Source organism: Streptomyces sp. NPDC020422 (assembly GCF_044386705.1).
In the GTDB taxonomy this organism is placed as follows: domain Bacteria; phylum Actinomycetota; class Actinomycetes; order Streptomycetales; family Streptomycetaceae; genus Streptomyces.
On sequence record NZ_JBIRVJ010000011.1, the window covers coordinates 113,423 to 171,093 of the forward strand.

The following is a 57,671-nucleotide window of genomic DNA, read 5'->3' on the forward strand; positions in this document are numbered from 1 at the left end:
GGCAGGTGTGGAAGTACGAGCCGCACCGCCGCCGGCTCACCCTGGCGGTGGTCTTCGGCCCGGACACGGACGTACGACTGCCGGGCGAGTCGCCGGACAACATCTGTCTGGCGCCGGGCGGCGGCCTGATGGTCTGCGAGGACGGCGACGGCGCCCAGCACGTCTTCGGGGTGAGCCGGAAGGGCGAGGTGTACGCGGTCGCGCGGGGCGCGCAGAACATCGGTACGCCGGACGCCCCGGAGTGGGGCGAGTTCGCGGGCGTGACGTTCTCGCCGGACGGCCGCACGATGTTCGTGAACTGCTACACGCCGGGCACGACGTTCGCGGTGACCGGGCCGTGGCGGTGACACGGCGCTGACGCGGGGCCGGGGCCGGGGGGGGGCCGGATCAGGCCGGCTCGTACCGCACCCCGGTGAGCCGCTCGGACAGCTCCCACAGGCGGCGGCCGGTCTCCGGATCGGTCGCCGCCGGCGCGAGCGCGACCCGCTTCGGCGTTCCGCGCAGCTCGCCCGGCCCGTCCGGCCCGTAGAGCGCGCCGCCCTCGGCGTCGGGCGCGGTCGCCGCGTACAGCTGGGGCAGCGCACCGGCGGCCGCGGGCTGGGCGAGCAGCGGGCCGAGGACCCGCCCGAAGACGAACCGCACGAAGGCGACCGGGGTCTCCTTCTGGAGGTTGGTGGCGGTGTAGCCCGGGTGGGCGAGGACGCTGCGCACGGGGCTGCCGGCGGCGGCGAGGCGCTCCTGGAGGGCGTACCCGAAGACGGTGTTGGCGAGCTTGGCCTGCCGGTAGGCGCCCATCGGCGAGTAGCGCCGCTCCCCGTGGAGGTCGTCGAAGTCGATCCGTCCCCTGCGGTGCTCCAGCGAGCCGACCGTGACGACCCTGGGGTCGCGGCCGGCGGCGAGCCGGTCGAGCAGCAGCCCGGTGAGGGCGAAGTGGCCCAGGTGGTTGGCGGCGAACTGCAGCTCGTGGCCCTGGGCGCTGAGGGTGCGGGGCGGGGCCATCACGCCGGCGTTGTTGACCAGGACGTCCAGGCGCGGGTGCTCGGCGCGCAGCTTCCGGGCGAAGTCCCGTACGGAGTCGAGGTCGGCCAGGTCCAGCTCCCGGACGTCGAGGAGGGCGCCCGGGTGCGCGGCGGCGACGGAGTCCGCGGCGGCGCGCCCCTTGCGCCCGTCGCGCACGGCGAGGACCACGTGTCCGCCGCGGCGGGCGAGCTCGCGGGTGGTGGCGAGGCCGAGGCCGCTGTTGGCGCCGGTGACGACGAAGACGCGTCCGGTGAGGTCGGGCATCAGCTCGGCGGTCCAGCGCCGCGGTCGCTGCTGCCCCTGCCCCTGCCCCTGCCCCTGCTGATGCTCCTGCTGCTCTGCCATGTGGCACACGCTGCCCTTCGTGTCACTCGGTGTCAAGCTCTTCCCCGAGTGCCATTCTGGGATACCCTCGTGGCATGACCCCCGACATCAGCCTGGCCGAGCGCAAACGCCTGCTCGTCGCCACCGAGCTCACCGAATCGGCGCTCCAGCTGCTGGCCCTCAAGGGCTTCGACGCGGTCACGGTGGACGAGATCGCGGCCGCCGCCGGGGTCTCCAAGCGCACCTTCTTCCGCTACTTCGCGTCCAAGGAGGACGTGGTCGTCCAGTTCCTGTCCGGGATGGGCGCCGACATCCACGCGGCCCTCGCCGGGCGCCCGGCCGCGGAGCCCGTGTCCCGGTCCCTGCGCCACGCCGTCGCGGTCCCGCTGCTGGCCTGCACCGACCAGCACCCGGACCACGCGGCCAGGGCCCTGCGCGTGGTGCAGCTGATCCTGGGCACGCCCGCGCTCCTGGCCCGCTTCCTGGAGCGGCAGGCGGCCTGGCAGGAGGCGCTGGCCGAGGAGCTGGCCCGCCGCACGGGCCGCGACGCGGGCACGGACCTCCACCCGCGGCTGGCCGCCGGCACGGCGCTGGTCGCGTTCCGGACGGCGCTGCAGCGGTGGAGCGAGAGCGAGGCGGCGGAGGACCCCATGGCCCTGCTCGACCGGGCGTTCGGGGTGGTGACCCCGGCTCTGGACGCGCAGGATCGGTGAAGGTGCGCTGACCGCCGTACGAGAAGGGGTCGTGAGATGCCGAAGAACAAGAGCAGGCAGGACCAGCCCCTGCGCGACCGCCTGAGGCTCCCGGCCGGCGAGCGGATCGACCTCTCCTCGTACGACGCCGCCGCGACCCCGGGCGGCCCGAAGGACAAGGCGGCCGGTCTCACGGCAACCGCCGCCCTCGGGCCGGGCCTCGCCGACCTGCAGGAACGCCTGTACGCGGCGAGCACGGCGGGCGACCGCCGCCGCCTGCTCCTGGTCCTCCAGGGCATGGACACGAGCGGCAAGGGCGGCACGGTCAAGCACGTCATCGGCCTCTTCAACCCCTCGGGCTGCCGCATCCACGCCTTCAAGGCCCCGACGCCGGAGGAGCTCGCGCACCCCTTCCTGTGGCGGGTGACCAAGGCGCTCCCGCTGGCCGGCGAGATCGGCATCTTCGACCGCTCGCACTACGAGGACGTGCTGATCGCCCGGGTCCGCTCGCTGGTCCCGCGGGCGGAGCTGGAGGAGCGCTACGCGGAGATCCAGGCGTTCGAGAAGCAGCTGACCGAGGACGGCGTGACGCTGGTCAAGGTCTTCCTCCACCTCTCCTACGAGGAGCAGCGCGACCGCCTCCTGGAGCGCCTCGACAACCCCGAGAAGCACTGGAAGTTCAACCCGGGTGACATCGAGGAGCGGGCGCTGTGGCCCGCGTACCAGGAGGCGTACGAGATCGCCCTGGAGCGCTGCTCGACGGAGGCGGCGCCCTGGTACCTGGTCCCGGCGGACCGCAAGTGGTACCGCAACTGGGCGATCAGCACCCTGCTCGGCGAGCATCTGGCGGAGCTGGACCCGCAGTACCCGAAGGGCGACTTCGACGTGGCGGAGTGCCGGAGGCGATTGCTCGCGCAATGATCGGTTAGTTTCCGTGGGTGACCATTTCTGCACGAAGACTGTCGGCGCTCGTCCTTCTGGGCGCCGTTCTCGTCGGCTGCGACGGGGGCGCGGCCGAACCGCCCGCCGCCGCACCGCCGAAGAACACCGCGCCGACCGCGAAGACGACCCGCGCCGCGGAGCCGGCCAAGCCGGCCCCGGGCCACGAAGCGGCACCGGCCCCGAAGACCCCGCCGACCCTGCCGCCGGCCCCGGGCGGCCTGACCCCGGTGTACACCCACCGCAAGGGCGGCACCGAGAAGGTCGTCGCGCTCACCTTCGACGCCGACATGACGGCCGACCAGGGCCCGCGCGCGGCCCGGGGCGAACACTTCGACAACCCGCAGCTCATCGCGACCCTGCGCCGGCTGAAGGTCGACTCGACGATCTTCATGACGGGCCGCTGGGCGGAGCAGTACCCGGACCAGGCGCGGTCCATCGGCAACGACCCCCGCTTCGAGATCGCCGACCACTCCTACAGCCACTACGCCTTCGCGACCCCCTGCTACGGCCTTCCGACCGTGGCGGCTGCCGACATGGCCTCCGACGTCCAGCGCGCCTTCGACGCCTTCCGCGACGCGGGGGCGGCCCACGTGGTCCCGTACTTCCGCTTCCCCGGCGGCTGCTACGACGACGCCGCCCTGCGCGCCCTCGCCCCGCTCGGCGTCACCGCCGTCCAGTGGGACGTGGTCAGCGGCGACGCCTTCGCGAAGGACCCGGACGCGGTCGCGGACCAGGTCCTCGAGGGCGTGAAGCCCGGCTCCCTGGTCGTCATGCACTGCACGCGCAGCGCGGCCCCGGTCACGGAACAGGCGATCCGCCGGATCGTGCCGGAGCTGCGGGCGAAGGGGTACCGCTTCGTGAAGGTCTCGGAACTGATGAGCAAGTAGGACACGACGGCGCGTCAGGCCCCACCGACCCCACCACCCTGGGGCCCTACGGCCGGGTCGTCAGATCGAGGACGATCCACCCCTCCTTGGTCGCCTTGCGCCACGGGTACTCGCACACCATGCGGTCCACCTCGGGGAAGTCCTCGGCGACGGTGCGGGTCGGGAAGGGCTTGCACTTCCCCTTGTCGGCGTACTTGGGGCAGGAGCCGTCCGGCTTGCGGAACTGGTGGGCCTGCCAGGCGAGCGTGCCGGCGAGCTTCTCGCCGGGGTGGGTCGGCAGGTACTGGTTGCCGAAGAAGGACCCGATCATGCCGCCCGCGAGCGCCATGGCCAGCAGCACGCCGACGGCGGTGAAGCGCTCCTGGGGCGCCCGCTCCCCGGCGCGCAGGCGCTTGAGGAGCGGCACGAGCCGCTGCGCGGCGAGCACGCAGGCGAGCACGGTGAGGGCGGTCAGGGTCACCTGGATCTGGATCATGGTGCGCGGGAACAGCTGCACCTGCTGGTCGGCCTCCATGTGCCCGGCGAGCCAGAAACGGATGAGCCAGGCACTGCCGAAGCAGGCGAGCGGGGCGACGACGACGGCCTTGCGCAGGCCGAGCGCGACGGCGAAGCCGAGGCCGATCAGCACGATCACGGCGTACGTGTGCAGCCCGGAGAACTCGCCGAAGCCCGGATACTCACCGGGCTCGTCCCAGGCCCGGCTGCTGAGCGGAGTGGTCCCGATGTACGCGGGCTCGGTGAGCGTGTACCCGGAACACCACTGGTCCCGCGTGCTGGTCGCCCCCAGCAGCACCCGCAGATAGACCCCGGCGACGAGCAGGAACCCGCCGAGCGAGCTGCCGAGGAAGAGCAGCCCTCGCAGCCGCCCGGTCGTCCACGGGTAGAAGAACAGGACAGCGATGACGACGCCGGGCAGCGACCACAGATGCCAGCCGGAGTAGACGAGGAAGAGCAGTCCGAAGAGCAGCCCCAGGAATCCGCCCCTCAGCACCGTCCCCCGCGTGCCGAACCGCGGCGAGGCGCGCAGCCACAGCAGCAGCTTCGCGATGAGCGGCAGAAGCAGCACCAGCACGAAGGGGCTGTACGGCTTGTGCGGCAGCGTCTGCTGGAGGGCGGGCAGCAGGCCGACGGCGAGCGCGGGCAGCGGCCCGAGGCACATCCGCCACAGCAGGTAGGCGGCGGGCCCGGTGAGGGCCACGATCGCGATGAACACCCACTTGAACGCGAGGGCGGGCTCACCGGCGAAGAACCCGGCCTTGGCGAGGTAGCCGATGGTGTAGGGCACGGCCGGCGGATAGAAGGCGTCCATGGCGCCGGTGTGCAGCACCTCCTCCGCCCAGCCGAGGATCCGGTTGTTGTCCCCGTACGGCCCGTTCAGCGGCCAGGGCGTGCCGCGCAGCGCGAAGACCTGCCCGGCCCCGAGGAACCCGGTGCTGAGCCCGGCGACGGCCGCGGCGGCGAGCCGCACGGTGACGTTCTTGACCCGCTCGCTCGCCCGTACGGTCACCCACCCGACGACGGCGAGGATCACGAGCACGACGACGGCGAACCGCAGCTGGAGGTGGGAGAGCCCGCTGATCTGCCCGACGCGCGTGACGGGGCTGTTGCCGATGCTCAGCCCCCAGTAGGTGAACCCGAGCGCGGCGAGCACCCCGACGAGGACCTCACCCGCTGCGGGTCCCCAGCGCCGGATCACCCCGGGCGCCACCCTGCGAGGGCGCATCGGCCGGAGGGCGGGGACGGACGGGGCAGCCGTCGAACGCGTGGCTGTCGTCGTCAACTCTCTCCCCGGAATGGGCGTAAAGGTACCGGTAGGACCTTATGAGGAGATTCCCCCCACTTCGGGGAGTGACGCGCGTCCCGCTACTCCCGCCACCCCGTACCCCGGCACCCCAGCCACGCCGCCCCCGTCGCCAGCGCCAGGGCGCCCGTCAGGGGAAGGGGCGGGTAGGCGACCGTGGCGGTCGGGGAGCCGGTGATCAGGGTGGCGATGGCGGTCTTTGCCGGGGAGCCGGTGGTGACCACGGCGAGGAGGGAGCCGAGGAGGAGGGTCGTCAGCGACCAGCCGCGGGAGCGGATCAGGGGGCGGGTGGTCAGGGTGCCGACGGCGGTGCCGGTCAGGACGCAGGTGGTCGCGGCCAGCAGGCCCTCCGCGGCGGCCGGGAGCGGGGCGACCCTGTGGTGCTCGCTCAGGGCGGTGACGGCCAGGACCGCGGTGGCGCCCACCAGGAGGGTGCCGGCGGTGGCGGTCAGGATCGCCGCCAGGTGGGCGCGGGCGCGGCCGGCGGCCGCGGCGGTCACCGCGCGGGCGGCGGGGGGTTCCTGGCCGAGGCAGACCCGGACCGCCCAGGCGCTCACCGGGACCAGGCCCGCCACCGTGTAGCCGAGGGCACCGAGCACCGGTTCGCCCGCGTTGATCCCGACCCCGACGAAGGCCGCGTACACGAGGAAGGGCGCGAGCCAGCGCTGGGAGCGCAGGAGGAGGGCGGCCTGGTAGCGGAGCAGGGCGGTCATGCGCGGACGCCTTCGGTGGTCAGGGCGTCGACGTGCCAGCCCGCGTCCAGCAGGGCCCGCAGGGCGGTGTCGGAGTGGGGTGCGGCGACGGTCATGGTCAGCCGGGGCCCGGCGGCGGTGCCGGGCTCGGTGACGTGGGTCGGGGAGCCGGGGAGGTCCGGGGGCAGGGCCCCGCCGCCGGTGGCCGTGATGCGGACCAGGGGGTGCCGCGGCCGATCTGTGGGCTGTGCCGAGCGGTGGACGCGTCCGTCCCGCACCGTGAGGTGCGCGTCCGCCTCCCCCGCCAGCCGCCGCGGGTCGTGGTCGACGAAGACGACCCGGCCGCCCGCCGCGACCCGGGCGCGCACCGCGCGGTCGAGTTCCGTGCGGGCGGTGGTGTCCAGGCCCGTCCAGGCCTCGTCCAGGACGAGCAGTCCGGGCTCGGCGAGCAGGGCCTGGGCGACGGCGACCTTCTGGCTGGTGCCCTTGGAGAGTTCGGTGAGCGGGGTGTCGCCGTAGGCGCCCGCGTCGAAGCGGGCCAGCCACTCCCCCGCCCGCCGCGCCGCCTCACGGGCGGTGAGGCCCTGGATGCGCCCGAGGTGGACCAGGTATCCGGTCGCGGTGAGCGGCAGGGCGGCGGGGAAGCGTTCGGGGACGTACGCGGTGCGCTCGGGCCGGCCGGTGATCCGGCCCGCGCTGGGCGCGTCGACGCCCGCGAGCAGCCGGAGCAGGGTCGACTTGCCCGTGCCGTTGCCGCCGGTGACCCGGGCCAGGGTGCCGGCGGGCAGGTCGAGGCCCACCTCGCGCAGCACCCACGGGCCGCGCGGGCCGTAGCGGCGGCCGACGCCTTCCAGTCTCACGACGGGGTCAGTTGGCCGACTTCTTCTGCGGCGTCAGCTCGCTCGGGCGGACGATCACGAAGCCCTGGCCCTCCAGCTTCAGCTGGATCGCCTCGCCCGATCCGCCGCGCATCATCGAGCCGAGCGACTGCGAGCGGTGCAGCGAGGTGCGCAGCTGCTCGCTCCAGCCGACGACGGCGTCGGTGTCGACGTGCACCGGGGCGTCGGGGGTGACGGGGATGACGACCGGGTTGCCCTCGCAGATCAGGGCGATCTTCCCGTGGCCGGTGAAGACGCTGTTGAAGAGGCCGCCGCCGGTCATTCCGGCGCCCTTCACCGTCTTGATCTCGTACGCCAGGGTGGAGTCGAAGCAGAGCACGTTGCGGCCGTTGACGGTCAGGGCGTCGCCCGGCTCGACCTCGACGATGAAGCAGTTCTGCGCCTCGTGGGCGAACCACGCCTCACCCTGGCCGCGCACGGTCATCAGCGGCAGGCCCTCGCCCGTGAGGGCGCGCTTGAGCAGGCCGCCGAGGCCCTGGCTCTTGTGCTCGAACTGGAGGTTCCCCCGGAAGGCGATCATCGAGCCCTGCAGGGCCTGCATCTCCCCTTGGACGGTGTACTTGACCGACTTGGCGTTCTGGAGGGTCATCCCCGGAAACGTCGCCGCCTCGGCGAGGTGCTCGCTGGCGAAAAGATCACTCTTCATGGAGGGCATCCTGGCCCGGAAGCGCGCGTTCCCACAAGAAACGCGTGCGGCCGTGGATCCGGCCGGTGGCAGACTTGCCGGGTGAGCAGCCACGACACCGCACCCCGGGACCCGCACGACCCGCGCGAGCAGCACGACCAGCAGGACCGGACCGACCCGCGCGACGAGAAGCCGCAGTACGTCCTTCCCCTGGTGGTCCGCATCGAGCGGGACGCGCCGCCGGCCCGTACCGACGCGCTGGAGACGTCCGCCCGCGCGGTCCTGGAGATCCTGGCCGACGACCGGTCGCTCGGCGAGGGCGAGTGGGCGCGGGCCATGACGGACTGGCAGGACGCCCGGATCCGCAAGGTCGTGCGCCGGGCGCGCGGCGCGGAGTGGCGCAAGGCCGTGGCCCTGCCGGGGATCACGGTCGTCGGCGAAGGCGGTGCGGAGGTACGGGTCTTCCCGCCCGTCCCCCTGGACGGCTGGCCCAAGGAGCTGGCCAAGCTGCAGGTCTCGGGCACCGACCTCGACGACCCGGCCGAACCGGGTCCGGTGCCGGAGGGCGCGCCGGTGCTGTGGCTCAACCCCGAGCTCGGCATGTCCGCGGGCAAGACCATGGCGCAGACCGGACACGGCGCGCAGCTGCTGTGGTGGGCCCTGTCCGACGCGGCCCGCAAGACCTGGCGCGAGGCCGGCTTCCCGCTGGCGGTGCGGACGGCCGACCCGGCGCGCTGGGCCCGGCTCACGTCGAGCGGGCTTCCGGTGGTCCGGGACGCCGGGTTCACCGAGATCGCGCCGGGCTCGTGCACGGTGGTGTCGGAGTACCCCGCGGTCGGGCTGGCCGGATAGGCCCCGGCGGCACCCGCCCACCCCGAAAGCTCAAATCAAGCTCTGAACGTTCCCCTGGCCGGATTCGAACCCCTCGTTCCGGGCCATCACCCTCAGGACCGAAGGAGGGGGACATGAAGGAGCTCGGTATCGGCATCGGCTGGCGGCCCGAGATCGCGGACGCGGTGGAGGCGCTGGACGGGGTCGAGTGGGTGGAGGTCGTCGCGGAGAACCTGTGCGACGACCATCTGCCCGGCTCCCTGGAGCGGCTTCGGGCGCGCGGGGTGACCGTCGTGCCGCACGGGGTCTCGCTGGGGCTCGGCGGCGCCGAGCGGCCGGACGCGGGGCGGCTCGCGGCGCTGGCGCGCAAGGCGGAGCTGCTCGGGGCGCCGCTGGTGACGGAGCACATCGCGTTCGTACGGGCCGGGGGCCCGCTCACCGCGTCGCCGCTTCTGGAGGCGGGGCACCTGCTGCCCGTGCCCAGGACCCGGGACGCGCTCGACGTGCTGTGCGAGAACGTGCGGATCGCGCAGGACGCCCTGCCGGTGCCGCTGGCCCTGGAGAACATCGCGGCCCTGGTGTCCTGGCCGGGCGAGGAGCTGACGGAGGGCCGGTTCCTGGCGGAGCTGGTGGAGCGTACGGGGGTACGGCTCCTGGTCGACGTCGCCAATCTGCACACCAACCGGGTCAACCGCGGCGAGGACCCGGCCGAGGCGCTCTCCGAGCTGCCGGTCGAGGCCATCGCGTACGTGCACGTGGCCGGCGGGCTGGAGCGTGACGGGGTCTGGCACGACACCCACGCGCACCCGGTGGCGCGGCCCGTCCTCGACATCCTGGCCGACCTCGCGTCGCGGACCTCCCCGCCGGGGGTGCTCCTGGAGCGGGACGACCTGTTCCCGGCGCGGGAGGAGCTGGCCGCCGAACTCGACGCGATCCGCACGACGGTGACGACGGCCCGGCGGCGCCCCCTGCTCATCGGGGCGGGGGCCCGTGTCTCGGGCGGGGCGATGCCGGTACGGGTGCCGCGCACGGTTCCGGCGCAGCGGAGCGCGACGCCGCGGGACGTGGCTCACGGGACCGCGGCCGGTACGGCCGACGCCGCCCGGCAGCGTCTCGGGCTCGCGCAGGCCGCGCTGCTCTCCGCGCTGGTCGCCGGGACGCCCGCGCCCGAGGGCTTCGACGTGCGGCGGCTGGGCGTGCAGAGCCGGGCGCTCGCCGCGAAGCGCGCGGACGTCGTGGCCAAGGTCGCGCCCGAGCTGCCGGAGATCCTCGGTGACGGCTACCGGCCCGCGTTCCTCGCGTACGCCAGGAGCCGTCCCATGACGGACGGCTACCGGCACGACGCCCTCGACTTCGTCGAGGGGCTGCTCGTCGCGGGCCGTCCGGAGGATCCGGCGGCCCACCGCGCGCTCACCGCCTGGTGGCGGGAGCGGGCCGGGATCCGCCCGCCGGGTCCGGTCGCGCGTCTGGCCCACCGTGTCCGTACCGCCCTCGGAAAGGGGTGAAGCGCCGTGACCACGTCCGTCGTTCTCTTCTACGTCATCGGCGCCGCCGCCGTCGCCCTGATGATCGCCTTGTCCCGGCGGGCCCGCGGCGGCTCCGGCGGGGCCGTCCACGACCGGTACGAGGCCGCGTTCCTCAACGGCGGTCCGGCCAGGGTCGCCGACACCGCCCTCGCCTCCCTGGCCGCCGACGGCCGGATCGCGATCGGCGGCCCGGGGATCGTCCAGGTCCTGCGGCCCACCGCGCACGACCCCGTCGAGCGGGCCGTGCTCCAGGAGCTGGCCGCCGCCCCGCACGGCGCCCTCGCCCCGCTGCGGTACGCCGTCATGCGGCACCCGGCGGTCCAGGAGACCGGGGACGCCCTCGCGGCCCGCGGGCTGATCGTGGTGCCCGGGCGGCGGCGGGCCGTCATCCGCTGGTGCATCGGGCTCGGCGTCGCGGCCGTGGCCATGGCGCCGGTCGCCCTCGTCATCACCGTCGGGCAGTTCATGCGGGGCGAGACCCCGGTGCCGTTCATCATGAAGGTGCTGCCGGCGATCGTCGGCGTGGTGATCACGGCCGTGGTGTGCGCGTCCTCGGCCGCGAGCCGGGTCTCGCCGGCCGGCCGGGAGGCCGTGGGGGCCTTCGGGCGCGGGCACGCCCACCTCGCCGACCCGGGGACGCTCGTCGCGCTGTACGGGCTGCGGGCGCTGCCCGACCCGGCGCTGCGGGAGCAGCTCGCGACGGCGGCCCGCAGCCGGCCCGCGGCGCCGTACCCGCGCGGCTCGCGCCGGCACCACTCCGCCTCGTCCGGGTCCGCCTCCGGCGGCTCGGAGCTGCTGCCGGTCATGTGGTGCGCGGCGGCGGCCGGGGGCGAGAGCGGCGGAGGGGGCGGCTGCGGGAGCGGCAGCTCCTGCTCCGGAGGGGCGGGAGGGTCCGCGTGCTCCGGGGGCAGTTCCTGCTCCGGGGGCGGCAGCTCCTGCTCCTCCGGCGGCGGCAGCTCCTGCTCCTCCTCGTCGAGTTCGTGCTCCTCGTCCTCCAGCTCGTGCTCCTCGTCCAGCGGCAGCTCCTGCTCGTCCAGCAGTTCCTGACCGGCCCGGCTCGGCCGTTCCGGTGGCGGGGTACCCGGTCCTCCCGTACAACCAGGGCATGGTCTGGGTCCCGCTCCTCCTCGTCGCCCTCGTCGTCTGCGGCGTCAGCTGCGCCCGGGTGTGCCGGGCGTCCGTCGCGGCGGACGCCCGGGCGGGCGGGGACGGCGGCGGGCTGAGCGTCTGCGAGGCGGCCTATCTCGCGGGCGGCCCGCTGCGGGTCACCGATCTGACCCTGGTCTCCATGCACCGGGCGCGGCTGCTCCTGCTCGCGCACACGGGCTGGGCGACCGTCGCGGCCGAGGGCGGCGGCCGAGACGAGCTGGAGCGGGCGGTGCTCGGGGCGATCGGGCCGCAGGGCCAGTCCCGGATCCCGGCGGTACGGCCGCTGGTCGCCGACGACGAGAGCGTGCGGGCGCTCGCGGCCGGCCTGGTCGCGCGGGGGCTGGCGCTGCCGGAGGACGCGCGCCGCTCGGCGGCCGCGGGGGCCCGGGCGGTGCGGGCGGCGTTCCTGCTGACCCTCGCGCTGGGGGCGGGCGCGGGGCTGCTCGTGCCGGCGGGCGAGCGGGCGCCGGTGCTGGCCTGGTTCTCGCTGCCGCTGGTCGCGGCCGGACTGTGTCTGCTGATCGCGCGGGCCGAGGCGCCCGACTACGCGTGCTGGGCCTCGCCCGCGGGCAAGCGGCTGCTGGCGGGGCTCTCCCTGGCCGATCCGCTGACGGCGCTCGCGAAGCGGGGCACCCGGGTCCTGGAGCCGGAGCTCCGTGCCGCCTTTCGGGTACATGACAGGCAACACCCGTCGTAGTTCCTTTACTTCGCCCGCACGCCGCGGTCCCTTGGTCGTCAGGCCGCTCGCCAGACCGGCCGCCGTCACGCCGCCGTGACCAGAAGGGAAGCGTCGATGAAGTCCGTCGCGCTGCACGCGCTCCTGCTGTCCGCCCTCGTCGCCCCCGCCCTGGCCGCCCCCGGCGCGGCCGCCTGGGCCGCCCCGCGGCTGGAGGCGCCGCCCGCCGAGGCCCGGGGCGTGCAGGCCGCCGTGCGGGCCGCGGCCGCCGAGGGCATCCGGTTCGGGGCGTGCCCGGCGGTCGAACGGCTGCCGGGCTCCGTCGAGTGCGGGACCGTGCGGGTGCCCCTCGACTACGCGCACCCGGACGGCACCCGTATCGCGCTCACCGTCAGCCGGTCCCGGGCCACCGGACCGGCCGCCGGACGGCAGGGCGCCCTGGTCTACAACCCGGGCGGGCCCGGCGCCTCCTCGACGTACTTCCCGCTGGCCGCCGGGCTCCCCGAGTGGAAGCGGATCGCCGCCGCGTACGACCTGGTCGGCTACGCCCCGCGCGGGGTGGGCCGTTCCGCGCCGGTCTCCTGCCAGGACCCGGCCGACCGGACGAAGGGCCCGACGCTCGCGCCGACGCTGCCCTCGGAGGTCTTCAAGAAGGAGCGGATCGCCCGCGCCAGGACCTACGCGCAGGGCTGTGCCCGCCGCACGGGCGCGGCCCTGCGGCACTACCACTCGCTGAACAACGCCCGGGACCTGGAGGTCCTGCGGGCCGCGCTCGGCCAGCCGCGGCTCACGTTCATGGGCGCCTCCTACGGCACGTACTTCGGCGCCCTGTACGCGACGCTCTTCCCGCACCGGGTGCGCCGGATGGTCTTCGACGCGCCGGTCAACCCGGCGCCGCGGCAGATCTGGTACGTCAACAACCTCGACCAGTCGCTCGCCTTCGAGCGCCGGTGGGCCGACTTCCGCACCTGGGCGGCGAAGCACGACAAGGTGTACGGCCTGGGCACGACGCCCGGCGAGGTGGGCGAGAACTACGAGAGGGTGCGGGTCGAGCTGGCCGCCGCGCCGGCGGGTGGGAAGGTCGGCCCGGGGCAGCTGCACGGGGCGATGCTCCAGGCGCTGTACGACGACCGCTTCTGGCCGGCCAGGGCGGGCGCCCTCGGGGCGTACCTGAAGGGCGACGCCAAGCCGCTGATCGCCCAGGCAGGTCCGGCGGAGGCGCCCCGCAGCGGGGAGGCGGAGGCCGGCGACCCGGGGAACGCGGCGGCCGTGTACACGGCGGTGGAGTGCAACGACGCTCCCTGGCCCGAGGACTTCGCGCTGTGGGACCGGGACAACACCCGGCTGGCGAAGCTGGCCCCGTTCGAGACCTGGGACAACGTGTGGGCGAACCTGCCCTGCGCGTACTGGAAGGCGCCGCGCCGGAAGCCGCTGGACGTGCGGACCGGTCCCGGAGTGCTGCCGCCGGTGCTGATCCTGGCGGCCGAGCGGGACGCGGCGGCCCCGTACGAAGGGGCCCAGGAGTTGCAGCGCAGGCTGTGGGGTGCGGCCCTGGTGACCGAGCGGGACGCGGGGACCCACGGCATCGGCGGCGGGACCAACGCGTGTGTGAACGGCTACCTGGAGCGCTATCTGCTCGACGGGGCCGTGCCCGGCGGTTCGGCACCGCCGGCGGGAGGGACGCCGGTGCGGCGCGCGTCATGCGCGCCGCACCCGGAGCCGGACCCGGTGTCGCTGGAGCGGCAGGCGGAGTTCCGCCGGCCGTCTGATCTTCCGGGTCGAGGGGTCGCCGCACGGCTGGGCGCCGGGCGGTGACCGGGTTCGGTGGGCCGGGGCCTGTCCTTCGGGTCAGGCCCCCGGGCCGTCAGGCCAGGCCGGCCACCAGCTCCGCCACGCTGCGGCGGCGGCCGGTGTAGAACGGGATCTCCTCGCGGACGTGCATCCGCGCCTCGGAGGCCCGCAGGTGGCGCATCAGGTCGACGATGCGGTGCAGCTCGTCGGCCTCGAAGGCCAGGATCCACTCGTAGTCGCCGAGCGAGAACGAGGCGACCGTGTTGGCGCGCACGTCCGGGAAGCCGCGGGCCATCTTGCCGTGGTCGGCGAGCATCCGGCGGCGGTCCTCGTCCGGCAGCAGGTACCAGTCGTAGGAGCGCACGAAGGGGTAGACCGAGACGTAGTCGCGGGGGGTCTCGTCGGCCAGGAAGGCCGGGATGTGCGACTTGTTGAACTCGGCCGGGCGGTGCAGCGCCATGTTCGACCAGACCGGCTCCAGGGCACGGCCCAGACGGGTGCGACGGAAGAGGTTGTACGCCTCCTGGAGCTCGTCGCTCGTCTCCGCGTGCCACCAGATCATGACGTCGGCGTCGGCGCGCAGACCGGAGAGGTCGTACGTGCCGCGGATCGTGATGTCCTTGGCGGCGAGCTGGTCGAACAGCTCCTGGACCTCGTCGGCGTAGCCGCCGCGGTCCTCGGGAAGGTTGTCGCGCAGCTTGAAGACGGACCACAGGGTGTAGCGGATGACCTCGTTGAGGTCCTTCGCCTTCTTACCGGCGTTCGGGATCTTTTCGGGCGCACTCATACGCCTATTCTCGCCCGTCACGAAGAGTGCCCGGCACCAGGGTCGGCCGTTTCGGACGTGGCGATGATCTCGTCGGCCGCGCGTCGGCCGGAGGCGATGCACGCGGGGATGCCGACGCCCTCGTACGCCGCGCCCGCGAGGCGCAGTCCGGGCAGCTCCGACACGGCGGCGCGGACCCGGGCGACCCGGGCGAGGTGGCCGACCGGGTACTGCGGCAGGCCGCCGATCCAGCGGGTGACGGTGGAGGCGACCGGGCGGGCGGCGAGGCCGGTGGCGGCGGCCAGGTCCTTGAGCGAGACGTCGACCAGGTCGGCGTCCTCGCGGTGCACCTGCTCCTCCTCGCCGTGCCGGCCGACGGAGGTGCGCAGCACGAACAGGTCGGGGGCGGACGCGGAGACCCAGCCCCACTTGCTGCTGGAGAAGGTGGAGGCCTTGATGGTGTGCCCGTCGACGGGCGGGACGAGGAAGCCCGAGCCGGGCAGGGCGGGGCCGGCGAGGAGGTCGTCGCGCCGGAAGGCGAGGGTGACCAGGGCCATGGAGGCGTAGTCGACGGCCGCGAGCTCGGCGGAGGCGGCGGGCGCGGTGTCGGCGAGGAGCGCGGCGGCGGGTCCCGCGGGGGTGGCGAGGACGACGGCGTCGGGGGTGAGGACCCGCTCGGGGGTCACGACCTGCCAGCCGCCCGGGCCGGTGCGGCGCAGCGCGGTGACCGGGGTGCGGGTGAGGATCTCGCCGCCGGCGGCGCGGATCGCGTCCGCGACGGCGCCGGGCAGGGTGCCGACGCCCCCGCGCAGGCCCGCGAAGGCGGCGCCGCCGAGGCCGGTGCCGGCGCCCGCGGCGTCGCTCGGGGTGACGGCGCCGGCCCGCTGGACGGCGCGGACGGCCTCGGCGAGGGTGGCGTGGCGGCGGGCCGCGTCGAACAGGGCGGGGACGGCGGCCCTCATGGAGATGCGGTACGCGTCGCCCGCGTAGACCCCGCCGAGGAGGGGTTCGACGAGCCGGTCGACGACCTCGTGGCCCATGCGCTCGGCGACGTACGCGCCGATGGCGATGTCCTCGCCGATCTCGGTCGGCGGGAGTTCCGCGTCGCGGGCGATCCGGCGGACGGCCTCCTCGGAGAGCAGTCCCGCGACGGCGTGGCCGTCGGCGGGGACGCCCATGACGTGCCCCTTGGGCATGGGCGTCAGCTCGCCGCGGGACCAGACGGACGCGGTGGTGGTGGCGGGGGCCACGAGCCGGTCGGCGAGGCCGACCTGCTCGGCGAGCGCGAGGGCCTCGGGGCGGCGGGCGAGCAGCGACTCGGCCCCCAGGTCGACGGGGGCGCCGGCGATCTCCCCGGCGAGGAGCTTGCCGCCGAGCCGGTCGCCGGCCTCCAGGAGGGTGACCCGTGCGCCCGCCGTGACGAGGCGGTGGGCTGCGGCCAGGCCGGCGATGCCGCCTCCGACGACGACGACGTCCGGTCCGCCCGTGGTCTGCGCGTTCGCGTTCATGGGACCACTCTCTCAAATCGCCCACGCGCTTCCGTTCCGAGGCCGGACCGTGACCGCTTCGCTACCGCGGGACGGCAACCCGCGCCCGGGCCGGCGCGTCCAACGGGCATCACACACCACGGCCTTGGGGGGTCCACCGATGCGGGGAACGAGAAGAGCGGGCGCGGCGGCGCTGCTGGCGGGCGCGCTGCTGCTGACGGGCTGCGCGGGGGCGGGCGGCGCCGACACCGCGTCGAGCGACGCCAAGGGGCGCGGGAGCGCGGAGAAGCCCGCCTATGACGCCCCCGGGGCTGAGGGCGGCGCGGGGGCCGCGGGGTCCGCCGGGGCCGAGAAGGCGCCCGACGGCAAGGCGGGGACCCGGGCGCCGGTCCCGGCTCCGCAGCACGTCATCCGCACCGCCGAGCTGTTCGTCGAGGTGCCGGACGCCGGGAAGGCGCTGGCCGCGGCCCGTCGGGTGACGGCGGGCGCGGGCGGCCATGTCGAGAACGAGACGACCGAGCGGGTCGACGACACCCATGTCACCTCGCGGGTGGTGCTGCGCGTCCCGCAGGGGCGCTACGACTCCGTGCTCGCCGAACTGGCCGGTGCGGGCAGGCTGTTGTCGCGCAAGGCGGACGCGAAGGACGTCACCGGCCAGGTGGTGGACGTGGAGAGCCGGATCGCCACTCAGCGGGCGAGCGTGGCGCGGGTGCGGGCCCTCATGGACAAGGCGACCCGGCTGAGCGACGTGGTCACCCTGGAAGGGGAACTGAGCCGCCGCCAGGCCGACCTGGAATCGCTGCTCGCCCAGCAGGCCGCGCTGAAGGACCGTACGGAGCTGGCGACGATCACGCTGGAGCTGACCGAGCCGGAGGGCGCCGGAGCGGTCGAGGACGAGGACCGGCCCGGCTTCCTGGACGCGCTCGGCGGCGGCTGGAACGCGCTGGTGGCGGCGCTCGCCTGGGCGCTGGTGGTGCTCGCGGCGATCGCGCCGTGGCTGGCGCTGCTGCTGATCGGGTACGCGGTGTGGCGCTGGGGCGTCCGGCCGCGGCTGCCCCGGAAGCCGAAGGCGGAGCCCGGGCCCTGGGGGGCCGGGACGGAGCGGCTCGCCACCGGTGTGCCGGCTCCGGCGCCGCCGGTGGACGGCTCCGCCGACGCCTCCCGGCAGGAGGGGACCAACCCGTAATCCCCTTCCCGTCGTAGCGTGTTCGTATGAGCGAACGACTGGTGGTCATCGGCGGCGACGCGGCGGGCATGTCCGCCGCGTCGCAGGCACGCAGGCTCAAGGGGCCCGGGGAGCTGGAGATCGTCGCCTTCGAGCGGGGGCACTTCAGCTCCTACTCGGCGTGCGGCATCCCGTACTGGGTCGGCGGCGACGTCGACGGCCGGGACGAGCTGATCGCCCGGAGCCCCGAGGAGCACCGGGCGCGGGAGATCGGTCTGCGGATGCGCACCGAGGTGACCGAGATCGACGTGGACCGGCAGCGGGTGCGCAGCCGGGACCTGGAGTCGGGCACGGAGGAGTGGACGGGCTTCGACAAGCTGGTGATCGCGACCGGCGCCCGGCCGCTGCGCCCGCCGCTGCCGGGCATCGACGCGCCGGGGGTGCACGGGGTGCAGACCCTGGACGACGGGCAGGCGCTGCTCGACTCGCTGGGCCGGGCGCGGGACCGGCGGGCGGTGGTCGTGGGCGCCGGGTACATCGGCGTGGAGATGGCGGAGGCGCTGCTCGGGCGGGGCTTCGAGGTGACGGTGCTCAACCGGGGCGAGCAGCCGATGGCGACGCTCGACCCGGACATGGGGCGTCTGGTGCACGAGGCGATGGACGGCCTGGGCATCACGACGGTGGGCTCGGCGCCGGTGACGAAGATCCTGACCGGCGAGGACGGGCGGGTCCGCGCGGTGGCGACGGACCGGGAGGAGTATCCGGCGGACGTGGTGGTGCTCGGCATGGGCGTGGTCCCGGAGACCTCGCTGGCGCGGGCGGCGGGGCTGCCGCTGGGCACGCACGGCGGTCTGCTGACGGATCTGGCGATGCGGGTGCGCGGGCACGGGAACATCTGGGCGGGCGGCGACTGCGTGGAGGTCCTCGACCTGGTGTCGGGGCGGGAGCGCTATGTGCCGCTGGGCACGCACGCCAACAAGCACGGCCAGGTGATCGGCTCCAACGTGGGCGGCGGCTACGCGACCTTCCCCGGCGTGGTCGGCACGGCGGTGTCGAAGGTGTGCGACCTGGAGATCGCCAGGACCGGGCTGCGGGAGAAGGACGCCCGGGCGGTGGGGCTGCGGTACGTGGCGGTGACGATCGAGTCGACGAGCCGGGCGGGCTACTACCCGGGGGCGAAGCCGATGACCGTGAAGATGCTGGCGGAGCGGCGCACCGGGCGGCTGCTCGGGGTGCAGATCGTGGGCCGGGAGGGCGCGGCCAAGCGGGTGGACGTCGCCGCGGTGGCGCTCACGGCGGGGATGACGGTGGAGGCGATGACGGTCCTGGACCTGGGCTACGCGCCGCCGTTCTCACCGGTGTGGGATCCGGTCCTGGTGGCGGCGCGCAAGGCGGTGGCCGCCGTGCGGGCGGCGGGCTGACCCGAGGGGGTGCCCGCCGCCGGCCGGTGTGCGGTGCGGGTCAGACGGCCGTGCGGGTGTGCACGTAGTCGACCAGGCGGGTCAGGGCGTCCGGGTCCATCGCGGGCATGACGCCGTGGCCCAGGTTGAAGACGTGCCCCTCCAGGTCCTTCGCGGCGGCGAGGACCTCGTCCGTCTTGGCCTCGACGACCTCGCGGGAGGCGAAGAGCACGGCCGGGTCGAGGTTGCCCTGGAGCGCCTTGCCGGGGCCGACCCGGCGGGCGGCCTCGTCGAGCGGGACGCGCCAGTCGACGCCGACGACGTCGGCGCCGGCCTCGCCCATGAGGCCGAGCAGCTCGCCGGTGCCGACGCCGAAGTGGATGCGCGGCACGCCGTACGAGGCGACCGCGTCGAACACCTTCGCCGAGGCCGGCATGACGGAGCGGCGGTAGTCGGCGGGGGCCAGGGCGCCCACCCAGGAGTCGAAGAGCTGCACGGCGGAGGCGCCGGCCTCGATCTGCACCTTGAGGAAGGCCGAGGTGATCTCGGCGAGGCGGTCGAGCAGGTCGGCCCACAGCTGCGGGTCGCCGTACATGAGCGCCTTGGTGTGCTCGTGGCTGCGGGACGGGCCGCCCTCCACGAGGTAGCTCGCGAGGGTGAACGGCGCTCCGGCGAATCCGATCAGCGGGGTGGACCCCAGTTCGGAGGTGAGCATGCCGATCGCCTCGGTGACGTAGTGGACGTCCTCCGGGGTCAGGTCGCGCAGCCGGGCCAGGTCGGCGCGGGTGCGGATCGGGTCGGCGACGACGGGGCCCACGCCGGGCTTGATGTCGAGGTCGACGCCGATGGCCTTCAGCGGGACGACGATGTCGCTGAAGTAGATGGCCGCGTCGACCTTGTGGCGGCGCACCGGCTGCAGGGTGATCTCGGTGACCAGCTCGGGCCGCATGCACGACTCGAGCATGGGGATGCCCTCGCGGACCTTCAGGTACTCGGGCAGGGACCGCCCGGCCTGCCGCATGAACCAGACCGGCGTGTGCGGCACGGCCTCGCGGCGGCACGCCTTCAGGAACGCGGAGTCGTACGTCTGCGGCTGGTGCTTCGGCTGCTGGCCCTTCGGGCTGTCAATGGCGCTCACGCCCAGAATCTTCGCATGTGGCGAGAAGCCGCTCGCCCGGCCCGGGTGTCCCTCCCTGCGCACGGGCCCCGTTCCGCCTACTCTTCCCCGCATGGCTGCGGCTCAGGGACATTTTTCCGATCATTCCGACGGCATTCGAGGGACGGAGAAGACGGCGGGCGACAGGGTGGACCCCACGGAGACGAACCCGGTGCCTCCCGCTTTCGGGCGGGCGGTCGAGGGGCTGCGCTCGGTCCGGCTGCGGCCGGAGATCGAGGTCGATCCGACCCGGCCGCCGCAGCGGCTCGCCCCGTACGCGTACGCCCTGGAGGCGGCCGTGGTGGAGGGCGAGGACGATCTGGCGGACGGGCGTCTGGTGCTGCTGCACGACCCGGCGGGCCACGAGGCGTGGAAGGGCACGTTTCGCCTGGTCACGCTGGTCAGGGCCGAGCTGGAGCCGGAGATGGCCGCGGACCCGCTGCTGCCGGAGGTCTGCTGGTCGTGGCTGACCGGGGCGTTCGAGGCGCGTGGTCTGGCGTACGGGGAGGCGAGCGGGACCGTGACCATGGCGGGCTCGCACTACTTCGGGGGGCTCGCGGAGCGGCGGCCGGCCACCCAGATCGAGATCCGGGCCTCGTGGACGCCGCGGGAGGGCGCCGCCGGGGTGCCGGACACCGGGGCGCACCTGGCGGCCTGGTGCGATCTGCTGTGCCAGATCGCGGGGCTGCCGCCCTCGCCGGCCGACCCGGGGGCGGGGACGACATCGGGGGCGGGGGTCGTCTCGCTGCCCCAGCGGCGGGGACCCCAGCAGCCGTAGCGTCGATTTCCGGACAGTTCCGGTCGCGATGCGCGTACGGCTCGTACGATGATCGATCACGCGTCCGAATTGCCCGAATTATTACTCACCAAATCGTGATCTTTCCCTAAAGGCGGGCGGCCCAGCTGCCGAAGGAGTCAGTGACCCCTTCACAGCACGGGTTCGCCCCCGGCTTCTTCCCCGAGCCGGCTCCGTCCCCGCACCTTCCCAGGAGGCCTGGTGTCCGTTCTCCTCGAGCAGCCCGCAAGCCTGGTCGCCTACCGCCCGAACAAGCCGACGGCCATGGTCGTCGTGGCCGACCCGCGCGTCCGCTCCACCGTCACCCGCCACCTGTGGGCGCTCGGGGTGCGCGACGTCATCGAGGCGTCGTCCATCGCGGAGGCCCGCCCCCGTGTCGGCAACCCGCGCGACATCTGCGTGGCCGACGTCCACCTCCCCGACGGCAGCGGGCTCACCCTGCTGTCCGAGACCCGCGCGGCGGGCTGGCCCAACGGCCTCGCCCTGTCCGCCGCCGACGACATCGGCGCCGTACGCAACGCCCTCGCCGGCGGTGTGAAGGGCTATGTCGTCACGGGTACCCGCACCAACATCGGGCACCCCACCCGCCCCGGCGCCGCCCCCATCGGCTCCGCGGCCGCCCGCCTCGGCCACCGCCGCCCCCCGGGTGCCCCGAGCCACCCGGGCGGCTACCGCGAGCTCTCCGGCCGTGAGGTCGAGGTGCTCCGCCTGGTCGCCGAGGGCCAGTCCAACAAGGCGATCGGCGTCTCCATGGGCCTGTCCGCCCTGACCGTGAAGAGCCACCTCGCCCGCATCGCCCGCAAGCTGGGCACCGGCGACCGGGCCGGCATGGTCGCCGTGGCCCTGCGCACCGGCATCATCCACTGACCCTGCCGCCCCCCTGAGGGCCGACAGGACCGACAGAAGACCGGCGCCTGTCGACGGAACGTTCCGTCCGCTTCTGCGGATCCGTACGTTCCGTCGATGGGCGCTTGCCATTCACAGATACCCTTGACAGGTGACCGACGCCCAAGACACCGCAAGCGACACAGCGCTGCGAACCACCGGGGGCGCCCCCTCGGACGACGACGTCCCTGCGAATGGGCTGCCGATCCCGCTGCTCGAACCCCGCGAGGGCATTCCGCCCGTCGTGGCGACCGACGAGGCCCTCGCCGAGGTCGTCGCCGCCTTCGCCGCCGGACGCGGCCCCGTCGCCGTGGACGCCGAGCGCGCGTCCGGGTACCGCTATGGACAGCGCGCCTATCTGGTCCAGCTGCGCCGCGAGGGCGCGGGCACCGCGCTGATCGACCCGGTCGGCTGCCCGGACCTCTCCTCGCTGGGCGAGGCCCTGGCCGGCACCGAATGGATCCTGCACGCCGCGACCCAGGACCTGCCGTGCCTGCGGGACATAGGCATGGTGCCGACGCGGCTCTTCGACACCGAGCTCGCCGGGCGGCTCGCGGGCTTCCCGCGGGTGGGTCTCGGCGCGATGGTCGAGTCGGTCCTCGGCTACGCCCTGGAGAAGGGGCACTCCGCCGTCGACTGGTCCACCCGCCCGCTGCCCGAGCCCTGGCTGCGCTACGCGGCGCTGGACGTCGAGCTCCTGGTCGACCTGCGCGACGCGCTGGAGAAGGAGCTGGACCGGCAGGGGAAGCTGGCCTGGGCGCTGGAGGAGTTCGACGCCATCGCCTCCGCCCCGCCGGCCCCGCCGCGCAAGGACCCCTGGCGCCGTACGTCCGGCATGCACAAGGTGCGCAGGCGGCGCCAGATGGCGGTGGTCCGGGAGCTGTGGACCGCCCGCGACAAGGTGGCGCAGCGGCGTGACGTGTCCCCCGGCAAGGTGCTGAGCGACGCGGCGATCGTGGAGGCGGCCCTCGCGCTGCCGCCGAACGCGGGTGCCCTCTCGGCGCTGCCCGGCTACGGGCAGCGGATGGGCAAGCGCCAGCTGGAGCAGTGGCAGGCGGCCGTGGACCGGGCGAAGGCCCTGCCCGAGGCGGAGCTGCCGCAGCCGGGCCAGCCGGTGGCGGGCCCCCCGCCGCCGCGGGCCTGGGCGGACAAGGACCCGGCCGCCGCGGCCCGGCTCTCCGCGGCCCGCGCCGCGGTGTCGGCGCTCGCGGAGGAGCTGAACCTGCCGCAGGAGAACCTGATCACCCCCGACACGGTCCGCCGGGTCTGCTGGGAGCCGCCGGTCCCCGTCACGCCGGAGACGGTCGCCGCGGCCCTGACCGGCCACGGCGCCCGCGCATGGCAGGTCGGCCTGGTGACCCCGCTGCTGGTGACGGCGCTGTCGGCGCACGCCTAGGCGCGTCGTACGCACCCCGTGAGGCCCCCGGACCCTTCGGTCCGGGGGCTTCGTCGTGTCCCGGTTCCGTCACCGCCCCGTCACAGAGCTTTTGAACGCGCTCAAGAAGCACTAGCTTTCTGAACATGATCAAAAATGGGATCAAGGGCGGGGCCGGAACGACGGGCGACTACGCGGACTGGGTCCGCGACTTCACCGAGGAGCGGGAGCGCCGCACCGCGCTCGGCGATCCGGACTGGGCGCGGGGCGCCCGGCTGCCGGAGGCACTGATCCGGAGCCTCCAGCGCTTCCAGGTCGGCGAGGACGGCGACGGGGCCCAGCTCCGCGCGAAGGCGGCCGGGGCCGGCGACCCGGTCTACGCCGAGGCGGTGGACCTCTTCGTCGCCGAGGAGCAGAACCACGCCCGGATGCTCGCGCTGCTCCTCGCGGCGGCCGGGGCGCCGACCCTCGCCGGCCACTGGACCGACGCCGCCTTCGTCCGGCTCCGCCGGCTCCTCGGGCTGCGCCTGGAGCTGCTGGTCCTGATGGTGGCCGAGGTGGTGGCGCTGCGCTACTACCGCGCCGTGCGCGACGGCACACGGGACCCGCTGGCCGCCGAGGTCGCCGGACGGATCCTCGCGGACGAGGAGCGGCACGTGCCGTTCCACTGCCGCCGGCTGCGCGAGGACCTCGCCTCCCTGCCCGCCCCCGCCCGGCGCGCCACCACGGCCGGCTGGCGGCTCCTGCTGGCCGGGGCCGCGCTGGTCGTCGCGTACGACCACGGCCCGGCCCTGCGCGGCCTGGGCGTGCGCCGGTCGGCCTTCGTCCGGGACGTGGTGCGCGACGCGGCCCCGATGGCGGCCGTGATGGACGGGCGAGGCGGCACCGCAAGCCCCGGGCGGCCCCCTCGGCGGGTGTGACCTTCACCGCTTGGGCCGGGGGGGCTGGGCAGTCTGGTTACCCGCAAGTAGCATGGGGGGAGCAAGCGCGCGCTTAGCCGCGTGCAGGGCAGCGCGCCCGCGCAGCAGTGCCATCCCGCACCCTGGAGGAGAGCCATCGTGCCTCGTACCGTCAGGGACGTCGTCTTCGTCGACGGCGTCCGTACCCCGTTCGGCAAGGCGGGCCCGAAGGGCATCTACCACGAGACCCGCGCCGACGACCTCGTCGTGAAGGCCATCCGGGAGCTGCTGCGCCGCAACCCCGGCCTCGACCCCGCCAAGATCGACGAGGTCGCCATCGCCGCGACCACGCAGATCGGCGACCAGGGCCTGACCCTCGGCCGCACCGCCGGCATCCTCGCGGGTCTGCCGCAGTCCGTGCCCGGCTACTCCATCGACCGCATGTGCGCCGGCGCGCTGACCGCCGTGACGTCGACCGCCGGTTCGATCGCGTTCGGCGCCTACGACGCCGTCATCGCCGGTGGCGTCGAGCACATGGGCCGCCACCCCATGGGCGAGGGCGTCGACCCGAACCCGCGCTTCGTCAGCGAGAAGCTGGTCGACGAGTCCGCCCTGTTCATGGGCATGACCGCCGAGAACCTGCACGACCGCTACCCCACCATCACCAAGCAGCGCGCCGACGAGTACGCCGTGCGCTCGCAGGAGAAGGCCGCCAAGGCGTACGCCGACGGCAAGATCCAGCGCGACCTGGTGCCGATCTCGGTGCGCCGCACCAACGCCGAGGCCGGCGAGACCGGCTGGGGCCTGGTCACCGCCGACGAGCCGATGCGCCCGGGCACCACCCTGGAGTCGCTGGCCAACCTGAAGACGCCGTTCCGCGTCCACGGCAACGTCACCGCGGGCAACGCGGCCGGCCTGAACGACGGCGCCACCGCCTCGATCATCGCCTCCGAGGACTTCGCCCGCGAGAACAACCTCCCGGTGAAGATGCGCCTCGTCTCCTACGCCTTCGCCGGCGTGGAGCCCGAGGTCATGGGCTACGGCCCGATCCCGGCCACCGAGAAGGCGCTGGCCCAGGCCGGCCTGTCCATCTCGGACATCGGTCTCTTCGAGATCAACGAGGCCTTCGCGGTCCAGGTCCTCGCCTTCCTGGAGCACTACGGCATCGCCGACGACGACGCCCGCGTCAACCAGTACGGCGGCGCCATCGCGTACGGCCACCCGCTCGCCTCCTCCGGCGTTCGTCTGATGACGCAGCTGGCCCGCCAGTTCGAGGAGCAGCCGGAGGTCCGCTACGGCCTCACCACCATGTGCGTCGGCTTCGGCATGGGCGCCACGGTCATCTGGGAGAACCCGAACCACAAGGACGCCGGAGGCAGCAAGTGAGCACCACCGCAGAGCTTCTGAAGGGCGCCGCCGAGCTCTTCCCGGACGAGGTCGTCACCTCGGCCCACGTACGTCACTTCGAACTCCCCGCCGGTGCGGGCAGGTTCGCGCTGATCACGCTGGACAACGGCTTCGACCACACCAAGCCGACCACCTTCGGCCCGCAGTCGCTCGCCAACCTGAACACGGCGATCGACCAGGTCGAGGCCGAGGCCGCGAACGGTGAGATCGTCGGCGTCGGCATCACCGGCAAGCCGTTCATCTTCGCCGTGGGCGCGGACCTCAAGGGCGTCGAGCTGCTCAAGCAGCACTCCGACGCGCTGGCCATCGGCAAGGGCGGCCACGACGTCTTCAAGCGTCTCGCCGGTCTGGCCGTGCCGACCTTCGCGTACTACAACGGCGCGGCCATGGGCGGCGGTGTCGAGGTCGGTCTGCACTGCACCTACCGCACCGTCTCCAAGGCCCTGCCGGCCTTCTCGCTGCCCGAGGTCTTCCTCGGTCTCGTGCCCGGCTGGGGCGGCTGCACGATCCTGCCGAACCTGATCGGCGCGGAGAAGGCCGTCTCGGTCATCATCGAGAACTCGCTGAACCAGAACCGCCAGCTCAAGGGCAAGCAGGTCTTCGAGCTCGGCATCGCCGACGCGCTCTTCGAGGGCGCCGACTTCCTGGAGCAGTCCCTCATCTGGACGGCCGGCGTCCTGAGCGGCTCCGTGACCGTCGAGCGCCCGGAGATCGACCGCGGCGAGGCCTGGGACCAGGCCGTCGCCAAGGGCCGTGCCATCGCCGACTCCAAGGTGCACGGCGCCGCCCCGGCCGCCTACCGCGCCCTCGACATCATCGAGGCCGCCAAGGACGGCGACCTGCAGAAGGGCTACGACGCCGAGGACCAGGCCCTCGCGGACCTGATCATGGGCGGCGAGCTCCGCTCCGGCATCTACGCCTTCAACCTGGTGCAGAAGCGCGGCAAGCGTCCGGCCGGCGCGCCCGACAAGTCGCTGGCCCGCCCGGTCACCAAGGTCGGTGTCGTCGGCGCCGGTCTGATGGCCTCCCAGCTCGCCCTGCTGTTCCTGCGCCGCCTCGAGGTGCCGGTCGTCCTGACCGACATCGACCAGGAGCGCGTCGACAAGGGCGTGGGCTACGTCCACGGCGAGATCGAGAAGCTGCTCGGCAAGGGCCGCATCAACCAGGACAAGGCCAACCGCCTCAAGGGCCTGGTCTCCGGTGTCCTGGACAAGGCCGAGGGCTTCGCGGACGCGGACTTCATCATCGAGGCCGTGTTCGAGGAGATGTCCGTCAAGCAGACGGTGTTCGCGGAGGTCGAGGCGGTCGCCCCGGCGCACGCGATCCTCGCCACCAACACCTCCTCGCTCTCGGTCTCCGAGATGGCCTCGAAGCTCAAGCACCCCGAGCGCGTGGTCGGCTTCCACTTCTTCAACCCGGTCGCGATCCTCCCGCTCCTGGAGATCGTGCGCGGCGAGCAGACCGACGACGCCTCGCTGGCCACGGCCTTCGGTGTCGCCAAGAAGCTGAAGAAGACCGCGGTCCTCACCAAGGACGCCCCGGCGTTCGTCGTGAACCGCATCCTGACCCGCTTCATGGGCGAGATCCAGAACGTCATCGACGAGGGCACCCCGGTGGCCGTCGCCGAGAAGGGCGTCGAGCCGCTCGGTCTGCCGATGTCGCCGCTGGTGCTCCTGGAGCTGGTCGGCCCGGCCATCGGTCTGCACGTCTCCGAGACCCTGAACCGCGCCTTCCCGGAGCGCTTCACGGTCTCCCCCAACCTGAAGGCGGTCGTCGAGGCCGGCAAGCGCGGCTTCTACGTCTACAAGGCGGAGAACGGCTTCAAGCCCGAGCTCGACCCCGAGGTCGCCGCGCTCCTGAAGCAGGGCGACGTCGTCCTGACCGAGGAGCAGGTCCGCGACCGCGTCCTGGACGCCGTCGCGCAGGAGATCGGCCTGATGCTGGAGGAGGGTGTCGTCGCCGAGGCGCAGGACATCGACCTCTGCCTGATCACGGGCGCGGGCTGGCCCTTCCACCTGGGCGGCATCACGCCGTACCTGGACCGTGAGGGCGTCTCCGAGCGCGTCAACGGCAAGCGGTTCCTCGCGCAGGGCGTGGCGAGCGTCCCCGCGTAGGACCGCCCCGCAAGGGTGACGGCGGCCCCGGTACCACTTCGGTGGTGCCGGGGCCGTCATGCTGTGCGCATGCAGCTTCTGATCGTCGACGGGGCCAATGTCGTGGGCTCGGTGCCCGACGGATGGTGGAAGGACCGGCGGGGGGCCGCGGAGCGGCTGCGGGACCGGCTCGCGGCGCACGGCGGGCCCGCGGAGGGCGGCCCGTACGAGATCGTGCTCGTCGTGGAGGGCCGGGCGCGGGGCGTGGCCTCGGTGCCGGGGGTGCGGGTCGAGGAGGCGCCGGGCAGCGGCGACGACCTCATCGTGGAGCTGGCCCGGAACGCGGCCGGCCGGCCGTGCCTGGTGGTCACGGCCGACCGGGAGCTGCGGCGGCGTGTGGTGGAGACGGGCGGGCGCTGTGTGGGCCCCCGGAGTCTCCCCGGCGGTTAGTACCGCGCCTCGCGGCCCTGCTGTCCGAGGCGGCTGTGCCCGCGGCCGTACAGGAAGTAGACGACCAGGCCGATCAGCATCCAGACGGCGAAGCGGAACCAGGTCTCGCCCGGCAGGTTGAGCATCAGCCAGAGCGAGGCGGCGATGGACAGGATCGGCAGGACCGGCACCCACGGGGTGCGGAAGGCCCGGTGCAGGTCGGGGCGGGTGCGGCGGAGGACGATGACGCCGGCCGCGACCATGACGAAGGCGAACAGGGTGCCGATGTTCACCAGCGTCGCGAGCTCGTTGATGCTGGTGAAGCCGGCGACCACGGCGATGACGCCGCCGAGCAGGATGGTCGGCCGGTAGGGGGTCTTGAAGCGCGGGTGGGTGACGGAGAAGAAGCGGGGCAGCAGGCCGTCGCGGCTCATCGCGAAGAACACCCGGGTCTGGCCGAGCAGCAGGATCAGACAGACGGTGGTCAGGCCGACGGCGGCGCCGAAGCTGATGACGCCCGCGTAGAACGGGTGGCCGACGGCCTTGAACGCGTCGGCGAGCGGGGCGCTGACGGACAGTTCGGTGTAGTGCTGCATACCGGTGACGACGAGGGCGACCGCCACGTACAGGATGGTGCAGATGAGCAGCGAGCCGAGGATGCCGCGGGGCATGTCCCGCTGCGGGAGCTTGGTCTCCTCGGCGGCGGTGGCGACCACGTCGAAGCCGATGAAGGCGAAGAAGACGACGGAGGCCGCGGTGAAGATGCCCATGACGCCGAAGTTGGTCGGCTCGTAGCCGAAGATCAGCCCGACCATCGGCTCGTTCCACCCCGAGATGCCGCCCGGCGGGGTGACGGCCGGCGGGATGAACGGCTTGTAGTTGTCGCCGACGATGAAGAACAGGCCGGCGATGATCACGATCATCACGACGGTCACCTTGATGGCGACGACGACCGCGGTGATCCGCGCGGAGAGCTTCATGCCGAGGACCAGGATCGCCGTCAGCACCAGGACGAGGAGGAAGGCGAGGATGTCGAAGGTCCCGCCGGGCACGTCCGGGCCCTCCAGCGAGGCCGGCAGGTGCCAGCCGATGTTGTCCATGAGCGAGCGCACATAGCCGGACCAGCCGACGGCGACGACGGCCGTGCCGAGCGCGAACTCCAGGACGAGGTCCCAGCCGATGATCCAGGCGGGCAGCTCGCCGATGGAGGCGTACGCGAAGGTGTACGCCGATCCGGCGACCGGCACCGTGGAGGCGAACTCCGCGTAGCACAGGGCCGCGAGGGCGCAGACGATGCCGGCGGCGACGAAGGCGAGGGCCGTGGCCGGTCCCGCGTTCTCCTTGGCGACCTTGCCGGTGAGGACGAAGATGCCGGTGCCGATGATGACGCCGACGCCGAAGACCGTCAGGTCCCAGGCGGAGAGGGACTTCTTGAGCGCGTGCTCCGGTTCCTCCGTGTCACGGATCGACTGTTCGACCGTCTTGGTCCGGAACATCCCTGAATTCGCGCGTGGCTGCTGGTCCGTACTCACCGTCGCACCTCCTGCCGGTGGGGCTGCCCGTCCTGAGCCCAGGATGCACGCGGAAGGGCCGGTCGGCACTCCGAAGAGTGAGCCGACCGGCCCAAAGGTGACGCTGGGTGAGACCGGGAAGGTCCCTCGCCGTCAGTCGCGCGCGGGTTCCACGGCCTTGGCGCTGGACTCGAAGCGCCCGTCGAGGCGCGAGACCAGGCCGGTGACCTGGCGGGCGATGTCCGGGGCGGTGAGGCCGATCTCCGCCATGACCTCGCCGCGGGAGGCGTGGTCGAGGAAGCGCGGCGGGATGCCGAAGTCGCGCAGCGGCACGTCCACGCCGGCGTCGCGCAGCGCCTGGGCCACGGCCGAGCCGACGCCGCCGACGCGGCTGTTGTCCTCGACGGTGACGACCACGCGGTGCTGCTCGGCGAGCGGGGCGAGGGCCTCGTCGACGGGCTTGACCCAGCGCGGGTCGACGACGGTGGTGGAGATGCCCTGCTTGTCGAGGAGGTCGGCGATCTCCAGGCACATGGGCGCGAGGGCGCCCACCGAGACCAGCAGGACGTCGGGCCGGTCGCTGCCGGCCTCGCGGAGCACGTCCATGCCGCCGACGCGCCGCAGCGCGGGGACGGCCGGGCCGACCGCGCCCTTGGAGAAGCGGACCACGGTGGGGGCGTCGGTGACCTCGACGGCCTCGCGCAGCTGGGCGCGGACCTGGTCGGCGTCGCGCGGGGCGGCGAGCCGCAGGCCGGGCACGACCTGCAGGATCGACATGTCCCACATGCCGTTGTGGGAGGCGCCGTCGGTGCCGGTGACGCCGGCCCGGTCCAGGACGAAGGTGACGCCGCACTTGTGCAGGGCCACGTCCATCAGGACCTGGTCGAAGGCGCGGTTGAGGAAGGTCGCGTAGACCGCGAAGACCGGGTGGAGTCCGCCGGTGGCGAGGCCGGCCGCGGAGACCGCGCCGTGCTGCTCGGCGATGCCGACGTCGAACACGCGCTCGGGGAAGGCCTTGGCGAACTTGTCCAGGCCGACGGGCTGGAGCATGGCCGCCGTGATCGCGACGATGTCCGCGCGCTCCTTGCCGAGCTCGACCATCTCCTGGCCGAAGACGCTGGTCCAGTCGGCGCCGGAGGAGGCGATCGGCAGACCGGTGTCGGGGTGGATCTTGCCGACGGCGTGGAAGCGGTCGGCCTCGTCCTGGAGCGCCGGCTGGTAGCCGCGGCCCTTCTCGGTGAGGCAGTGCACGATGACCGGGCCGCCGAAGCGCTTGGCGCGGGTGAGCGCGGACTCCAGGGCCTCGATGTCGTGGCCGTCGATGGGGCCGACGTACTTCAGGCCGAGGTCCTCGAACATGCCCTGGGGGGCGATGAAGTCCTTGAGGCCCTTCTTGGCGCCGTGCAGGGTCTCGTAGAGCGGCTTCCCGACGACCGGGGTGCGCTCCAGGATGTCCTTGCCGCGGGCGAGGAAGCGCTCGTAGCCGTCGGTGGTGCGCAGGGTGGCCAGGTGGTTGGCGAGGCCGCCGATGGTGGGCGCGTAGGAGCGCTCGTTGTCGTTGACGACGATGACGAGCGGGCGGTCCTTGGCGGCGGCGATGTTGTTCAGCGCCTCCCAGGCCATGCCGCCGGTGAGCGCGCCGTCGCCGATGACCGCGACGACGTGGTCGTCCTTGCGGAGGATCTCGTTGGCCTTGGCCAGTCCGTCGGCCCAGCCGAGGACGGTGGAGGCGTGCGAGTTCTCGATGACGTCGTGCTCGGACTCGGCCTGCGAGGGGTAGCCGGACAGGCCGCCCTTCATCTTGAGCCGGGAGAAGTCCTGGCGGCCGGTGAGCAGCTTGTGCACATAGCTCTGGTGGCCGGTGTCGAAGAGGACCTTGTCCTTGGGCGAGTCGAAGACGCGGTGCAGGGCGATGGTCAGCTCGACCACGCCGAGGTTGGGGCCGAGGTGCCCGCCGGTCTTGGAGACGGCGTCCACGAGGAACGACCTGATCTCCCCGGCCAGCTGGTCCAGCTGTTCCGAGGAGAGCCGGTCCAGATCTCGCGGTCCCCTGATACGGGTCAGCAGAGCCACCCGTGCCTCCTTGCGTTTGAGCTGGTCGAGCTTGCCGATTTGTCGAGTCTAATGTTCCGTCTTGGATCGTGGGCATCGGGCCGGGGGGTGGTGCACCACCCGCATGGCCGACACACCGCTGATCCGCACGGCCGGTGCACTGGTCCGGACGCAGCAGCGCCCGGCGCCGGTTCTCGGCGCCGGGCGGAGTGTGGCGAGCGTTACGCGCGGCCGGCGGTCTTCTGCGTGCGGCGGGAGACCGAGTCGATCACGACGGCGGCGAGGAGCACCGCGCCGGTGATCATGTTCTGGATCGCGTTGGACATGCCGATCATGTTCAGTCCCTGCTGGATCGACTGGATCACGATCATGCCCAGGAGGGCGGACCAGACCTTGCCGCGGCCGCCGAAGAGGCTGGTGCCGCCGATCACGGCCGCGGCGATGACCAGCATCAGCGTGTTGCCGCCGCCGAGGCTCTTGGTCGCGCCGCCGGAGAGGCTCGCGATGAACAGGCCGCCGAAGGCGGCGAGGGTGCCGGAGATCGCGAAGACGGCGATCCGGACCCGGTCCACGTTGATGCCGGCGCGGCGGGCCGCCTCGGCGTTGCCGCCGACCGCGAAGACCTTGCGGCCGAAGAGGGTGCGGCGGGCGACGAAGTCGGCGATGACCAGCACGGCCAGGAAGAGCACCAGGGCGAGCGGCAGGCCGCGGGCGCCGGCGGGCTCGTTCATGACGTACGCGACGACGAAGACCAGGACGGCGACGACGGCGGTGCGCAGCACGATCTCGGCGATCGGGCGGGCCGGGAGCTGGGCGGCCTTGCGGCGGCTGCTGTCGCGCAGCAGCGAGAGCAGGTACGCGGCGACGGCCACCAGGGCGAGGCCGTAGGCGGCGATCTTGTCGGCGAAGAAGTAGTTGGTGAGGTTCTCCACCACGCTGCCGGACGGCGTGTTGATGGAGCCCTCGCCGCCCATGAGCCACTCCTGGAACCCCATCCAGCCGAGGAAGCCCGCCAGGGTGACGACGAACGCGGGGACGCCGATCTTGGCGAAGAAGAAGCCGTGCAGCGCGCCGATGGCGGTGCCCGCGAGGACCGCGAGCACGATGGCCAGCCACTGGTTCATCCCGTTGCTGACCTGCAGGCCGGCCCAGACGGCGGCGCCGACGCCGGCGACGGAGCCCATCGACAGGTCGATCTCGCCGAGGACGAGGACGAAGACGATGCCGACGGCCATGATGCCGAGGCCGGAGGCGTACACCGCGACGTTGGCGACGGAGCTCGCGGACAGGAAGTTGCTGTTCTGGAGCTGGAAGACGACCGCGATGACGATCAGGCCGAGGATCACGGGGAGCGAGCCGAGCTCGCCGCCGCGGACCTTGCGGGTGAACTCGGTCCAGTAGCCCTTGACGCCTTCCTCGCGGACGAGGAGCCGGGGGTCGACGGCCGGGACGGGCGCAGCGGATCCCTCGACGGCGCTGTCGGCGGTCTCGGGGGCTTCGGGGGTCTTGGCGAGGTCGCTCACTTGGCGGCCCCCTTCTCGGAGTTCGCTGCGGCGGCCGTACGGGCCTGCCTGCGGGTCACGGCGTTGTCCGTGGCACCGGTGATGGCGGCGATGATCGTCTCGTGGGTGGTGTCCTCGACGTCGAAGACACCGTTGTTGCGGCCGAGGCGGAGCACGGCGACCTTGTCGGCGACGGCGCGGACGTCGGCCATGTTGTGGCTGATGAGGATGACGCCGTGACCGCGCTCGCGCAGCCGCTCCACCAGGTCGAGCACCTGTGCGGTCTGCTCGACGCCGAGGGCGGCGGTGGGCTCGTCCAGGATGACGATCTTCGGGTCGCCGATCAGCGCTCGGGCGATGGCCACGACCTGCCGCTGGCCGCCGGAGAGGGCGGCGACGGGTATGCGGACCGAGGGGATGCGGATGGACAGGGTGTCCAGGAGCTCCCGGGCGCGCTTCTCCATGGCGATCTCGTCGAGCACCTTGGCGGAGCTGAGCTCGCTGCCGAGGAAGAGGTTGGCGACGACGTCGAGGTTGTCGCAGAGCGCCAGGTCCTGGTAGACGGTCGCGACCCCGAGGTTCTGGGAGTCGTGGGGCTTGGTGATCTGGACGGGGCGGCCGTCCCATTCGATGGTGCCCTCGTCGATCGGGTGGACACCCGAGATCGTCTTGACGAGGGTCGACTTGCCGGCGCCGTTGTCGCCCACGAGGGCGACGACCTCTCCGGCGTGGATCTCCAGATCGACATCGGTGAGCACCTGGACGGCGCCGAACCGCTTGGAGACCCCGCGCAACGCCAGCACGGGCGTAGCGGACACGTGAATCATCTCCTTCGCCGCCTGACCGGCGGGGATGTGGTGCGAGAAGTGCTGCGGAGTACCGCGAGTACTGCGAGGGGTCCGGCGCCCCGCCCCCGCTTGCGGGGCGTCGGAACGGGGCGGGGTGCGCCGGACGGTCTTCCGTGGGGGGCGGGGCGGGCTACTTGATGCCCGCCGCCTCGCAGGCCGCCTTGTACTCGGCGGTGCAGATGTCGGCCGCCTTGTAGACGTTGTCGGCGATGATCGTGGAGGCGATGTTCTCCTTGGTCACGATCTGCGCGTCGTACAGCTTGGCGGGGATGTCCTTGAACTCGCCGGTGAGGCTGGTGACCTTGACCGGGACGAGGTCGTCGATCTTCTCGCCCTTGAGGAGCTTGACCGCGATCTCCGCGGTGGTCTCGGCCTCGGGCTTGATCTGCTTGTAGATGGTGAAGGCCTGGTCGCCCTTCAGGATCCGCTGCAGACCGGCGAGCTCGGCGTCCTGACCGCCGACCGGGACCTTGACGCCCTGCTTGCTGAGGGCGGTGATGATGCCGCCGGCCATGCCGTCGTTGGCGGAGTAGACGCCCTGGAAGCCCGCCTTGCCCAGCGAGTCGATGGCGGCACCCATCTTCTTGTTGGCCTCGTCCGGGGACCAGTCCGGGATGTCCTGCTCGTAGACGACCTTCTTCACGCCGCTGTCGAGGACGCTGTGGGCGCCCTTCTTGAACAGCGGGGCGTTGGGGTCGGTCGGCGAGCCGTTGATCATGACGACGTTGGCGTCCTTGGCCTGGGCGCCGAGCGCCTTGACCAGGGCCTCGCCCTGCAGGCGGCCGATCTTCTCGTTGTCGTAGCTGACGTAGGCGGAGATCGGGCCCTCGGCCAGGCGGTCGTACGCGACCACCTTGACGCCCTTGTCCGCGGCCTGCTGGACCCAGGACTTGGTGGCCTTGTAGTCGACCGAGTCCAGGATGATGACCTTGACGCCCTGGGTCACGAGGGCGTCGAACTGCTTCTTCTGCGTCTCGGTGTCCTGCGCGGCGTTGTTGTACTTGATCTCGCAGTCGGAGCACAGAGCCTTGATCTTCGCCTCGATGATCGGGCGGTCGAAGGTCTCGTAACGCGTGGTCTTGTTCTCCGGAAGCAGCAGACCGATGGTCTTGCCGTCGCCGCCGCTCGCATCGCCCGAGCCGTTGTCGCCCGCCTTGCCACAGGCGGCGAGGGAGAGGGCCATGGAAACCGCGGCCGTGCCTATGACGACGCGACGCGTCATTGCGTTCATGTGGGGTTGCCTCCCTGACGAGGCCGCGACGTTGCGGCCGAGGTGGCTGGAAGTCAACTCGGCCGCGGGGGCGACGTCAAGGAGTAAATACTTAACGAGACGACAACGGTGCCATTCGTTATCTAAGTGAACGCAAGAGCGGCGGCGCCCGAGCCGGCCTCGGCGCCCCCCGCCAGAAGGGTCGAATCGCCCATTTCGCTGAGCACCAGGGCGAGCGCGCCCAGCACTTCGGCGCGGCCGCCCAACGCCCCCTGGGCCAGCGACAGCTGCCGGGCGGCGCTGGGGATCGCGTACCGCGAGACGGAGTCCCTGATGGGCGCGAGGACCAGCTCACCGGCCTCCGCGAGGTCGCCGCCGAGGATCACCCGGCTCGGGTTCAGAAGGTTGCAGAGGTTGGCGATGCCGCTGCCGATGTGGCGCCCCACGTCGGCGATGACCCGCCGGCAGCCGGGGTCGCCCTCGCGGGCCAGCTGGACCACCCGCTCCATGGTGAGGTCGGCGCCGTGGCTCGGCTGCAGCAGCGGCAGGACGTAGCGGGCGGCGGTGAAGGTCTCCAGGCAGCCGCGGTTGCCGCAGCGGCAGACCGGCCCCGACTCGTCGAGGGTGATGTGCCCGATCTCGCCGGCCGTGCCGCCCGGGCCCCGGTAGACCCGCCCGTCGATCACCAGTCCGGCGCCGACGCCGCTGGCGACCTTGATGTACGCGAGGTCCTTCACGCCCCGGCCGCTGCCCCAGACGAGCTCGCCGAGCGCTCCCAGGTTGGCGTCGTTGTCGACGTGCACGGGGACGCCCAGGCGGGCGGAGAGCTCGTCGGCGGGGTTGATGCCGCCCCAGCCCGGCAGGATCGAGGTGGAGCCCAGGGTGCCCGAGGAGACGTCGATGGGGCCCGGTACGCCGAGGCCGACGCCGACGACCTTGTCCCGGCCGATCCCGGTGGCCGCGATCAGGCGGGTGACCAGCTGTTCCGCCCGGTCGAAGCCCTCCGCGGCCGAGGCGTCCACGTCGAGCGGCTCGGCCTCCTCGGCGAGCACCTGGTGGGCCAGGTTGCCCACCGCGACGCGCAGGTGGGTGTGGCCGAAGTCGACGCCGATGACGATGCCCGCGTCGCCGCTGAGCGAGACGCTGCGGGCCCTGCGACCGCCCGCGGAGGTGGGGGTGACGTCGACGGTGCCGCCGTCCTTCAGCTCCCGCACGATGTTGGAGACCGTGGCGGCGGACAGCCCGGTCGCGCGGGCGATCTCCGCCTGGGTGAGCGATCCGGCCATCCGCACAGCCCGGACGACCCGCTCCAGATTGGCCCGGTGCAGCGACGACTGCGACCCCGGAGTCTCCATTGACTCTCTCCACCCTACGACGTGTACAAGTTATGAACTCCAAGCTCCTTCGTAGGGCTTGTCGTCGTCAAGTCCTCGACGGTAGCCGAAAACGGACGCAAAAGGTCCGGTCCCGGGGTGGGCTCCCCGGGACCGGACCTCTGCGCGGTGTTCCGTTACTTGAGCGTGGCCGAAGTGAGACCCGCCTGGACCTGCCGCTGGAAGGACAGGTAGACCACCAGCATGGGGATCATGGCGATGGTGACGCCGGCGAAGAGCACCGGCAGGTCGGTCTCGTACCCCTGCTGCTGCTGGAGCTGGATCAGGCCCTGGGTGAGCACGTAGCGCTCGGGGTCGTCGCCGCTCTGCGGCTGCATCAGCACGGTCGGCAGCACGAACTGGTTCCACTGCCCCAGCGTGTTGAAGATGCCCACGCTGAGCAGGCCCGGCTTGGCCATCGGCAGCATCACCTGGAAGAAGGCCCGGGTGTGCGAGGCCCCGTCCAGGACCGCCGCCTCGAAGACCGCCGTCGGCAGCGTCCTGAAGAAGGAGTGCATGAAGAAGACGGTGAAGGGCATCGAATAGGCGACGTACACCAGGATCAGGCCCTGGTAGGTGTTGAGCATCCCGAGCATCTTCACCATGAAGAAGAGCGGGACGAGCGCCAGGAAGACCGGGAACATGGCGCCGGCGACGAAGAAGTAGTAGATCGCCCGGTTGCCCCAGAAGCGGTAGCGCGCCAGCACGTACGCGGCCATGGAGCCGAAGAGCATGGTCAGCGGCACCGAGAACACCAGGACGATCACGGTGTTCACGAAGTAGTCGCCGATGCCCTTGTTCCAGGCCCGGGTGAAGACGTCGAGCGACCAGTTGGCCGGCCAGCCGAAGGCGGACCCGGCGATCTGGGAGTCGGTCTTGAAGGAGCTGAGCACCAGCCACAGCAGCGGCAGCACGATCAGCAGGGCCCACACGGCGAGGAAGCCGTGCGAGAAGACGTTGAGGACGACGCCCTCGCGGGCGGGGCCCGGGGCCGGGGCGTGCCCCTTGCCCGCCGCGCGCTGGCGGGGCACGGAGCCCCCGCCCGTACCGGTGGCCGGGCTGGTGTCGGACTTCTGGATGGGTGCAGTCATCGTCGTTCTCCCGCTCAGAACTCGAGGCGCTCGCGGCGGGTGGCGCGCAGCGTGACCACGGACACGATCAGGGTGAGGAGCAGCATGATCACGCCCATGGCACAGGCGTAGCCGCTCTTACCGAAGTAGAGGAAGTTGCGCATCATGACCGTCGACATGGTCTCGCTGTGGTGGTCGGGGCCGCCGCCGTAGTCGCCCGAGGTCATGGTGGAGACGAGGACGAACATGTCCATGGCGACGATGCCGAGGTAGACCCAGGCGGTCTGCACGGAGTCCCACAGCAGCGGCAGGGTGATGCGGAAGAAGGACTGGGCGCGGCCGGCGCCGTCGATCAGCGCGGCCTCGTAGATGTCCCGGGGGATGGACTGCATGGCGGCGGAGAACAGCACCAGGTAGAAGCCGACGCCGTGCCAGACGACGACCGCCATGAGCGCCCACAGGACGAAGTCGGGCTCGTTGAGCCACTCGATCGGCTCGGCCGCGTCGATCAGGCCGAGCTTGAGCAGCAGGCCGTTGAGCATGCCGCCGGTGTCGCTGCGGTACACGGCGCCGAAGAGCACCGCGAGGATCGCCAGCGAGAGCACCTGCGGGAAGAAGTAGACGACCTTGTAGAACTTGGACCCGGCGACGCCCGCGACGCCGCCGGCCTTGCTGCGCCCGCCCGCGTTCACCATGAAGGCGAGGAAGAGGGCGAGCAGGATGGTGATCACCGGGATGAACACCAGGAACAGGATGTTGTGCCAGACCGCTCCCAGGAAGACGTCGTCCTGGAACAGGGCGACGTAGTTGTCGAGTCCGACGAAGGAGAAGGTCTGCGACTGGCCCTTCCAGTCGGTCAGCGAGTAGCCGATCGTCTGGATGTACGGCCAGATGACGAAGACCAGATAGAGGGCCACGGGTACGAAGAGGAATCCCGTGACGAACTGGTACTGCCCTTTACGCATGGCGATCCTGTCCCTGATGTCCCCGGCGGGTGTGATGCGCGAGATCAGTCGCGGTGGTTCTTCTTGGACGCCGGGTCCTTGGCGGCCTTGTCGACGGCGGCCTGGGCCCGCTTGAGCCACTCGGCGGGCTGGATGCGCTTGGCCATCAGCTCGTTGGAGGCGTTCTGGATCTCGGTGTCCATCTCGCTGTACCACTCGGTGTACAGGTAGCGGAAGGTGTTGGTGCCGGCCGCCTTGGAGGCCTGGACCGTCGACTGGGTGCCCGGGCGGAGCTGGACGCTCGGGTCCACGCCGTCGGCGAGGATGGTGAGCGAGTTGGCCTCCTTGGCGAAGAGCGTCGACCACTCCTTGGAGAGCATCATCCGCATGAACTCCTTCGCCTCGGCCAGGTTCTTGGCCTTGGCGGGGATGATGAAGGGCTCGCCGGAGCCGGCGCGGATGGCCTCGTACGGCATCTTGCTGCCGGGCAGCAGCGGCATCGGCATGAACTTCATGTCGAAGTCGGCCGGGGTCTGCTTGAGCTGCTCGTTCTCCAGCCAGGAGCCACAGGTGATGAACGCGGCCTTGTACTGGTTCCAGCGGGTCTGCGACTCGGTGTGGGTGAGGCCGTTGGTGCCGGCCATCAGGTAGCCCTTCTCCACCAGCTCGTAGACGGCCTCGACGGCCTCCTTGGCCGCGGCGGAGCCGACGAAGGCCTTGGGGTCGAGGTTGTCGATCGCCTTCATGGCCTCCAGACCGCCCTTCTTGGCGATCAGGTCCATGATGGCGACGTTGATGTAGTACGGGTACTTGCCCTGGTGGGCGAGTCCGCCGATGCCCTGGGCGGTGGCCTCCTTGCAGATGGCCATGAACTCGTCCCAGGTCTTGGGCTCGGTCCAGCCCTTCTCCTTGAAGAGCTTGCCGGAGTACCACAGGCCCCACACCGTGTAGATGTAGTTGAGGGCGACGACCTTGCCCTCCTGGAGGCCGGCGTCGATGGTGCCGGGGATCAGGGTGTCGCGGACCTTCTTGGCCGGGTCGTCGACGGACGGCGCGTCGAGGATCTCGGCGAGGTCGAGCAGCTGCCCGTTCTTGGCCAGCACGTCGATCTTGATCTTCTGGGCGCCGGAGTCGTCGACGATGTCCGGCGGGTTGCCGGCGTTGAAGCGCGGCTGGAGCTTGCCGGTGATCTCCTGGGTGCCGGTGTGGGTGGCGGTCACGCCCCACTTCTTGTTGAAGCTCGCCTCCCACGCCTTGGCGTAGTCGTCGCCGTATCCGCCCTTGAAGACGACGACGTCGATCTTGCCGCCCTTGGCGACGCCGAACGGATTGTCCTTCGTCTTCTCGCCCTTGGGCTGGTCTTTGCCGGCGTCGTCGCCCCCGCTGGAGGCACACGCGGAAAGGAAACTCATGGTCGGCACCGAGATCAGACCGAGGGCGGCGGAACGCTTGATCAGATCGCGACGGCCGAGGCCCTCATTGTTCTGGGCGGAGGTGGATCCCATGCTCAAGTCCTCGCCTTCATTCAGGACTCAGGCGGTGTACCGGTCGCCCGTACAAGCTCGCCTCAGGCGAAGGGCCCCGCCACCGCGGTCAATTGCAGCTGGGTTCGTGCAGGCGTCGGGCCGTCGTGCGCAGTGGTACGACGGGCGGGACGCCGACAGGTATAGTCCACTTCCCGCCGCCGGAGCAAGATCGGAACAAGCTTTCCCCGACAGTCGTCTCCGAGTTGAGACCTGCGGGATATCCGAGGAGTTTCTGCCCCGTTTCCTCCCCGATTTTGCCGTCAACACCCTTGACACATCACGCCACTTGGCCTTCTCCTGGGGACTTGCTCGGCGAGTATGACAACGTTGTCTACATCAGCGGCAGGAGCGACGACACGGCATGCGTCCCCACCTCAGAGCGGTCTCTCTGGCGGCTTCGGCGGCACTGGTACTGGGCCTCACCCCCGGCGTGGCTCAGGCACTTCCGGGCCGATCGGACCAACTCGGCACTTCCACGCGGGAGTTCACGAACTCCTTCGAAGCGGACGAAACCCAGCCGACCTGGCGGAACACCGTCGAAGTCGGCCCCGACGGACAGAAGCGCACGAGCGGGGTGGACGGCGGCTTCGTCACCGGCATCCCCGGCAACGTCACCGACCGGGTGACCGCCCTGCGCGCCAGCGGTGAGCACGCCGCCGCCGGCGAGGTCAAGGAGAACCTGGTCGACCTCCAGCCCGGCACCAAGTGGCTGGTGTTCGAGCCCACCGCATGGCTCGAGTTCGACCTCGACGCGCCCGTGAAGCTCGCGACGTACGCGATGACCTCGGCCAACGACGCCGCCGAGCGCGACCCGCGGGACTGGACCCTGAAGGGCTCGGCGGACGGCAAGGAGTGGACGGTCCTCGACACCCGCGCGGGCGAGGCCTTCGCCAAGCGCTTCGAGACCCGCTCGTACGACATCGCCGGCGGTGGCGGCACCGCCTACGCCCACTACCGCCTGGAGATCACCAGGAACGCCGGCGCGGGCCTGACCCAGCTCGCCGACGTTCAGTTCTCGAACGGGGACACCTCCCAGCCGGTCCCCGAGGAGATGCGCAGCCAGGTCGACCGCGGCCCCAGCGGCTCCCCCACCGCCAAGGCCGGTGCCGGCTTCACCGGCAAGCGGGCGCTGCGCTACGCCGGCACCCACAAGGGCCGGGGCCGGGCCTTCTCGTACAACAAGGTCTTCGACGTCGACATCCGGATCGTCCGCTCCACCGAGCTGGCGTACCGGATCTTCCCGTCGATGTCGGCCTCCGAGACCGACCTGGACTACCCCGCGACGAACGTCTCCGTCGACCTGGCCTTCACCGACGGCACCTATCTGAGCGAGCTCGGCGCCACCGACACGCACGGCGGGCCGCTCACCCCGCAGGGCCAGGGCGCGGCCAAGCGCCTCTACGTCAACCAGTGGAACCAGGTCACCGCCCGGATCGGCGAGGTCGCGAACGGGAAGACCGTCGACCGGATCCTCGTGGCGTACGACTCCCCCAAGGGCCCGGGGAAGTTCCAGGGCTGGATCGACGACGTCTCGCTCGCCCCGAAGGCGCCGCCGCGGCCGCTCGACCGGCTCTCCGACTACGCCTCGACGACCCGCGGCACCAACTCCTCCGGCTCCTTCTCGCGCGGCAACACCTTCCCCGCCACCGCGGTGCCGCACGGCTTCAACTTCTGGACGCCGGTGACCAATTCGGCCTCCCAGAGCTGGCTCTACGAGTACGCGCGCGGCAACAACGCCGACAACCTGCCCGTGCTGCAGGCGCTGTCCGCCAGCCATGAGCCGAGCCCGTGGATGGGCGACCGGCAGACCTTCCAGCTGATGCCCTCGGCGGCAGCCGGCGCCCCGCCCGCCGACCGGACGGCCCGGGCGCTGCCCTTCCGGCACGAGAACGAGACGGCGAGGCCGCACTACTACGGCGTCACGTTCGAGAACGGTCTCAAGGCGGAGATCGCCCCGGCCGACCACGCGGCGGCGATGCGCTTCAGCTACCCCGGGGACGACGCGAGCGTCCTCTTCGACAACGTCACCGACCAGGGCGGCCTCACCCTCGACCCGGCGACGAGCTCCTTCAGCGGCTGGTCCGACGTGAAGAGCGGGCTGTCCACCGGGGCCGGCCGGATGTTCGTGTACGGCGTCTTCGACGCGCCGGTCACCGCCTCGGGGAAGGCGACCGAGCAGGGGGTGAAGGGCCACTTCCGCTTCGACCCGGGCGCGGACCGCACGGTCGGCCTGCGGATCGCCACCTCGCTGATCTCCGTCGAGCAGGCGAAGGCGAACCTCGCCGACGAGATCCCGGAGGGCACCGGCTTCGACACCGTCCGGGAGCGGGCCCAGGACGCCTGGGACGAGGTGCTCGGGCGGGTCACCGTCGAGGGCGCGACCCACGACCAGCTCGTCACCCTCTACTCCAGCCTCTACCGGCTCTACCTCTACCCCAACTCCGGCTTCGAGAAGGTCGGTTCGACCTACAAGTACGCGAGCCCCTTCTCCGCCCCGGCCGGTCCCGACACCCCGACCAGGACCGGTGCGAAGATCGTCGACGGCAGGGCGTACGTCAACAACGGCTTCTGGGACACCTACCGCACGACCTGGCCGGCCTACTCCTTCCTCACCCCGGACAAGGCGGGCGAGCTGGTCGACGGCTTCGTGCAGCAGTACAAGGACGGCGGCTGGATCTCCCGCTGGTCCTCCCCCGGCTACGCGGACCTGATGACCGGCACCTCCTCGGACGTGGCCTTCGCGGACGCGTACGTGAAGGGCGTGGACTTCGACGCGGAGGCGGCGTACGAGGCGGCGCTGAAGAACGCCACCGTCGTGCCGCCCACCCGGGGCGTGGGCCGTAAGGGCATGGAGACCTCGCCGTTCACCGGCTATGCGTCGACCGAGACCCACGAGGGCCTGTCCTGGTCCCTGGAGGGCTATCTGAACGACTACGGCATCGCGAAGATGGGCGAGGCGCTCTACGAGAAGACCGGCAAGAAGCGCTACCGGGACGAGTCGGCGTACTTCCTCGACCGCGCCCGGAACTACGTCTCGCTCTTCGACGCCGAGGCCGGCTTCTTCCAGGGGCGGGACGCGAAGGGCGCCTGGCGGGTGCCGTCGGCGTCGTACGACCCCCGGATCTGGGGCTACGACTACACGGAGACGAACGGCTGGGGCTACGCCTTCACCGCTCCGCAGGACTCCCGGGGCCTGGCCAATCTGTACGGCGGGCGCGCGGGCCTGGCGAAGAAGCTGGACGCCTACTTCTCGACGCCGGAGACGGCGAGCCCCGACGTGGCCGGCTCCTACGGCAGCGTCATCCACGAGATGACGGAGGCCCGGGACGTGCGGATGGGCATGTACGGGCACTCCAACCAGGTCGCCCACCACGTGCCGTACATGTACGACGCGGCCGGGCAGCCGTGGAAGACGGCCGAGAAGGTCCGCGAGGTCCTCTCGCGCCTGTACACGGGCAGCGAGATCGGCCAGGGCTACCACGGGGACGAGGACAACGGCGAGCAGTCGGCCTGGTTCCTGTTCTCGGCGCTCGGCTTCTATCCGCTGGTGATGGGCAGTGGCGAGTACGCGATCGGCTCGCCGCTCTTCAGGAAGGCGACGGTGCGGATGGACAACGGCCGGACGCTGGTCGTGGAGGCCCCGCGCAACAGCGCCCGCAACCTCTACGTCCAGGGCGTGCGGCTGAACGGGAAGCGCTGGAACTCGACCGCGCTGCCGCACCAGCTGCTCGCGAAGGGCGGGGTGCTGAGGTTCGACATGGGCCCGGAGCCCTCGGCGTGGGGTACGGGCGCCGCGGCGGCCCCGGTCTCGATCACCAGGGACGACAAGGTGCCCGCGCCGCGCGGGGACCTTGTCCGGGGCGCGGGTCCGCTCTTCGACGACACCTCGGCGACGGCGGGCCCGGTGGTGGGCCCGGTGGAGCTGCCGGTGGCCGGCCCGGTGAGGGCGGTCCGGTACACGCTGACCTCGTCGGCCGACCGGGCGAAGGCGCCGGCGGGCTGGGTGCTCCAGGGCTCGGCGGACGGGGTGAGGTGGAAGGACCTCGACCGGCGGGACGGCGAGCCGTTCGCGTGGGACCGGCAGACCCGGGTGTTCTCGGTGGCCGCGCCGGGTGCGTACGCGAGGTACCGGCTGGTGGCGGCGGGTTCGGGAGGTGAACTCGCCGAAATCGAGCTGCTGGGCTGACGCCACGGGAAAGGGCCCTCTCCCCACCGGGGAGGGGGCCCTTTCCGTTTCCGATCCCTAGCCGCGGATCAGGTTGCGCAGCACGTACTGCATGATGCCGCCGTTGCGGTAGTAGTCCGCCTCACCGGGGGTGTCGATGCGGACGACCGCGTCGAACTCGACACCGGTGTCGGTGGTGACCTTGACCGTGCTCGGGGTCGTGCCCTCGTTCAGCTCGGTGATGCCGGAGATGGAGAAGGTCTCCTCGCCGGTCAGGCCCAGCGAGTCGGCCGACTGGCCGGCCGGGAACTGGAGCGGGAGGACGCCCATGCCGATGAGGTTCGAGCGGTGGATGCGCTCGTACGACTCGGTGATGACGGCCTTGACGCCGAGGAGCGCGGTGCCCTTGGCCGCCCAGTCGCGGGACGAGCCGGAGCCGTACTCCTTGCCGCCCAGGATGACCAGCGGGATGCCGGCGGCCTGGTAGTTCTGCGAGGCGTCGTAGATGAACGACACCGGGCCGTCGGCCTGGGTGAAGTCGCGGGTGTAGCCGCCCTCGGTGCCCGGCGCGATCTGGTTGCGCAGGCGGATGTTGGCGAAGGTGCCGCGGATCATGACCTCGTGGTTGCCTCGGCGCGAGCCGTAGGAGTTGAAGTCACGACGCTCCACACCGTGCTCGGTGAGGTACTTGCCGGCCGGGGTGTCGGCCTTGATGGCACCGGCCGGGGAGATGTGGTCGGTGGTGACCGAGTCGCCGAGCTTCGCGAGCACGCGGGCGCCCGTGATGTCGGTGACCGGGGTGGTCTCCATCGTCATGCCCTCGAAGTACGGGGGCTTGCGGACGTAGGTCGACTCGGCGTCCCACTCGAAGGTGTTGCCGGTCGGGATCGACAGCGCCTGCCACTGGGCGTCGCCGGCGAAGACGTCCTGGTAGGACTTGGCGAACATGTCCTCGCCGATGGCGTTGGCGACGACGTCGTTGACCTCGGACTCCGAGGGCCAGATGTCGGCCAGGTAGACCGGCTTGCCGTCCTGGTCCACGCCGAGGGCGTCCTTGGTGATGTCCACCTTCATGGAGCCCGCGATGGCGTACGCGACGACCAGCGGCGGGGAGGCCAGGTAGTTCATCTTGACGTCGGGGTTGATGCGGCCCTCGAAGTTCCGGTTGCCGGAGAGGACCGAGGTGACCGCGAGGTCGTGCTCGTTGACGGCCTTGGAGACCTCCTCCGGCAGCGGGCCGGAGTTGCCGATGCAGGTGGTGCAGCCGTAGCCGACGAGGTTGAAGCCGACCTTGTCGAGGTACGGGGTCAGGCCCGCCTTGTCGAAGTAGTCGGTGACGACCTTCGAGCCCGGGGCGAGGGTGGTCTTGACCCACGGCTTGCGGGTCAGGCCCTTCTCCACGGCCTTCTTCGCGACGAGCGCGGCGGCGACCATGACGTACGGGTTCGAGGTGTTGGTGCAGGAGGTGATGGCCGCGACCGTCACCGCACCGTGGTCGAGCGTGTAGGTCGTGCCGTCGGGGGCGGTGACCTGGACCGGGTTCGACGGGACGCCGTTGGTGACGGCCGGGGCGTCGGAGGCCGGGAAGGACTCCTGGCCCGCCTCGTCGACCATGTCGACGTAGTTGCGCACGTCCTGCTTGAACTGCTCGGCGGCGTTCGCGAGGACGATGCGGTCCTGCGGGCGCTTCGGGCCGGCGATCGACGGGACGACGGTGGAGAGGTCGAGCTCGAGCTTCTCGGAGAAGTCGGGCTCGGCGGCCGGGTCGAGCCAGAGGCCCTGCTCCTTGGCGTACGCCTCGACGAGCGCGACCTGCTGCTCGGAGCGGCCGGTGAGCTTGAGGTAGTTCAGGGTCTCGTCGTCGATCGGGAAGACCGCGGCGGTGGAGCCGAACTCGGGCGACATGTTGCCGATGGTGGCGCGGTTCGCGAGGGAGGTGGCGGCGACGCCCTCACCGTAGAACTCGACGAACTTGCCGACGACGCCGTGCTTGCGCAGCATCTCGGTGATGGTGAGCACCAGGTCGGTGGCGGTGGTGCCGGTGGGCAGCTCGCCGGTCAGCTTGAAGCCGACGACGCGCGGGATCAGCATGGAGACCGGCTGGCCGAGCATGGCGGCCTCGGCCTCGATGCCGCCGACGCCCCAGCCCAGCACGCCGAGGCCGTTGACCATGGTGGTGTGCGAGTCGGTGCCGACGAGGGTGTCGGGGTACGCCTGGCCGTTGCGGACCATGACCGTGCGGGCCAGGTGCTCGATGTTCACCTGGTGGACGATGCCGGTGCCCGGGGGGACGACCTTGAAGTCGTCGAAGGCGGTCTGGCCCCAGCGCAGGAACTGGTAGCGCTCCTTGTTGCGGCCGTACTCCAGCTCGACGTTCTGCGCGAACGCGTCGTGGGTGCCGAACTTGTCGGCGATGACGGAGTGGTCGATGACCATCTCGGCCGGGGAGAGCGGGTTGATCTTCGCCGGGTCGCCGCCGAGGGCCGCGACGGCCTCGCGCATGGTGGCGAGGTCGACGACGCAGGGCACGCCGGTGAAGTCCTGCATGATCACGCGCGCCGGCGTGAACTGGATCTCCTGGCTCGGCTGGGCCTGGGAGTCCCAGTTGCCGAGCGCCCGGATGTGGTCGGCGGTGATGTTCGCGCCGTCCTCGGTGCGGAGCAGGTTCTCCAGGAGAACCTTCAGGCTGTAAGGCAGCCGGGCGGAGCCCTCGACCTTGTCCAGCTTGAAGATCTCGTACGACTCGTCACCCACGCGCAGCGTGGCGCGGGCGTCGAAGCTGTTCGCCGACACGACAGTCTCCTTCATATATGTGCGCGTTCCACCGCATCCTGCCGCCACGTACTCGTCGTCGATCCGCTAAGGTAAGGCTAAGTTAGGTAACCCTTACCGGGGTGGCGGCTGCGGTGCGCCTCGGCAGATATCTCGATGTCGAGATAACTCTAGTACATCACCGGCGGTCGGTCATGCCCGGCATGCCCCGGGGCCGTCACGACTTCGTCGCGCAGAGGGCGCGCAGCCGGTCCACGTCGGCGGGGTCCGCGGCGCCCCGCTTGGGCAGCACGAAGTAGACGCGCATCCGCCGGGGCATGAGGACGAAGAGCTCGTCGGTCTCGAAGCGGCGGGGAAATGCCCGCCAGTCGATGCTGCTGGTCAGACCGTTGCCGGTGGTGGTCATCCCGTTCTCGTCGACGACCGTCGTACAGGTGCCGTAGTCCGCCACGCCGGCGTACTGGTCGCGCGCGACCCGCGCCAGGACCCGCCGGATGACGACGGCCAGGGCGATCAGGGCACCGGCCACCATGACGGCCGTCGTGACCGGCGAGAGGCCGCGGCGCCACGCGTTGTACACCACGAGCAGCAGGCCCAGGACCACGGGCACGAGCAGGCCCGCCAGCCCGGACGGCGTCCCGAAGGTGAAGCGCCGGACCGCGGCACGGTAGTCGGCCTCGGTCGGCTCGTAGACGAAGGCGACGACGGCGGCGTCGTGCGCGACCGCGTCCTGTGTGTGATCCCCACCCATGTGCATGGGGGCAGATCATGTCAGTGCGACGGCGCGTCGAGGAAGCCCAGGAGGGTCGAGGCGAAGAGGTCCGGGTCGTCGAGCCAGGGGTAGTGGCCCGCGCCGGGCTGGACGACGAGCCCGGCCGACGGGAAGAGGGCGGCGAAGGCGGCCGCCGCCTCGGGCGGGGTGTTGAGGTCGTACGCGCCGGCCAGCAGGAGCACCGGGGCGGCGAGGCGGGCGAGGGCGGCGCGGGTCTCCCCGGGGGTGAAGGCGCCGTCCGCGGCGAAGCCGGCGACCGCCTCCGGGTTGGCCGGGCGGCTCACGACCTCGTGGATCCGGGCGGCCTCGTCCCAGCGGCCGTAGCGGAAGGGCGCGACGGCCGCCCAGTCGGCGCCGGTGCCCTCGTTGATGGCCTCCAGAGCCGCGTAGGCCGCCGGGAACCAGGGCTCGGCCGTGCGGCGCCGGGCGAGTGCGAGGCGGTCCCCGGCGGTGATGTCGATGCCGACGGCACGGGTGCCCGGGGTGACGAGCGCGAGCCGGCGGACGCGGTGCGGGTGGCGGGCGGCGTACTGGACGGCGAGGTTCGCCCCGGCGGAGTGGCCGAGGAGGTCGATCCGGTCGAGTCCGAGGTGCGCGCGCAGGGCCTCGACGTCGTCGACGAGCCGGTCGCAGCGGTAGGAGGCGGGGTCGGCGGGCAGGGCGGAGCGCCCGGTGCCGCGGAGGTCGGGGACGAGGAGCGCGCGGTGGGCAGAGAGCCCGCCGAGGTCGCCGAGGTACGCGGAGTCGGCGGGGCCGCCGGGGAGGCAGAGGAGCGGTATGCCGGTGCCGCCGGTGCCGGTGCTGCCGGTGCGGCGGTAGGCGAGGCGGGTGCCGTCCGGGGCGGTGAAGAAGTCCATAACCCTGTTGTACAACCTGGTTATGACCCGCGTCGAGCCCCGACCCCCACCCGGCCATAACCAGGGCATAATCGAGGCGTGGCGATCGAGGAGAGCGTGACGGACGCGCTGGGCGGTCCGGCCGGCGACCTGACCGAGGCTCAGGTCGAGGAGATGTTCGCGGGCATGAACGAGGTCATTCGCGCGGGCGAGGAGATGCGCCGGCTGCGCGCCGAGATGATCCAGACCCTCGCCGGCCACGGCTGGACACAGGACCGGCTCGCGCGGCTCGCCGGAATGAGCCAGCCGGCCGTCTCCAAGCAGGTGGCGAAGGAGCGGGCCGGTGGCGCGGCGGACGTGTCGCTCGACCAGGGTGACCCGCCCTGGCTGGAGGGGCGGCTGTGGGGGCTGGCCGAGGAGCTCGCGGAGGCGCTCGGCGACGGGGCCCGCTGCGCACGCCTGGCGCATGAGCTGGCCCGCGGCCGGAAGCGGTTCACGCCCCAGAACGTGGACGCGCTGCGGCGCCTGATGGAGGAGGACCTGCGGGACCCGGCGCTGGCCGGACACCCGCGATTCACCGCGTACCGGCACGCGTACGACCGCATCGCCCGCGGTCTCGACGTCCCGCCCCCGGCGGCGAAGGGCGCCGGCCCCGGCGGGACCGGCACCGGCCCGGCCTCGGCGCGCCGGACGCTCGCCTGCCAGATCCAGCGCGTACGCCTGCGGGAGTCCTGACCCCCGTACAGCGCAGGAGAAATGGCGCAATCCGGTCCGAAGGCCGACGATCGGGATATGTTCAGCGGCGCGCATGTGATCCTCTACACCCGGGACGCGGAAGCCGACCGGACGTTCCTCAAGGACGTGTTCGGCTTCGACCACGTGGACGCGGGGCGCGGCTGGCTCATCTTCAGGCTGCCGCCGGCCGAGGTCGCCGTGCACCCCACGGACGGGGAGCCGAAGCACGAGGTCTACCTCATGTGCGACGACATCGGGGCGACGCTGACCGAGCTGGAGGACCGCGGGGCGGAGGTCTCACGGCCCGTCAGCGACCAGGGCTGGGGCCTCGTCGGCGCCGTACGGCTGCCGAGCGGGACCGAACTGGCGCTGTACGAACCGCGTCACCCGGTTGCCCACAGTCTGTCACCCTGATGGCCCACCCCCACCGCTGGCCTCATCTCATATCTGAGATAACGTGACGCCATGGCAGACGACTACCTCGTACGCATCGGCAAGCTCATCCGTGACGCCCGCCAGCACCGCGGCTGGACCCAGACGCAGCTGGCCGAAGCGCTCGGAACCAGCCAGAGCGCGGTCAACCGGATCGAGCGCGGCAACCAGAACATCAGCCTTGAGATGATCGCCCGGATCGGCGAAGCCCTCGACAGCGAGATCGTCTCTCTCGGTTACTCCGGCCCCATGCATCTGCGGGTCGTCGGCCGCCGCCGGCTCTCCGGTGCCATCGACGTCAAGACGAGCAAGAACGCCTGTGTCGCGCTGCTGTGCGCCTCGCTCCTCAACAAGGGCCGCACGGTGCTGCGCCGGGTCGCCCGCATCGAGGAGGTCTTCCGGCTCCTGGAGGTCCTCAACTCCATCGGCGTCCGCACCCGCTGGATCAACGAGGGCGTCGACCTGGAGATCGTGCCCCCGACCGAGCTGGACATGGAGTCGATCGACGCCGAGGCGGCCATCCGCACCCGCTCCATCATCATGTTCCTCGGCCCGCTGCTGCACCGCATGGACCGCTTCAAGCTGCCCTACGCCGGCGGCTGCGACCTCGGCACCCGCACCATCGAACCGCACATGATCGCGCTGCGCCGCTTCGGCCTGGAGATCACCGCGACCGACAACCTGTACCACGCGCAGGTCGAGCGGTCCGTCTCCCCCGACCGCCCGATCGTGCTGACCGAGCGCGGCGACACGGTGACCGAGAACGCCCTCCTGGCGGCCGCCCGCCACGACGGGGTGACCGTCATCCGCAACGCCTCCTCCAACTACATGGTCCAGGACCTGTGCTTCTTCCTGGAGGCACTCGGCGTACGGGTCGACGGCATCGGCACCACCACGCTCACCGTGCACGGCGTCCCGCAGATCGACGTCGACGTCGACTACTCCCCCTCCGAGGACCCGGTCGAGGCGATGAGCCTGCTGGCCGCTGCCGTCGTCACGGAGTCGGAGCTGACGATCCGCCGGGTCCCGATCGAGTTCATGGAGATCGAGCTCGCGGTCCTGGAGGAGATGGGCCTCGACCACGACCGCTCGGCGGAGTACGCGGCGGACAACGGCCGCACCCGCCTGGTCGACCTGACGGTCCGCCCCTCCAAGCTGGAGGCGCCGATCGACAAGATCCACCCGATGCCCTTCCCGGGCCTCAACATCGACAACGTCCCCTTCTTCGCGGCGATCGCGGCCACCGCCCAGGGCAAGACCCTGATCCACGACTGGGTCTACGACAACCGCGCCATCTACCTCACCGACCTCAACCGCCTCGGCGGCCGCCTCCAGCTCCTGGACCCGCACCGCGTCCTGGTCGAGGGCCCCACCCGCTGGCGCGCCGCCGAGATGATGTGCCCGCCGGCCCTGCGCCCGGCCGTGGTCGTCCTCCTCGCGATGATGGCGGCGGAGGGCACCTCGGTGCTGCGCAACGTCTACGTCATCAACCGGGGTTACGAGGAGCTCGCGGAGCGGCTCAACTCGGTGGGGGCGCAGATCGAGATCTTCCGGGACATCTAGGACCAATAGGGTCCGGGTCCCGCTCCGCCCCTAGCCCGAGGCCCCGGGGCGGAGCGGGACCCATCGTGTCATCGCGTCCCAGGACTCCAGGACCTCCCGCACCGTGTCGGGGGAGGCCGGGGACTCGGGTCCGACGGTGCTCGTCACGACGAGCACCATGCCTCCGTACCGATGCACCAGCGCGATGAACTCCTGCGTCGACGGAGCGGTCCAGACGTCGCCGAGCATCGCCACGGCGACCTCGCCCGGACCGGTCGACGCCCAGGCGGGCCCGTCGGACAGCCTGGGCGGCAATCCGGACCACAGCGGCCGGAGGTCGAGCGCTTCGGCTCCGGCCGACCGGGGGCCGAAGGCGGCCGTGGCCGTCCAGCGGTCCCCGTTTCGGACCAACTGGGCCGCTTCCAGGGAGGGGTTGACGATGAAGGCGGGTACCAGCCGGACGTCTTCCTCCTGCCCCGCGGGCAACGCGGCGGCGAAGGACTTCCAGCTGATGCCCGCCCCTGCTGCCACGTTGATCGGGGCCGAGTCGTTCCAGGTGGGATAGCGGCACGGTCCGAAGTGGAAGAGCCTCGCTTCGGCCCGGCTGATCTGATCGTCCACGTAGAGGGCCGGGACCCCGTCGCCCAGCGGGTATCCGCAGTCCTGGCAGTCGCCGGCCCAGAGCAGTCGCATGAGGGCACGGACCTCGTCGTCGCCGAGCCTGTCCAGGGTCTCCTGGCTGACGGCCAGGTGCGCGAGTCCGTCGCGGTCCTCCGCCGCCTCCAGGACCACCCAGTCCATCCGCTGTCCGTGCTCGCGTGCGCGGTTCCACCACTCCTCCCCCAGCCGCACGTCGCCGAAGGAGTACGCGGTCACGCCGGCCAGCAGGCAGCCGATGGGGTCCCCCAGGTTCCCCTGGCCGACGGCCGTCTCGTAGGCGCGCGCGACGTACGCGTTCGCCGTGTCGGGGTCCTCCCCGCGCAGCAGGACGCCGGCGTACGAGAGCGCCGCGAGCGGCAACTCGCCGTCCGCGGCGACCTTCAGGGCCGCCACGGCCTCGTCCGACTCCCACTGCGACCTGAGCCAGTCCGAGTAGTGCAGGGCGCTCCCTGGGTCACCGGCTTCCGTACCGCGCTTCCAGAGCGATACCGCCTCGTCCTCGTCGCCCAGCTTCTCGTGCACCAGGCCGAGGGCGCCGATCGACTCGGGCTCCCCACCCTCGACCGCCTGCTCGTACCACCGCCGTGCCGCCTGGAGATCGCCCCGTGCGAAGGACAGCGCCCCCATGTTGTGGGCGCCGGTGGCATCGCCCAGGGACCAGGCGCGCTCGAAGCAGCGGGCGGCACCCTCGTAGTCCTGCTCCGCGGCGAGCAGCGCCCCGAGGTTGATGAGGCCGTCGGGTTCGTCCGCCTCCGCGAGGGGGCGGAGCGCCTCCTTGGCCACGTCCGGCCGGCCCGCCACCCTGGCCACGGTCGCCACCAGCACCCGGCGCGTGTCGTCCACGATGCGCAGGGCCTCGTCCCACACGTGTTCCGGGAGCTCGTTCGGACGGGAGCGGCGGGCGGCGTCGGACACGAGGTAGTCGAACGGCTTCCACGTTCCGCCCCGGGCCGGGACCAGCGGGCTGGTCACCCCCAGCACGATCCGGGAGGCCCAGTCCCACGCCTCCGCCAGGTCCTCCGGACGCAGCGCGGGGCCGCCCGCCCGGTCGAGGAAGTGGGTGTGGAGGCGTTCCAGGGACTCCGGCGGCAGCGCGGTGTCCACGCCCGTACGCGCGAGGGCGACGGCGGCGGCGACGAGCGCCGCACCGCGCGGGTTGCCCTTCACCCGCGAGGCGGACTTCCACAGCGCGAGGACCTGCGGCCCCGCCGCCAGGTACTCCGCCACCCCGTGGGCCCGGTCGGCGTCGAGTGCCGCGGCGATGCGCGGGTCCGCGTGGGCGGAGGCGGCGCGCCGCTCGTCGTCGGTCCAGATCCGGTCCAGGGTGATGTGGTGCGCCGAACGGATCACCCTGCCCGGCGAGGAGGGCAGGCGCGGTCCGGTGCCGCGTGCGAGCGAGGGGCCGTCCCCCTCGTCCGTGTAGTGCTCGTGGAACTCGGTGCGGAGGGTGGCGAGCACGATCGTGCCGCGGCGGACCAGCCGGTCGAGCAGGGACGGCGTCAGCCCGTCGGAGCGCAGATAGGTGTGCAGGTCGTCGAGCCAGACGACCTCCTCGTGGCCGCCGCCGGAGGGGGCGTCCAGGAAGGACAGGTCGGCGTCGGGGTCGGGCGTGCAGACGGACCGGTCCCGAAGGTTCCTGACCATGGCTTCGAACAGGGTCCTCGACTTCCCCGCGGCGGAGTCCCCGGTCAGCAGCAGCATGCCGCCCGATTCGGCCAACGCCCTCATTCGGGCGTCCACTTGTGCGTCGACGGAGCGTGGCACGTACGGCACGACGTCCGCGTGGCCGGCGGCGTCCGGTGCGCGGTGGACGCCGAACGACGCCGGGTCGGCGCCGGCGACGGGACGCCAGTCGCCCTCCGCGGGGGAGGCGTACGTCTCGTGGACCGCCTCCGGCGCCCGCCTGGTGATCTCCACCATCTCGGGCCGCAGCCCGGTGGCCGCTTCCACCGCCCGGCGGAAGCCGGCGTCGGCGACGACGACGGAGAGGGGCACGGCCTCAAGCCGCGCGTGGCCCCACTGCGCGGGATCCCCGGAGACCACGCCGATCAGGTGGTCGCCGGCGAAGAGCGCGGCGCCCGACATCCCCTGCCACGGCGATTCGCCGGGGGTGGCGGCCGGGGGCGGCGGGGCGTGGGAGCCGTCCAGGACGTAGCGGCCGCGCAGGACGGACGATCCGGGCTTCACCGTCCCCACGATCTGTTCGGTGTCCGGTCGCGTCCCGTCCCGGAGCGCGATCCGCGGGTAGCCCACCGCTTCGCAGTTCTCCCAGGCGGCCAGGCCGGAGATCCTCCCCCACCGCACCTCGGAGATCCGGCAGCTCGTGGCGTCCCTGACCAGGTCCTCGTCCGCCTCCAGCAGGGCCGCGTCGCACGCCTCGTCGTGACGGCGCCACACCAGGCGGCAGCCGTGGGTGCCCGTTCCGCCCGGTACGGCGACCCGGGCGGTCCCCCGCTCGTCCTCGAAGAGGTGGGCGGAGGTGAGCACCAGGCGGGCGTCCAGCAGGAAGCCGCTGCCCTGCCGGGCCCCTTGGACGATGGCGATGCGCTCGACGGACCGGGCGCTCATCCGCCGCGCAGTCCGGACGGATGCCCGAAGTCGCTCATGTCGACCTCGGCCTGGTTGCCGATCTCGATCGCCGCGCCGTTGGCGGAGTCCTTGGGCTTCAGCTTCACCGACACCTTGTGGACGGCGTTCCGCGCCACCCCCACCTGGGCGTCGCCGGTGACCAGCCATGCCTTGAACCCGGCTTTGGCCGTGGCGTCGCGCCGCACCTCGACCGAGAAGTCGAGGGTGATCTCGTCGACCTCGAACCTGACGCGCTGGCCGTCGGCGGCTTCCATGGACGACATCAGCTGGTCCCTCAGGCCCTGTACCGCCGCGGTGAGTTCCACCTGCTCCAACGGATCGCGCATGTCTTCGAATCCCCCGTCCGCCCCGCTGTCGACTGCTGCCGGTCACTATCTCATTGCCCGGCGGGGCGGCGCGCTCGATGCCGGCCGGCGGCCCGGTCAGCCGCCCGCGCCCGGCATCATTCCGCCGCCCTTGAGCCGTTCGATGTCCGAGGGGCGGACCTGGATCGCGAAGACGGAGATCAGGAAGGCGACCACCGCGAAGGCCGCCGCCACGATGAATCCGGCGGTGACGCCGCTGGTCAGGACCTGGTCGGCGAAGGACTTGGGGAGCTGGCCGGTCTTGGCGAACTGGGCCTTCTCCAGGGGGTTCGCCTGCGAGAGGAAGGCGGGGACCTGTGTGTCGGCCTCGTTGCGGCTGGCGGTGCCGAAGACGGTGACCAGGATGGACAGGCCGAGCGAACCACCCACCTGCTGGGTCGCGTTGAGCAGTCCGGAGGCGGCGCCCGCCTCGTGCGGGGCGACGTTGGAGAGGGCCATCAGGGTCAGCGAGACGAACATCATGCCCATGCCGGCGCTGAGCACCAGCATCGGGCCGAGGATGCTGCCGGCATAGGTGGAGTCGACGTCGGTCAGGGTCAGCCAGGACAGGCCCGCGGCCAGGCAGATCGAACCGGCCACCATGAAGGGCTTGGGCCCGAAGCGGGGCAGCAGCTGGGAGGTGACCCCGGCGAGGACCGCGATCACGGCGCTGACCGGGAGGAAGGCGAGTCCGGCCTCGAGCGGGCTGAAGCCCAGGACGTTCTGGACGAAGAGGGTGAGGAAGAAGAACATCCCGAAGATCGCCGCGGCGAGGCAGAGCATGATGCCGTACGTGCCGGACCGGTTGCGGTCGGCGAACATGTGCAGCGGGGTGATCGGCTGCCGGGAGCGCCGCTCCACCAGGACGAACGCGACCAGCAGGACGACGGCGGTCCCGAACGAGGCCAGGGTGTAGGGGTCCCGCCAGCCCTCCTGCGCGGCGCGGATGAAGCCGTAGACGAGCGCGACCATGCCGAGTGTCGAGGTGAGCGCGCCGGCGATGTCGAAGTGGCCGGGGTGGCGTTCGGACTCCTTGACGTGGCGCGGGGTGAGGAAGGCGATCACCACGGCGATCGGCACGTTCACGAAGAAGACCCAGCGCCAGTTCAGCCACTCGACGAGCAGACCGCCGGCCAGCAGTCCGATCGCGCCGCCGGCGGCCGAGACGCCCGCGAACACGCCGAAGGCGCGGTTGCGTTCGGGACCCTCGTCGAAGGTGGTGGTGATCAGGGACAGCGAGGTCGGAGAGGCGATGGCGCCGCCGACGCCCTGGAGGGCGCGGGCGGCCAGCAGCTGCCACTCCTCCTGGGCGAACCCGCCGAGCAGGGAGGCGAGTCCGAAGAGCAGGACGCCGAAGATGAAGACCCGGCGCCGGCCCAGGATGTCGCCGGCCCGGCCGCCGAGGAGCAGCAGTCCACCGAAGGTCAGCGTGTAGGCGTTGACCACCCAGGACAGGCTGGTGGTGGAGAAGCCGAGCGCGCTCTGGATGTGCGGGAGCGCGATGTTCACGATGGTGATGTCGAGGACGACCATCAGTTGGCAGGAGGCGATCACGAACAGGGCGATGCCCTTGCCGTCGCCGCTCTTCTGGGGGGCGACGGTCTGCTGCGGGGTGGTCGGCTTGGGTGTACTCATGGCGCATCGCGCCCTCACCTGAGGGGGCCGCGGGCCGGTCGGTCCACCTTTCGACCCTAAGCCCGGCCCCCGCACGTGACCAGTTGATCTTCGTGACGGCCGCGCCGGGCCCGTCACTCCAGGACGGCGAACCCGTCGACCTCCACGAGGGCCTGATCGTCCCACAGGCGTACGACGCCGATGACGGCCATCGCCGGATAGTCACGGCCCGCCAACCGCTCCCAGATGCGGCCGAGTTCGGACGCGTGCAGCCGGTAGTCGGCTACGTCGGTGGCGTAGACGGTGAGCCGGGCGAGGTCGGCCGGTGAGCCGCCGGCGTGGCGGAGCGCGGTGAGGAGGTTGCCGAGCGCGGTCTCGAACTGCTCGGGCAGGGTCTCGCCCGTCACCTTGCCGTCGCGGTCGAGGCTGGTCTGCCCGGCGAGGAAGACGAGCCGGCTCCCGGTGGCGGTGACGGCGTGGCTGAAGCCGGTGGGCGGGGAGAGGTCGGCGGGGTTGTGGCGGTGCAGGCTCATGAGGCGACTCCTGCCCGGGCGGGGTCCGCGCATACCGGCGGTTCCGTGGGCTTGGTCACGTGCCGGTACAGCTCCTTGGCGATGATCGTGCGCTGGACCTCGGTCGCGCCCTCGTAGATGCGCGGGGCCCGTACCTCCCGGTAGAGGTGCTCCAGCAGGTGCCCGCGCTGGAGGGCGCGTGCGCCGTGCAGCTGGACGGCGGCGTCGACCACGTACTGCGCGGTCTCGGTGGCGAGGAGCTTCGCCATGGCGGCGCGGCGCGGCACGTCGGGGTCGCCGCGGTCGTGGGCCTCGGCCGCCGCGTAGACGAGCAGCCGGGCGGCCTCGGTACGGGTGCCCATCTCGGCGACCTGGTGGGCGACGGCCTGGAGGTCGGCGAGGACGCCGCCGAAGGCGGGGCGGGCGGCGGTGTGGGCGAGGGTCGCGTCGAGGGCGGCCTGGGCCATGCCGACGGCGAAGGCGCCGACGCTGGGCCGGAACAGGTTGAGGGTGTTCATGGCGACCCTGAAGCCCTGCCCCGGCTCCCCCAGGAGGTCCTCGGGTCCGACGGGGACGCCGTCGAAGGCGAGGCCGCCGATGGCGTGCGGGGCGAGCATGTCCAGGGGTTCGCCGGTGAGGCCGGGCCGGTCGGCGGGGACCAGGAAGGCGGTGACGCCGCGGGCGCCGTGGGGGCCGTCGGGGCCGTTCTCGTCCCCCGTCCGGGCGAACACCGTGGTGAAGTCCGCTTCCGGTGCGTTGGAGATCCAGCGTTTCTCGCCGTGCAGGCGCCAGCCGCCCGTCGCGGGGTCGGGGACGGCCCGCAGGGCGAGGGCGGCGGCGTCGGAGCCGGCGCCCGGTTCGGAGAGGGCGAAGGCGGCGACGGCGCGGCCCGCGACGACCTCGGGGAGCCAGCGCTCGCGCTGGGCGGGGGTGCCGAAGGCGGCGACGG

The 57,671-nt window shown here is 72.2% G+C and carries 47 protein-coding genes (2 of these 47 running past the window's edge); 22 read left to right on the forward strand and 25 right to left on the reverse strand.

Annotated elements, in window-relative coordinates; translation table 11 throughout:
- A protein-coding gene (locus tag ACH414_RS28275) for an alkaline phosphatase PhoX (protein ID WP_398943867.1) crosses the window boundary here: on the forward strand, positions 1-347 show its end. It extends 1,036 nt beyond the left edge of the window; only the last 347 of its 1,383 coding nucleotides appear in the window; its start codon lies off the left edge, out of view; it ends in the stop codon at positions 345-347.
- A 40-nt stretch (positions 348-387) separates the two neighbouring features.
- Here ACH414_RS28275 and ACH414_RS28280 read toward each other — a convergent pair whose 3' ends face one another.
- Positions 388-1,365 carry an oxidoreductase gene (locus ACH414_RS28280; protein ID WP_398943869.1) on the reverse strand — a complete coding sequence of 326 codons (978 nt, stop codon included), beginning with the start codon at positions 1,363-1,365 and terminating at the stop codon, positions 388-390.
- A 74-nt stretch (positions 1,366-1,439) separates the two neighbouring features.
- Here ACH414_RS28280 and ACH414_RS28285 point away from each other — a divergent pair, with 74 nt between their 5' ends.
- Genes ACH414_RS28285 through ACH414_RS28295 form a run of 3 tightly spaced genes read left to right on the forward strand, consistent with a single transcriptional unit; the run spans position 1,440 to position 3,865 of the window.
- Positions 1,440-2,057: a TetR family transcriptional regulator gene (locus ACH414_RS28285; RefSeq protein ID WP_398943870.1), complete on the forward strand. Its 618-nt coding sequence runs from the start codon at positions 1,440-1,442 to the stop codon at positions 2,055-2,057.
- A 36-nt stretch (positions 2,058-2,093) separates the two neighbouring features.
- Positions 2,094-2,957, forward strand: coding sequence for a PPK2 family polyphosphate kinase (locus tag ACH414_RS28290; RefSeq protein WP_398943872.1), 864 nt, complete (start codon positions 2,094-2,096; stop codon positions 2,955-2,957).
- A gap of 38 nt (positions 2,958-2,995) precedes the next feature.
- Complete coding sequence (locus tag ACH414_RS28295) at positions 2,996-3,865, forward strand: polysaccharide deacetylase family protein (protein ID WP_382546021.1); 870 nt, start codon at positions 2,996-2,998, stop codon at positions 3,863-3,865.
- 46 nt (positions 3,866-3,911) lie between these two features.
- Here ACH414_RS28295 and ACH414_RS28300 read toward each other — a convergent pair whose 3' ends face one another.
- The 4 genes from ACH414_RS28300 to ACH414_RS28315 form a co-directional block, all read right to left on the reverse strand.
- Positions 3,912-5,588: a hypothetical protein gene (locus ACH414_RS28300; protein ID WP_398943873.1), complete on the reverse strand. Its 1,677-nt coding sequence runs from the start codon at positions 5,586-5,588 to the stop codon at positions 3,912-3,914.
- A gap of 140 nt (positions 5,589-5,728) precedes the next feature.
- A complete protein-coding gene (locus tag ACH414_RS28305) occupies positions 5,729-6,379 on the reverse strand; it encodes an ABC transporter (RefSeq protein ID WP_398943875.1) in 651 nt (216 codons plus the stop codon).
- Positions 6,376-7,218, reverse strand: coding sequence for an ATP-binding cassette domain-containing protein (locus ACH414_RS28310; RefSeq protein ID WP_398943877.1), 843 nt, complete (start codon positions 7,216-7,218; stop codon positions 6,376-6,378). The genes ACH414_RS28305 and ACH414_RS28310 overlap by 4 nt, the downstream gene beginning before the upstream one ends.
- A 7-nt stretch (positions 7,219-7,225) precedes the next feature.
- The gene (locus tag ACH414_RS28315; RefSeq protein WP_382545725.1) at positions 7,226-7,903 is read right to left on the reverse strand and encodes an AIM24 family protein; all 678 of its coding nucleotides are present in this window, start codon (positions 7,901-7,903) and stop codon (positions 7,226-7,228) included.
- 81 nt (positions 7,904-7,984) lie between these two features.
- On the opposite strand from ACH414_RS28315, the gene ACH414_RS28320 reads away from it, so the two are divergent.
- The 5 genes from ACH414_RS28320 (at position 7,985) to ACH414_RS28340 (ending at position 13,879) form a co-directional block, all read left to right on the forward strand.
- Entirely contained in the window at positions 7,985-8,734 is a 750-nt protein-coding gene (locus ACH414_RS28320; protein ID WP_398943879.1) for an aminoacyl-tRNA hydrolase, read from the forward strand.
- Positions 8,735-8,847: 113 nt separating this feature from the next.
- A complete protein-coding gene (locus tag ACH414_RS28325) occupies positions 8,848-10,218 on the forward strand; it encodes a DUF692 domain-containing protein (RefSeq protein ID WP_398943881.1) in 1,371 nt (456 codons plus the stop codon).
- Positions 10,219-10,224: 6 nt separating this feature from the next.
- Positions 10,225-11,286, forward strand: coding sequence for a TIGR04222 domain-containing membrane protein (locus tag ACH414_RS28330; protein WP_382545717.1), 1,062 nt, complete (start codon positions 10,225-10,227; stop codon positions 11,284-11,286).
- 58 nt (positions 11,287-11,344) lie between these two features.
- A complete protein-coding gene (locus tag ACH414_RS28335) occupies positions 11,345-12,085 on the forward strand; it encodes a TIGR04222 domain-containing membrane protein (protein ID WP_382545714.1) in 741 nt (246 codons plus the stop codon).
- A 96-nt stretch (positions 12,086-12,181) separates the two neighbouring features.
- Positions 12,182-13,879 (forward strand): alpha/beta hydrolase, encoded by a 1,698-nt coding sequence (locus ACH414_RS28340; protein ID WP_382545712.1) that lies wholly within the window; start codon positions 12,182-12,184, stop codon positions 13,877-13,879.
- A gap of 49 nt (positions 13,880-13,928) precedes the next feature.
- On the opposite strand, the gene hemQ is transcribed toward ACH414_RS28340, so the two are convergent.
- Both hemQ and hemG read right to left on the reverse strand, forming a co-directional pair.
- On the reverse strand, positions 13,929-14,642 hold the full coding sequence (hemQ, locus tag ACH414_RS28345; RefSeq protein ID WP_382545709.1) for a hydrogen peroxide-dependent heme synthase: 714 nt from the start codon (positions 14,640-14,642) through the stop codon (positions 13,929-13,931).
- A 17-nt stretch (positions 14,643-14,659) separates the two neighbouring features.
- The gene (gene hemG / locus ACH414_RS28350) at positions 14,660-16,129 is read right to left on the reverse strand and encodes a protoporphyrinogen oxidase (RefSeq protein WP_398943883.1); all 1,470 of its coding nucleotides are present in this window, start codon (positions 16,127-16,129) and stop codon (positions 14,660-14,662) included.
- Positions 16,130-16,268: 139 nt separating this feature from the next.
- Here hemG and ACH414_RS28355 point away from each other — a divergent pair, with 139 nt between their 5' ends.
- Both ACH414_RS28355 and ACH414_RS28360 read left to right on the forward strand, forming a co-directional pair.
- Complete coding sequence (locus tag ACH414_RS28355; RefSeq protein WP_398943885.1) at positions 16,269-17,294, forward strand: DUF4349 domain-containing protein; 1,026 nt, start codon at positions 16,269-16,271, stop codon at positions 17,292-17,294.
- A gap of 26 nt (positions 17,295-17,320) precedes the next feature.
- The gene (locus tag ACH414_RS28360) at positions 17,321-18,694 is read left to right on the forward strand and encodes an FAD-dependent oxidoreductase (RefSeq protein WP_398943887.1); all 1,374 of its coding nucleotides are present in this window, start codon (positions 17,321-17,323) and stop codon (positions 18,692-18,694) included.
- A gap of 40 nt (positions 18,695-18,734) precedes the next feature.
- Here ACH414_RS28360 and hemE read toward each other — a convergent pair whose 3' ends face one another.
- Complete coding sequence (gene hemE, locus ACH414_RS28365) at positions 18,735-19,811, reverse strand: uroporphyrinogen decarboxylase (RefSeq protein ID WP_382545697.1); 1,077 nt, start codon at positions 19,809-19,811, stop codon at positions 18,735-18,737.
- Positions 19,812-19,902: 91 nt separating this feature from the next.
- On the opposite strand from hemE, the gene ACH414_RS28370 reads away from it, so the two are divergent.
- From ACH414_RS28370 to ACH414_RS28400, 7 genes are all read left to right on the forward strand, one after another.
- The gene (locus ACH414_RS28370; protein ID WP_382545695.1) at positions 19,903-20,607 is read left to right on the forward strand and encodes a DUF3000 domain-containing protein; all 705 of its coding nucleotides are present in this window, start codon (positions 19,903-19,905) and stop codon (positions 20,605-20,607) included.
- Between the two features lie 219 nt (positions 20,608-20,826).
- A complete protein-coding gene (locus ACH414_RS28375; protein WP_017242457.1) occupies positions 20,827-21,492 on the forward strand; it encodes a response regulator transcription factor in 666 nt (221 codons plus the stop codon).
- 130 nt (positions 21,493-21,622) lie between these two features.
- Entirely contained in the window at positions 21,623-22,906 is a 1,284-nt protein-coding gene (locus ACH414_RS28380) for an HRDC domain-containing protein (RefSeq protein ID WP_382545691.1), read from the forward strand.
- A 125-nt stretch (positions 22,907-23,031) separates the two neighbouring features.
- Positions 23,032-23,805, forward strand: coding sequence for a ferritin-like domain-containing protein (locus tag ACH414_RS28385; RefSeq protein ID WP_382545688.1), 774 nt, complete (start codon positions 23,032-23,034; stop codon positions 23,803-23,805).
- Between the two features lie 138 nt (positions 23,806-23,943).
- Entirely contained in the window at positions 23,944-25,170 is a 1,227-nt protein-coding gene (locus tag ACH414_RS28390) for a thiolase family protein (protein ID WP_382545685.1), read from the forward strand.
- Positions 25,167-27,305: a 3-hydroxyacyl-CoA dehydrogenase NAD-binding domain-containing protein gene (locus tag ACH414_RS28395; RefSeq protein WP_382545683.1), complete on the forward strand. Its 2,139-nt coding sequence runs from the start codon at positions 25,167-25,169 to the stop codon at positions 27,303-27,305. The genes ACH414_RS28390 and ACH414_RS28395 overlap by 4 nt, the downstream gene beginning before the upstream one ends.
- A 69-nt stretch (positions 27,306-27,374) precedes the next feature.
- The gene (locus ACH414_RS28400; protein ID WP_398943891.1) at positions 27,375-27,734 is read left to right on the forward strand and encodes an NTP pyrophosphohydrolase; all 360 of its coding nucleotides are present in this window, start codon (positions 27,375-27,377) and stop codon (positions 27,732-27,734) included.
- Here ACH414_RS28400 and ACH414_RS28405 read toward each other — a convergent pair.
- The 9 genes from ACH414_RS28405 to ngcE all read right to left on the reverse strand — a co-directional run bounded on the left by ACH414_RS28405 (position 27,731) and on the right by ngcE (position 39,728).
- Positions 27,731-29,209: an amino acid permease gene (locus ACH414_RS28405; RefSeq protein WP_382545677.1), complete on the reverse strand. Its 1,479-nt coding sequence runs from the start codon at positions 29,207-29,209 to the stop codon at positions 27,731-27,733. The two genes, ACH414_RS28400 and ACH414_RS28405, sit on opposite strands and share 4 nt — an antisense overlap.
- Positions 29,210-29,377: 168 nt before the next feature.
- Positions 29,378-31,297: a 1-deoxy-D-xylulose-5-phosphate synthase gene (gene dxs / locus ACH414_RS28410; RefSeq protein WP_382545674.1), complete on the reverse strand. Its 1,920-nt coding sequence runs from the start codon at positions 31,295-31,297 to the stop codon at positions 29,378-29,380.
- 200 nt (positions 31,298-31,497) lie between these two features.
- On the reverse strand, positions 31,498-32,799 hold the full coding sequence (locus ACH414_RS28415; protein ID WP_391770036.1) for a sugar ABC transporter permease: 1,302 nt from the start codon (positions 32,797-32,799) through the stop codon (positions 31,498-31,500).
- The gene (locus ACH414_RS28420; RefSeq protein ID WP_382545669.1) at positions 32,796-33,605 is read right to left on the reverse strand and encodes an ATP-binding cassette domain-containing protein; all 810 of its coding nucleotides are present in this window, start codon (positions 33,603-33,605) and stop codon (positions 32,796-32,798) included. Before ACH414_RS28420 ends, ACH414_RS28415 begins: the two co-directional genes overlap by 4 nt.
- 151 nt (positions 33,606-33,756) lie before the next feature.
- The gene (locus ACH414_RS28425; RefSeq protein WP_382545666.1) at positions 33,757-34,857 is read right to left on the reverse strand and encodes a sugar ABC transporter substrate-binding protein; all 1,101 of its coding nucleotides are present in this window, start codon (positions 34,855-34,857) and stop codon (positions 33,757-33,759) included.
- Between the two features lie 122 nt (positions 34,858-34,979).
- A complete protein-coding gene (locus ACH414_RS28430; RefSeq protein WP_391770035.1) occupies positions 34,980-36,191 on the reverse strand; it encodes an ROK family protein in 1,212 nt (403 codons plus the stop codon).
- 155 nt (positions 36,192-36,346) lie between these two features.
- Positions 36,347-37,300, reverse strand: a complete 954-nt coding sequence (locus tag ACH414_RS28435) for a carbohydrate ABC transporter permease (protein WP_382545660.1) — start codon at positions 37,298-37,300, stop codon at positions 36,347-36,349.
- A gap of 14 nt (positions 37,301-37,314) precedes the next feature.
- Entirely contained in the window at positions 37,315-38,244 is a 930-nt protein-coding gene (locus ACH414_RS28440; RefSeq protein WP_382545657.1) for a carbohydrate ABC transporter permease, read from the reverse strand.
- 44 nt (positions 38,245-38,288) lie between these two features.
- Complete coding sequence (gene ngcE, locus ACH414_RS28445) at positions 38,289-39,728, reverse strand: N-acetylglucosamine/diacetylchitobiose ABC transporter substrate-binding protein (RefSeq protein ID WP_382545654.1); 1,440 nt, start codon at positions 39,726-39,728, stop codon at positions 38,289-38,291.
- A 382-nt stretch (positions 39,729-40,110) separates the two neighbouring features.
- On the opposite strand from ngcE, the gene ACH414_RS28450 reads away from it, so the two are divergent.
- Positions 40,111-43,935: a GH92 family glycosyl hydrolase gene (locus tag ACH414_RS28450; RefSeq protein ID WP_398943895.1), complete on the forward strand. Its 3,825-nt coding sequence runs from the start codon at positions 40,111-40,113 to the stop codon at positions 43,933-43,935.
- A gap of 57 nt (positions 43,936-43,992) precedes the next feature.
- Here ACH414_RS28450 and acnA read toward each other — a convergent pair whose 3' ends face one another.
- The 3 genes from acnA to ACH414_RS28465 form a co-directional block, all read right to left on the reverse strand.
- A complete protein-coding gene (gene acnA, locus ACH414_RS28455; RefSeq protein WP_382545649.1) occupies positions 43,993-46,707 on the reverse strand; it encodes an aconitate hydratase AcnA in 2,715 nt (904 codons plus the stop codon).
- A gap of 196 nt (positions 46,708-46,903) precedes the next feature.
- On the reverse strand, positions 46,904-47,443 hold the full coding sequence (locus ACH414_RS28460; RefSeq protein ID WP_386567328.1) for a YcxB family protein: 540 nt from the start codon (positions 47,441-47,443) through the stop codon (positions 46,904-46,906).
- A gap of 14 nt (positions 47,444-47,457) precedes the next feature.
- The gene (locus tag ACH414_RS28465; protein WP_398943898.1) at positions 47,458-48,315 is read right to left on the reverse strand and encodes an alpha/beta fold hydrolase; all 858 of its coding nucleotides are present in this window, start codon (positions 48,313-48,315) and stop codon (positions 47,458-47,460) included.
- Between the two features lie 78 nt (positions 48,316-48,393).
- Here ACH414_RS28465 and ACH414_RS28470 point away from each other — a divergent pair, with 78 nt between their 5' ends.
- From ACH414_RS28470 to ACH414_RS28480, 3 genes are read left to right on the forward strand one after another with little or no spacing between them, the layout of a single operon-like run.
- Positions 48,394-49,029: a sigma-70 family RNA polymerase sigma factor gene (locus ACH414_RS28470; RefSeq protein ID WP_382545641.1), complete on the forward strand. Its 636-nt coding sequence runs from the start codon at positions 48,394-48,396 to the stop codon at positions 49,027-49,029.
- A gap of 57 nt (positions 49,030-49,086) precedes the next feature.
- Complete coding sequence (locus ACH414_RS28475) at positions 49,087-49,443, forward strand: VOC family protein (protein WP_382545638.1); 357 nt, start codon at positions 49,087-49,089, stop codon at positions 49,441-49,443.
- 51 nt (positions 49,444-49,494) lie between these two features.
- Positions 49,495-51,024: a helix-turn-helix domain-containing protein gene (locus ACH414_RS28480; protein ID WP_398943900.1), complete on the forward strand. Its 1,530-nt coding sequence runs from the start codon at positions 49,495-49,497 to the stop codon at positions 51,022-51,024.
- 30 nt (positions 51,025-51,054) lie between these two features.
- On the opposite strand, the gene ACH414_RS28485 is transcribed toward ACH414_RS28480, so the two are convergent.
- The 5 genes from ACH414_RS28485 to ACH414_RS28505 form a co-directional block, all read right to left on the reverse strand.
- A complete protein-coding gene (locus tag ACH414_RS28485; protein ID WP_398943901.1) occupies positions 51,055-54,231 on the reverse strand; it encodes a tetratricopeptide repeat protein in 3,177 nt (1,058 codons plus the stop codon).
- Entirely contained in the window at positions 54,228-54,578 is a 351-nt protein-coding gene (locus ACH414_RS28490) for a trypco2 family protein (RefSeq protein ID WP_382545630.1), read from the reverse strand. Before ACH414_RS28490 ends, ACH414_RS28485 begins: the two co-directional genes overlap by 4 nt.
- Before the next feature lie 96 nt (positions 54,579-54,674).
- Positions 54,675-56,231 carry an MFS transporter gene (locus ACH414_RS28495; protein ID WP_382545627.1) on the reverse strand — a complete coding sequence of 519 codons (1,557 nt, stop codon included), beginning with the start codon at positions 56,229-56,231 and terminating at the stop codon, positions 54,675-54,677.
- A 113-nt stretch (positions 56,232-56,344) separates the two neighbouring features.
- Positions 56,345-56,743, reverse strand: coding sequence for a RidA family protein (locus tag ACH414_RS28500; RefSeq protein ID WP_398943903.1), 399 nt, complete (start codon positions 56,741-56,743; stop codon positions 56,345-56,347).
- A protein-coding gene (locus tag ACH414_RS28505) for an acyl-CoA dehydrogenase family protein (RefSeq protein ID WP_382545622.1) crosses the window boundary here: on the reverse strand, positions 56,740-57,671 show its 3' portion. Its footprint extends 265 nt past the window's final position; the window shows 932 of its 1,197 coding nt (coding positions 266-1,197); its start codon lies off the right edge, out of view — the gene reads right to left on this strand; its stop codon occupies positions 56,740-56,742. The genes ACH414_RS28500 and ACH414_RS28505 overlap by 4 nt, the downstream gene beginning before the upstream one ends.

Coding starts and splice junctions, on each gene's coding strand:
- ACH414_RS28280 (WP_398943869.1), bottom strand. CDS start 1,365: ATGGCAGAGCAGCAGGAGCATCAGCAGGGGCAGGGGCAGGGGCAGGGG.
- ACH414_RS28285 (WP_398943870.1), top strand. CDS start 1,440: ATGACCCCCGACATCAGCCTGGCCGAGCGCAAACGCCTGCTCGTCGCC.
- ACH414_RS28290 (WP_398943872.1), top strand. CDS start 2,094: ATGCCGAAGAACAAGAGCAGGCAGGACCAGCCCCTGCGCGACCGCCTG.
- ACH414_RS28300 (WP_398943873.1), bottom strand. CDS start 5,588: ATGCGCCCTCGCAGGGTGGCGCCCGGGGTGATCCGGCGCTGGGGACCC.
- ACH414_RS28305 (WP_398943875.1), bottom strand. CDS start 6,379: ATGACCGCCCTGCTCCGCTACCAGGCCGCCCTCCTCCTGCGCTCCCAG.
- ACH414_RS28315 (WP_382545725.1), bottom strand. CDS start 7,903: ATGAAGAGTGATCTTTTCGCCAGCGAGCACCTCGCCGAGGCGGCGACG.
- ACH414_RS28325 (WP_398943881.1), top strand. CDS start 8,848: ATGAAGGAGCTCGGTATCGGCATCGGCTGGCGGCCCGAGATCGCGGAC.
- ACH414_RS28335 (WP_382545714.1), top strand. CDS start 11,345: ATGGTCTGGGTCCCGCTCCTCCTCGTCGCCCTCGTCGTCTGCGGCGTC.
- ACH414_RS28340 (WP_382545712.1), top strand. CDS start 12,182: ATGAAGTCCGTCGCGCTGCACGCGCTCCTGCTGTCCGCCCTCGTCGCC.
- hemQ (WP_382545709.1), bottom strand. CDS start 14,642: ATGAGTGCGCCCGAAAAGATCCCGAACGCCGGTAAGAAGGCGAAGGAC.
- hemG (WP_398943883.1), bottom strand. CDS start 16,129: ATGAACGCGAACGCGCAGACCACGGGCGGACCGGACGTCGTCGTCGTC.
- ACH414_RS28355 (WP_398943885.1), top strand. CDS start 16,269: ATGCGGGGAACGAGAAGAGCGGGCGCGGCGGCGCTGCTGGCGGGCGCG.
- ACH414_RS28360 (WP_398943887.1), top strand. CDS start 17,321: ATGAGCGAACGACTGGTGGTCATCGGCGGCGACGCGGCGGGCATGTCC.
- ACH414_RS28370 (WP_382545695.1), top strand. CDS start 19,903: ATGGCTGCGGCTCAGGGACATTTTTCCGATCATTCCGACGGCATTCGA.
- ACH414_RS28385 (WP_382545688.1), top strand. CDS start 23,032: ATGATCAAAAATGGGATCAAGGGCGGGGCCGGAACGACGGGCGACTAC.
- ACH414_RS28400 (WP_398943891.1), top strand. CDS start 27,375: ATGCAGCTTCTGATCGTCGACGGGGCCAATGTCGTGGGCTCGGTGCCC.
- ACH414_RS28405 (WP_382545677.1), bottom strand. CDS start 29,209: ATGTTCCGGACCAAGACGGTCGAACAGTCGATCCGTGACACGGAGGAA.
- ACH414_RS28420 (WP_382545669.1), bottom strand. CDS start 33,605: ATGATTCACGTGTCCGCTACGCCCGTGCTGGCGTTGCGCGGGGTCTCC.
- ACH414_RS28425 (WP_382545666.1), bottom strand. CDS start 34,857: ATGAACGCAATGACGCGTCGCGTCGTCATAGGCACGGCCGCGGTTTCC.
- ACH414_RS28430 (WP_391770035.1), bottom strand. CDS start 36,191: ATGGAGACTCCGGGGTCGCAGTCGTCGCTGCACCGGGCCAATCTGGAG.
- ACH414_RS28435 (WP_382545660.1), bottom strand. CDS start 37,300: ATGACTGCACCCATCCAGAAGTCCGACACCAGCCCGGCCACCGGTACG.
- ACH414_RS28440 (WP_382545657.1), bottom strand. CDS start 38,244: ATGCGTAAAGGGCAGTACCAGTTCGTCACGGGATTCCTCTTCGTACCC.
- ngcE (WP_382545654.1), bottom strand. CDS start 39,728: ATGGGATCCACCTCCGCCCAGAACAATGAGGGCCTCGGCCGTCGCGAT.
- ACH414_RS28450 (WP_398943895.1), top strand. CDS start 40,111: ATGCGTCCCCACCTCAGAGCGGTCTCTCTGGCGGCTTCGGCGGCACTG.
- ACH414_RS28460 (WP_386567328.1), bottom strand. CDS start 47,443: ATGCACATGGGTGGGGATCACACACAGGACGCGGTCGCGCACGACGCC.
- ACH414_RS28465 (WP_398943898.1), bottom strand. CDS start 48,315: ATGGACTTCTTCACCGCCCCGGACGGCACCCGCCTCGCCTACCGCCGC.
- ACH414_RS28475 (WP_382545638.1), top strand. CDS start 49,087: ATGTTCAGCGGCGCGCATGTGATCCTCTACACCCGGGACGCGGAAGCC.
- ACH414_RS28480 (WP_398943900.1), top strand. CDS start 49,495: ATGGCAGACGACTACCTCGTACGCATCGGCAAGCTCATCCGTGACGCC.
- ACH414_RS28485 (WP_398943901.1), bottom strand. CDS start 54,231: ATGAGCGCCCGGTCCGTCGAGCGCATCGCCATCGTCCAAGGGGCCCGG.
- ACH414_RS28490 (WP_382545630.1), bottom strand. CDS start 54,578: ATGCGCGATCCGTTGGAGCAGGTGGAACTCACCGCGGCGGTACAGGGC.
- ACH414_RS28495 (WP_382545627.1), bottom strand. CDS start 56,231: ATGAGTACACCCAAGCCGACCACCCCGCAGCAGACCGTCGCCCCCCAG.
- ACH414_RS28500 (WP_398943903.1), bottom strand. CDS start 56,743: ATGAGCCTGCACCGCCACAACCCCGCCGACCTCTCCCCGCCCACCGGC.